We start from the raw sequence: 56,533 nt of genomic DNA, 5'->3' as shown, positions 1-56,533 counted from the left end.
ATAGAGCATCAGATAGCCGATGTGGTTGATGATATAGGCCATGTACATCGGGTGGCGAACCAGACGATACACGCCGCCGCTCTTGACCCCGCGATTGGCCGCCACCACCCCGAAGCTGCGGCGCAGCGACAGCTTGGCGAGGATCGACAGCGCCACACCGCCCAGGATCATCGAGGTCGAGACAAGATCGGGCACCAGCTGGATGCCGCTCGGCACGATCAGCAGGCCCGCCGCCGTGCCGCCGAACCCCACGAGCACCGGCTTGACCCCGGTCGCCACGTCGCCGGGACGCTGCAGCAGGATCAGCACGACGCCAAGCAGTTCGGCCACCAGGAACACCGCCAGCTGCGGGTGCTGCGGCATGGCCGGAAGCAGGCGCCAGACCACCATGTAGGCCAGCAGGATCATGAAGGCGCATTCGGCAATATGAAGCAGGCGAGGCAAAGTCATCGAAGTCCCCCGTCCCCCGCCGCAACGGCCGGGCACACCGAACAGCTAGCGCCACATTGGTAAACAGCCGTTTAAGCCGGGATAATCATGCGCTCCCTGTCTCCGCGTTTAGGATCGGGAAACCATGACGGCCTAGGATCGCCGCCAGTTCCTTCCTACGGGCCTGTCCTGATGCATGAAATCCTTGCCGTCCTGCGGCCCCTGTTCTTCGCGGCGCTGCTGCTCGTCCCGCTCGAGTGGCTGCTGCCCGCACGGGGCCCCGATCGCCGCACCCGCGCGGGGATAGTCGCGGACATTCTCCATGCAACGGTGGGCACGCTCATGATCCGGTTCGGCGCCATGCTGCTGCTGGCGCTGATCGCACCGTTCGATCCACTCGTGCATCTGTCCGGGACGATCCCGGTCTGGCTGCAGGCGATCATCCTGCTGCTGGTCTGCGACTTCATCATCTGGTGCGTGCACCGCAGCTTCCACGCCTCACCCTTCCTCTGGCGCTTCCACCGCATCCACCATTCCAGCCCGCATCTCGACTGGCTGGCCACTGCCCGCGTTCATCCGGTCGAGCAGATCGTCTTTGCCACCGCCATGGCACTGCCGATGTGCATCGCCGCCTTCTCGCCTGCGGCCGTGGCGATCTACATGGGTTTCTACACGCTGCACGCAAACCTGCTGCATGCCGATACCCGGCTCTCGTTCGGGCCGCTCGACGCCGTGTTCACGCCGCCGCGCGTGCACCACTGGCACCATGCCGACGAAGTGCACGCCTATGACAGCAATTTCGGCTCGCAACTGGTGATCTGGGACAAGCTGTTCGGCACCGCCTACCGCCCCGAAGCCGAGCGCCCTTCCCGATTCGGCGTGGAGCAGGCGCCGCCGGAAAACTTCGTCGACCACCTCGCCGCGCCGTTCCGCGCGCAGCCCGAGCTACGGTCGGATAGCGGCGGCGCCGTGGCCGAAAGCGCTCACTGACCCTGCGACGCGGCGTCGATCTGCGGCAGCAGAGGATCGGGAATGTTCGCCGCCGTGCCATCCGGGGCAAGATCGAGGATCGCCTCGCCCTGCCGTGAACGCGGCTGCCAGACCGGCAGGTCCGCACCGTTGGGATTGCCCGTCTTCGCGAAGTTCACCAGATAGCCGCTGGCAATCCGCGCCATGCCGGCATCCCGATCGCTCGCCCCTGCACCATACTTGATCGCCACGGTGCCGAGAAAATAGGGAATGTCCGTCGCATGGCCCGCACCCTTGCCGTCCTGCGGCAGCGAACTGGCGACATACCCGAAGCGATATTCCCAGACCGGCACGCCCTGTTCGGCGATCAGGCCTGACACCTGGCGTGCGCCCGCGATCATCCCGCCGGTCACGCCGCCGATGTCATCGCTCGTCGCGCCGATGATCATCGGCACCTGATGGAACGTGCCGGATGCATAGGCCTTGCGCTCATCGACCGCGATGTGGCCATCGGCGAACGGGCTTGCAAAGGTGCGCGGCGCACTCGACGGCGCGAACAGCGCCGCAAGGTTCAGCCCGTCGACCACGGCATCGGCCGGAAGTGCGCGCAGTTTCGCGAGGCTTTCGGGGTCGTCCGCGGCAATACCCTTGCCTGCCGCAAAGCGCAGCCCCGCCGCCTCGGCCGATGCGAGATCGGCATCGACCAGCATCTGTCCGTCGCCGCCCGACATCACCACCGCCTTGTCGAACAGCCCGTTCGCCAGCGGCGATGTGACGAGATTGTGCACCGACATGCCGCCCGCACTCTCGCCCACGATCGTCACGTTGTCGGGATCGCCGCCAAACGCCTCGATATTGCGCTGGACCCAAGAAAGCGCCGCGATCTGGTCGAGATAGCCATAATTGCCGATTAGGCCGCCATCCTCCTGCGCCTGCGTCAACGCAGGATGGGCAAAAGTGCCGAACCGGCCGACCCGGTAGTTGAAGCTGAAGAACAGCACGCCCTGCCGCGCCAGCTGCGCGCCGGAATAGGTCGGCGGCGAGGCCCCGCCGTTGACGAAGCCGCCGCCGTAGATCCACACCACCACCGGCAGCTTGCCCCCGGCCTGCTGAGGCCGCCAGACGTTGGCATAGAGGCAGTCCTCTGCCGGCGGCGTGCCGAGCGGCGCGGCATCGCCGTCGAACGGCTTCTGCATGCAGTCATGGCCATATTCGCCCGCATCGCGCACGCCCTGCCACGATGCCGCCGGCTGCGGCGCGCGCCAGCGCAAATCGCCCACCGGCGGCGCGGCGAAGGGGATGCCCTTCCAGCTGATCACGCCGCCTTCGACATGGCCCTGGAGCGCGCCGTTTTCCTCATGCACCAATGCCCCGGGATCCGCCGTGGCCGCGCAGCCCATGCCCAGACCGAGCGCCGCGCCCAACCCCAGCGAAACGGCCAGCGCCCGCCTCATTGCCCCAAGACGCTCAGCTCGCATCAACGCCACTCCTTGCCGCCGCTCGGGAGCCAGCGCCCGAACCACTCACAAGCCCTTATAGCCAAACGAAAACGGGGAGCCAGAGGCTCCCCGTCGTATCGTGTCAGGCCAGCGCGGAAACGCCGAGGAATTCCGGGATCGGCCCGTTCCAGCCCATATCCGCAGGCTCTTCCTCACGGCGGCGAGAGCGGCGGGCATCGCTGCGGGCTGGCTTGGCATCGCGCACCGGCTTTTCATCGCGCACGGTCTCGGGTGCAGGCCGGGCATCACGCGAGGGCGCGCGTTCGGGCGTGCGTTCACGGGCAGGACGGCGTTCGCTGCGTTCGCTGCGCTCGGCACGTTCCGGACGCTCGCGCTTGTCACGGCGCGGCTTTTCCTCGCGTTCGGCGCTACGGGCCGGCGCCGGAGCGGCATCGTCCAGCGCCACCTCGAACAGCGGAATCTTGCCGCCGGTCAGCTTTTCGACACCCTCGATCGCTTCGGCATCTTCCGGCGCCACCAGCGTGAAGGCACGGCCGGAGGCACCGCCGCGACCGGTGCGGCCGATACGGTGGACGTAGTCGTCCGGGTGCCAGGGGGTGTCGAAGTTGAAGACGTGGCTCACGCCCTTCACGTCGAGACCGCGCGCGGCGACGTCGGACGCGACGAGGATGTTGACCACGCCGTCCTTGAAGCGCTGCAACTCGGCCAGACGGGCCGGCTGGTCCATGTCGCCGTGGATTTCGCCGGCCGCAAAGCCGTGGCGTTTCAGGCTCTTGGCCAGTTCACGCACGGTCGTCTTGCGGTTGGCGAAGATGATCGCGGTGGACACGTTGTCCGTGCGCAGCAGATGGCGCAGCACGTCGCGCTTCTTGCGCGAGGAAACCGTGACCTTGTGCTGGGCGATGTTGGTGTTGGTCGAGGCCGGACGCGCGACTTCGATGTACTTGGGGTTCGACAGGAACCGATCCGCCAGCTTCTTGATGACCGGCGGCATCGTTGCCGAGAACAGCAGCGTCTGCCGGTTGGTCGGCAGCTTCGAGCAGATCGTCTCGATATCGGGGATGAAGCCCATGTCGAGCATGCGGTCCGCCTCGTCGATCACCAGCAGTTCGCAGCCGGTGAGCAGGATCTTGCCGCGCTCGAACAGGTCCATCAGGCGGCCCGGCGTCGCGATCAGCACGTCGACGCCTTCCTGCAGCGCCTTGACCTGGTCGCCCATCTGCACGCCGCCGATCAGCAGCGCCATCTTGAGATCGTGGTTCTTGCCGTACTTCTCGAAATTCTCGGCGACCTGGGCGGCGAGTTCGCGAGTCGGCTCGAGGATCAGCGAGCGCGGCATCAGCGCGCGGCGGCGGCCGTGGGCAAGGATGTCGATCATCGGCAGCACGAAGCTGGCGGTCTTGCCCGTACCGGTCTGCGCGATGCCGATGAGGTCCTTCATCATGAGGACCGGAGGAATGGCTTGTGCCTGGATCGGAGTCGGTTCGCTATAGCCCGCGGTTTCAACCGCTTGCAGCAATTCGTCAGACAGGCCGAGATCGGCAAAGCTCATAGGCAGAATGGTTTATCCGGAGTTCAGGGAAACAACGATATCCGCCGAGTGTCGCGATTGAGTAAGGGGCGAGCCCCTTCGCGTGTCCAACGTATATCTGCGCGGGCCCTAGGCGCGAATGCCCCCGAAAGTCAAGGAAATCCGCGTAGAGGCCTGATTCGCCGCCACCTTGTACACCCAGGGTCAGCGACCGGCCGCCACCATCTGGCGGATGCGTACCAGCTTGCAGTTCGATCCGCTGCGCGAAAGCAGCGAATCGCGCTCGACGCAGAGCTGCCCGTCGGGCGAACGCGACAGCAGGAAACCCGAATAGAACGAACCCGCCCGGCAGGAGCGTTCGAGCTCCGCGCTGATGATCCGGCGATCGCGCATGAACAGCAGGAGATTGTGCTGGCCGTCCGGCTCCACCCCGGCGATTCCCGCGATCGGCAGGCACTTGCCGATCTTGCGCTCGGAAAAACGCGGCCGCGGGTCGCGGTCCATCGGGCCATCCGGATCGACCGGCAGTTGGGCACGCGGCGTGATGCGGATGGTCATGCGCTGTTCGATACGCACCTGCCAGGCATCCTCCGGCTCCGGGTGCTGGAACGCGAATACCGAGACGATCCCCCGCGCCGCGGAATCGGAGCGTTCGTCCGGCCAGGCATCCTCAGCCCCCGCATAGCCGGGCGCGCTCCCCGCATCGGAGCGCATCGGATCCTGCACCACCCCGCGATCCGACTTGCCTGCATCCGCCTTGCCCGAATCGCCGCCCCCTGCCGCCGGCAGCAGCAGCATGAACGGATAGAGCAGAATGGACGCAAGATTCATCGAAAGAGCAGATCCCCGAACGGCCCAGGCGGACCGGACCGTCCCCCTCCCTTAGTGCAAGAGCTTGAACCACCGCTTAACCCAAACGGCAAGCATCCTGGCGATGCAAATTGGGTGAAACCGGCAATGGGCTGTGCCATATCGCCAGCATGACGACGCTCAACGACAGTTCCGCTCCCCAATCTGCCGCCACCACGCGCTTCCTTGAAGAAGCCGCCGAACTGCTTGGCCCGCGCGGCTTCACGGTCGACCCGGACCTGCTGGAACCCTGGCTGACCGACTGGCGCGGGCGTTATACCGGCAAGGCCCTCGCCCTCGCCTCACCGGCCACCACGCAGGAAGTCGCCGCCCTGGTGGCGCTCTGCGCGCAGCACGGCATCGCCATCGTCCCCCAGGGCGGCAACAGCGGCATGTCCGGCGGCGCCACGCCCGACGACAGCGGCGAGGCCCTGCTGCTCTCGCTGCGCCGCATGACCGCGGTGCGCCAGTTTGACGTCGAGGCGCGCCAGATCACCTGCGAGGCCGGATTCGTGCTCCAGACCCTGCACGAGACCGCCGAAGCCAGGGGCCTGCGTTTCCCGCTCTCGCTCGGCGGCAAAGGCTCGGCAACCGTCGGCGGATTGATCGCCACCAATGCCGGCGGCACCCAGGTCCTGCGCCATGGCTCGATGCGGGCGCTGGTGCTGGGACTCGAGGCCGTACTTCCCGACGGGCAGGTGTTCTCGATGCTCACCCCGCTCAAGAAGGACAATCGCGGCTTCGATCTCAAGCAGGTCTTCATCGGCTCCGAAGGCACGATGGGCATCGTCACCGCCGCCACCCTCGCCCTCTCGCCCGCGGTGGCCGAGCGCGTGGTGATCTGGGCGGGCGTGCCCACGCTGGGTATGGCGCGCAAGCTGCTGCTGCACTGCGAGGCTGCCGCGGGCGATGCGCTCGAAGGCTTCGAAGTGCTGCCGCAGGCCTGCCTTGAGGCCGTGCTGGACTATCTGCCGGACGCCCGCGCCCCGCTCGAAGGCAAGCATGGCTGGCACGTCCTGATCGAAGTGGTGGCCGATCGCACCGGCGCCGACACCCTGCGCGAACGCTGCGAGACGATGATGGCCGACGCTTTCGAGGCCGAACTGCTGGAAGACGCGGCGATGTCCGCCAACGAAGCCCAGGCCGAAGCCATGTGGCTGATCCGCGAATCGATCTCCCCCGCCGAACGCGCGCGCGGCCCCGCCGTCCAGCACGACATTTCGGTTCCGGTCGACAAGATGCCCGACTTCGTGGAGACCACCGCGCCGATGATCGAGGCCAAATGGCCCGGCACCGAGGCGATCGCCTTCGGTCATCTCGGAGACGGCAACGTCCACTACCACGTGATCGCCCCCAGCGTGACCGACGGGGCCGCCTGGCAGGCCGGGACAGGTAAGGAAATCAGCCGCTATGTCCATGATCTTGTTACGGAATGGGGCGGCTCAATCTCGGCCGAGCACGGCATCGGCCAGCTCAAGAAGGACGAACTGGCGCGTCTGGGCGATCCGGTCGCGCTCTCGGTGCTGCGCGCGGTGAAACAGGCCCTCGACCCCCGGGGCCTGATGAATCCCGGCAAGCTGATCTGACCGCAGCGGGGCACCTGCCCCGACTCGCCGGATATCCCCGTTTTGCCCCGGAAGCGCGCTTGCGCCCGTGCTTTCGGGCTTCTAAAGCCACGCTCTTGGAAATTTCCCAGACTTGCGGAGAGTATCGCAATGGCCACCGCGCCGCAGAATCCTGCCCTGCCCCTGTTCTACAAGGACCTCGTGCCGCTCAATTCGCAGCAGCACGCCAGCTGGAAGACCCGTTCGACCAACAAGGCGACCTGGCTGGTCGGCGTCAACTCGGTGCCGCTCACCGTCGAGGAATTTCCGCAGGCCCAGCGCAACTACCCGATCATCTTCACCTCGGGCGAGAATCCGGTTCCGCTGATCCTCATGGGCATGAACGACGGCGTGAACGTCTTTGTCGACGATGAAGGTTCGGTCGATCAGCCGGTCTACATCCCGGCCTATGCGCGCCGCTACCCCTTCATGCTCGCCCGCCTGCGCCCGGACAGCGAAGAGCTGTCGCTCTGCGTCGATCCCTCGAGCGATCTCGTCGGCGAACTGGAAGAAGGCGAAGCCCTGTTCGCGGATGGCCAGCCCACCGAAGCGACCACCAACATGCTCAAGTTCTGCGAGAACTTCGAGATCGCCGGTACCAAGACCGCCAATTTCATGGCCGAACTCCAGAAGCACAACCTGCTGATGGAAGGCGAGCTGAACATCGACATCGGCACCGGCCAGCCCTTCACCTATCGCGGCTTCCAGATGGTCGACGAATCGAAGCTGCGCGAAGTGCGCGGCGACGTGCTGCGCCAGTGGAACCAGAACGGCATGCTGCCGCTGATCTACGCACACCTGTTCTCGCTGGATCTCGTGCGTGACATCTTCGGCCGCCAGGTTGCCCAGGGCAAGGGCCCGCAGATTCCCGTAAACGCCTGATTTACCGGCCTGTTTCAGGCCACTCACAGATGATGGGGTGAGAGTTTTTTGACATTTTTGTCACACTCTCACCCCATTCTGCATCAAGACTTCTCCACAGGCTTGCAAAGCTGTTACACTTTGCTTCATTCTAAGGGTTGAATGTCGCCAAGGTCTTGCTATGTTGGGTGCACCTGATCGGCGCTACCCTCATGGCCCGGTCGGGCTGGTGCACATCGTGCACCTCCTCCCTGAACCTTGGCCACCTCGCGCACCGCGCGAGGTGGTTTTTTATTGGCCCAAATCGCGGGCCTTCCAGCACCAAAGCTTCAGACACGCGCTACACAACGACCCCAACGTCATTCGCCAGGGCGATAGGCGCAGCCACGGCCAAGCAGCTCGTGCCCTCGATCACGCAAGCGCCCTCAGGCGCCACGTTCACTCGGCCGCCTGGGCCCAGCCCTTGCCGGCCAGTTCGCTGACGCCAGCCGCCAGCCGGCGCACCAATCCTGCCAGCAGGTCCACCGTCTGCCCCATGCCTTCTCCCGGCTCCGACAGCCGCGAATCGAGATAGCACCGCCGATCGACTTCGAGCTGCAGCGCATGGATCCCCTCGCCGGGCGCCGCATGACGCTCCAGCACATAACCGCCCGCATAAGGGCGATTGTGCGCGGCAAGCTGACGATTCGCCGCGAACCAGGAAAAGGCCCCGGCGACGAGACTGCCATGACAGGTGGTGCCGAAACGGTCCCCCACCACAAAATGCGGCGCCTCCATGCCCGGACGCGCCTGCAGGGGCGGCATCGAATGGAGATCGACCAGCAGGGCCACACCCCACCGATCCCGCAGCGCCGCCAGAGCCGCAGCCAGCGCCTCGTGATAGGGCCGGTGAATCCCCTCGATCCGCGCGGCCAGATCGGCGCTTTCGTGCCGCCGCCGCCACAGTTCCCCCACCCCGGGCAGGCGCCGCGGAATGAGCCCCAGCCCGCTGCGCGCGCGCCGGCTCGGCAGACCGATCGATTCGGGACGCGAGGACCGCGCGAACATGTCCCAGTCGACATCGTCCGGCGCCCGGTTGAGATCGATCATCGCGCGCGGCGCCTGCGCCATCAGCAGACCCGCGCCGGTTTGCCGCGCAACGGCCTGTGCCAGGCGATCGACGTAACGGTCCTCGAGCCGCAGGGCGACCGAATCGGGATGCCGCAAATCGTCCAGCAGCGAGCGCGGGTAGGCCCGCCCGCCATGCGGAGCGGCGATCAGGACCGGGATCACCGAAGGGTCGGGCGCCTCGAAACTATAGGCCGCAATCCCCGGAGCCCCCGGAATCGATCCCCCCGAATGCCTCTGCGAATCGCTCTCGCCCGTGCCTGCAATCATGGATCGACGCTGGAGCGTTAGCCCCCGCGTGTCAAAGCGTCCCGTAACCGGTCACCGCGTATTCAAGGCGAGAATTTTAACCCGTTAGGCGCTATGCCGGAGGCCTTAACCAGTGTGATAAGCTGGGAACCGCCAATTTCGGGCCAACGACTCAGGACATGACACCGATGATCCGCATCCTGCTTGCCGAAGACGATCAGGCAATGCGTACATATCTGGCGCGGGCACTGCAGAATGCCGGCTACCACGTGACCGACGTCGATCGCGGCACCACCGCCCTGCCCTTGCTGGAACGCGAACATTTCGACCTGCTGCTTTCGGACATCGTCATGCCGGAAATGGACGGCATCGAACTGGCGCAGCGCTGCGCGGAAGTCTCGCCCGGCACCAAGGTCATGTTCATCACCGGTTTTGCCGCCGTGACCCTGCGCGCCAGCCGCGAAGCGCCGCACGCCAAGGTGCTTTCCAAGCCGTTCCATCTGCGCGACATCGTGATGGAAGTGCAGCGCATCTTCGGCCTGTCCGAACACGCGCAGCTCTAACGCCCTTTCATCCACAGGTCTTCCACAGCCTGAAAAATCCCGCGGCGAACTTTTTTAAAAAAGCGCCTTGCCAACCGGAAGGGTCACCGTTAGAGGCCCACTCCACCGAGCGGCGCTGCAAACGCCGCCACGGACCAACCGAATGGTGTGGGCGTATAGCTCAGTGGTAGAGCACTATGTTGACATCGTAGGGGTCGCAAGTTCAATCCTTGCTACGCCCACCATTCGAGAAACCCCGGAAATCTTCGGATTTCGCGGGGTTTTTCTTTGCCTGTAGCATCCGCGGAACACTCTTCCCGACATCGTGCCAAAACAGGCCTCCCCAGCGGCCATCTTCCCACTATTGTCGGCGCATCCGCCGGAAATGCCCGGCAACAGGCCGACTCACTTTGGGGAATGAACCAGCCTTGTTCGACGAGATCCGCACCAAGATGGCGCTGCGCAGCCGGCCGGAGCGTGCCAGCCTCACCGCCGAGATGCATAGCCGCAAGCTGCCGCCCTTCACCGCGCCGGCCCGGCTCATGCAGATCGTCCTGCTCGCCAGCGATGCCGAACTCGAGGCGGCCGCCGCCCATTTCGGTGCCGGAGCGGCCCGCCACGCGGTTGTCGATCTCGGCGGCGCGACGCTCGTGTGGGAACGCCACAGCGAGTTCGCGACCTACAACTTCATCGTCCCCGGCCAGTTCGACGCGCCTTTCGACGAGGAAGCCTTCGCGCCTTTCGTCGCGCCCTGGCTGGACCGCATGCCAGGCGCCATCATCCGCTCCAGCTTCCTCGCGATCGGCCGCGCCGGCACGCCCGGCACCCACCCCGAACATCTCGAGCCCTGGTTCGACGCCAACGACCTGGTCGTCTGCGACGTGCAGGAGGGCCGCGCCCGGATCTGGTCGGACTTCCGCCTCCACGGCGGCTTCGGCCGCATGTTCATCGCCATGCGCGACGACGACGCCCGCCGCATTCCGGCGCTCGTGCAATCGCTGCTGGAACTGGGCAACTATCGCAAGCTCGCCTTGCTCGGCCTGCCGGAAGCCCAGAAGCACGGCCCGGAACTGCGCCGCATCGAGGAAGACCTGGCCCAGCTCAGCGGTGACATCGACCGCGAGGCGCGCCCGCGCGAACAACTGCTCCATGCCATCGGCGAACTCGGCTCGCGCATTGCCCAGATCGCTGCGACGACCCGTTACCGCATGAGCGCCACCGCCGCCTACGCCGCGATCTGCGATGACCGCGTGCGCACGCTGGCGGTCAGCGCGGTCAACGGCGGCCCCACGCTCGTCGGCTTCACCCAGCGCCGCCTCCATCCCGCCGTCCAGACTTGCGCCAGCTTCGTCCAGCGCCTCGACGATCTGGCCGGGCGCGTCACCTGGACCGCCGAATTGCTGCGCACGCGGATCGACACCGAGATCGCCGCCCAGAACCGCGACCTGCTCGCCTCGCTCGACCGGCGCAATGCCATGCAGCTCAGGCTCCAGCAGACGGTCGAAGGCCTCTCCGTGGCGGCGATTTCCTATTATGCGGTGAGCCTTGTCGGCTATCTCGCCAAGGCCTCGCACGCGGCATGGCATTGGCCGAACTACGAACTGGCAACCGGCATCAGCGTGCCCTTCGTCGTTGCCTTCGTCGCCTGGACCACCCACCGGGTCCGCAAGGCCCACGCCGCGCACGACGATCACGGGAAGGCATGAGAAGACTGACCATGCCGCAGCGCGCAAGCCGACTGCCGCGCATTGCGCGCCGCCGGGCCGATACCTGCCTTGCTAAGCGCTTCGCTGCTGCCTAAGAGACCCCCAAATCTCATCCCCAGGGGAGTTTCACGAATGGCGAAAATCAAGGTCAAGAATCCCATCGTCGAGATGGACGGCGATGAAATGACGCGGATCATCTGGGAATGGATCCGCGAACGGCTGATCCTCCCCTACCTCGACATCGATCTCAAGTACTACGATCTCTCGGTGCAGAAGCGCGACGAGACCAACGACCAGATCACCATCGATGCGGCCAACGCCACCAAGGAATGCGGTGTGGCCGTCAAGTGCGCCACCATCACGCCTGACGAAGCGCGCGTCACCGAATTCGACCTCAAGAAGATGTGGAAGTCGCCCAACGGCACGATCCGCAACATCCTGGGCGGCGTCGTGTTCCGCGAGCCGATCGTGATCTCGAACGTGCCCCGCCTGGTTCCGGGCTGGACCGACCCGATCGTCGTCGGCCGTCACGCTTTCGGCGACCAGTACAAGGCCACCGACACCCTGATCCCCGGCGCCGGCAAGCTGCGCCTGGTGTGGGACGGCGAGAACGGCGACAAGATCGACCTCGACGTGTTCGACTTCCCGGCTCCGGGCGTCGCCATGGCGATGTACAACCTCGACGAATCGATCCGCGACTTCGCACGCGCCTCGTTCAACTACGGCCTCAACCTCGGCTGGCCGGTGTACCTCTCGACCAAGAACACCATCCTCAAGGCCTATGATGGCCGCTTCAAGGACCTGTTCCAGGAAGTGTTCGACACCGAAGGCTTCAAGGAAAAGTTCGCCGAAGCCAAGATCGTCTACGAACACCGCCTGATCGACGACATGGTCGCCTCGGCGCTCAAGTGGTCGGGCAAGTTCGTCTGGGCCTGCAAGAACTACGACGGCGACGTGCAGTCGGACACCGTTGCCCAGGGCTTCGGCTCGCTCGGCCTGATGACCTCGGTCCTGCTCTCGCCCGACGGCAAGACCGTCGAAGCGGAAGCCGCCCACGGCACCGTGACCCGTCACTACCGCCAGCACCAGCAGGGCAAGGCGACCTCGACCAACCCGATCGCCTCGATCTTCGCCTGGACCCGCGGCATTGCCTATCGCGGCAAGTTCGACGAGACCCCGGAAGTGGTGAAGTTCGCCGAGACGCTGGAGCAGGTCTGCATCGAAACCGTCGAAAGCGGCAAGATGACCAAGGACCTCGCGCTGCTGATCGGTCCGGACCAGAACTGGATGACCACCGAGCAGTTCTTCGAGGCCATCGTGCAGAACCTCGAAACCAAGATGGCCAGCTGGGCCTAAGCCCCTCGCCTGACTGGACCTGAGTTCTAGGAAGACCCTCCGCCGCAAGGCGGGGGGTTTTTCTTTGGCCGGATGCCGCCATGAAAAAGGCCCGCCGAACCGAAGTCCGACGAGCCCTGCAATTCTGGCCCTATAAATCTGGCTGAACGGCGCCCCAGCGCCCCCGCCGCTTCCGCCTTATTCGAAGGGTTCTTCGCCTTCGAGCTTGGTGCGGTGCATCATGCGGCCGCAAGTCGGGTCATAGGCTTCGGCGCGGTGCATCGTGCCGGTATTGTCCCACATGACGAGATCGCCGACTTCCCATTCGTGGCTGTAGGTGAACTCTTCGCCCGTCGCCCATTCGCGCAGACCATGGATGATCATCGCGCTTTCGAGCGCCGACTTGCCGACCACCTGCGCGGCCGTGCAGCCGATGACCAGGCTCTTGCGGCCGGACTTGTGCTTCCACACCAGCGGGAGTTCCTGCTCGCCGATCTGGGCATAGCCCTGAAGCTTGGCGAGGCTGGGTTCGGCCTCATAGTAGAACAGGCTGGCCCAGGGGCCATGGACGACGCGGTACTGCTCGTACTCGGCCTTCTTGTCGTCCGGCAGATCGTCGAACGCCGCGTACGTGTTGGCAAAGCCGGTGTTGCCCGTGCCCCTGGGGCTCGGCACCCGGCAGGAGAGCAGCGAGGCCAGGATCGGCACGTCGTTACGGGTGCCGTCGATGTGCCAGTAGAGCGAGCCCTTGAGATACTCGGCCGCCATCGGGTTTTCCCTGGCGTCGAGCGTGATCTTCGAGATCACTTCCTCGCCGCCCTTGCGCTCGGGCGCGAACGTGCCGAGCGTCTTGGTGAAGGCCACCTGCTCCTCGTCGGTGAAGCTCACCTGGGGGAACACCAGCACCCCGCGCGCTTCCAGCAGTTCGCGGATCTCAGCCGCGAATTCGCCCGAAAGCAGGTCTTCCCGCGTGTTGAGAACGCGGCTGCCGATCTTCGGCTTGATCGCCTCGGCCTTGAACTCCGTCTTTGTCGCGAGCGACATCGTGCACACTCTCCATTGTCCGCTTCATCGCCGAAGCCATTCTTGAAGAAGGTGGTACCACGAACTGAACACCCGTTCAAATTTCTCGCGGATTGCGCCTGCAATCAATCGCCGGTGCGAGATCAGGCGAGCGTCTTCGCCTCCAGCCGGTCGAGCCAGGATTCCACCGTCGCCCTCGCCTGCGCGTGCCCGGCCGTGACGCCCAGGTTTTCCTCCATGACGATGCAGCGGCCGATACCCGCCAGCATCACCGCAAGGCCCGCGGGATCGAAGCCCTCCAGAACCTTGAGCCGATCGCCGAACAGTTGCTCGATGATCTCCACCTGCCGCCGGCGCATGACGACACTGTGCTCGGCCATCTTCTCGCGCACGGCCGGGCGGTGGTTGGCCAGCGCCATGAATTCCAGCGACATCGCAGTGCGACTGGTGTCGACAAAAAAGCCCCAGAGTGCACGCACCGGATCCTCGCTCGCCAGCGCCTGCGCGATCATGGCATCGCTGTCCGCCGCGCCCTGACGGCACACTTCCAGCAGCAAGTCGTCGGTGGTCGGGAAATAGTAGTGCACCAGCGAAGGCTTGAGCCCTGCACGGGCGGCAACGCGGCGGGTGCTGGCGGCGGCATAGCCCTCGTCGCGGATCAGCTCGACGGTGGCCTCGACGATGCGTGCCCGTGTGGCCGAGGTCTCCGCCCCGATCCTGCGTCCACCCGATTTCTGCTCCGCGCCTGCCATTTGACCTCCATACCAGATCGGATTGCCTAAGGCGTGCCGCGCGAGAGATCAACCAAGCCCGACTCGCTTGCTTTTTGTTCTTGTTATGTTCAAGGTTCCCAGATGCAGATCCACAAGGGCAGAGGCGCCGTCTCCGGGCAGGCCAGCACCCGCTTCAATCTTCCCCGGCGGGAGGCCGATGGCGACTGGCTGGACGCCTCGCGCGAGGTCGACGGCGAGCCCGCACCGCTGCGCACGCAGGTGAGCGAACTGAGCCCGCGCACCATCCTGTCGTTCAACAAGTCCCCCGACGTGCCGTTCGACCGTTCGATCAATGCCTACAACGGCTGCGAGCACGGCTGCATCTATTGCTTTGCCCGGCCGACCCATGCCTATCACGACCTGTCCCCCGGCCTTGATTTCGAGACCAGGCTTTTCGTGAAACCGCAGGCGGCAAGGTTGCTGCGCGAAACGCTGGCAAAGCCGGGCTACCGTCCTGCCCCGATCGCCATGGGCACCAACACCGACCCCTACCAACCGATCGAAGCGCGCTACCGGATCACCCGGCAGATCCTCGAACTCTGCCTGGAAGTGCGCCATCCGGTGACGATCACCACCAAGTCCGACCGCGTGTTGCACGATCTCGACCTGCTGGCCGAACTGGCGCGGCACAACCTGACCCATGTCGCGATATCGGTGACCAGCATGGACCCGGCCCTGTCGCGCCTGCTGGAGCCGCGCGCGGCGGCACCGGCCAAGCGCCTTGCGGCGCTGGGCAAGCTGGCGGCGGCCGGCGTGCCCACGCATGTCTCGATAGCACCGGTGATCCCGGCAATCACCGACCACCACATCGAGGAGATCCTCGGAGCCGCCGCCGCGCAGGGCATCCGCAGCGCCTCATGGATCATCGTGCGCCTGCCCCACGAAGTCGCGCCGCTGTTCCGCGAATGGCTCCAGACGCATTTCCCGGACCGCGCCGGTAAGGTCATGGCGACCATCCAGGCCATGCGCGCGGGGCGCGACAACGATCCCGCGTTCTTTTCCCGCTTCCGCCTCGACGGTGTCTGGGCGCAAGTGTTCCGGCAACGCTTTGCCATCACGATGCGGCGCCTGGGCTTCGGCAAACCCCAGGTCGCGCTGGACTGCTCGCAATTCCGTCCGCCCAGCCGCGACGGACAACTCGCGCTGTTCTAGAGCGTTTTCCCGAGGCCCTGCGTGTTCCACTCCGTTCGAAAAACGCTCTAGGCCGTAAACGCATGAACGGCGCGGCGCCTTGGCCATCGGGGACGCTCAGCAGACCATGATGCTGATAAGAGAGGATTTTTCCGAGGGCGGCGCGGCATTCGGGATGAAACGGCCGCGGGAACACCGTGACCGATGAAACCGAAGCGCCGCCTGCGTGTTCCCCTCTCCATCGACAGTCACTGACAAGCCAAGACAGGACAGGAGAACCGCAATGGACGAGAGGATAGTCGAAACCGAGCGCAGGCCGGAAACCCCCACCCACACCACCACCGTGATCCGGGAGCGCGGATCGTCCGGCGGGACGGGCATCGTCATGGCGCTCGTCCTGCTCGTCGCGGTGGTCGGCGGGCTCTACCTGTTCAGCCGCCAGAACGAGAGCGAGGCCCTGCGCGACAATGCCGTGGCCAATGCTGCAAACGACGTCGGCAAGGCCGCCGACAAGGTTGGCGACGCCGCCCAGGATGCGGCCAGCAACCTCGGCAGCAAGGACAAGTAAACCTCAGACCGGCAGCGTGTAATCGGCAAAAAGCAGGCGCAGCGCCTTCTTGTCGAGCTTCCCGCTGCCGGTATGCGGCAGGCTGCCGACAAACTCGATGGCATCCGGCAGCCACCAGCGCGCCACTTTCCCGGCGAGATAATTCCGCAAGTCTTCCGCGCCAAGCGCGCTGCCCTGCTTGCGCACGGCGACCAGCAGCGGCCTTTCGTCCCAGCGCGGATGGGCCACGCCGATCGCCGCGGCCTCGCTCACCTCGGGATGGCCGACCGCGGCGTTTTCCAGTTCCACTGAACTGATCCACTCCCCGCCCGACTTGATGAGGTCCTTGGTCCGGTCGGTCAGGTACAGGGTGCCGTCCGGGGCAATGGTGGCGACATCGCCGGTATCGAACCACTGGTCGCTGTCCACCGCATCGTCCTCGGCGCGAAAATAGCGTTTCACCGTCCACGGTCCGCGCACTTGCAACGCCCCGGCGGAGATCCCGTCGTGCGGCAGGGGAACGCCCGTGCCATCGAGGCCGACCACCCGCACTTCCACGCCGTAGAGCGGCCGTCCCTGGCTGCTCTTGCAAGTGACCTGTTCGTCGAAGGACATGTCATCCCACCCGGCAGGCTCATAGGCAACGGTGGCGATGGGCGAGGTCTCGGTCATCCCCCAGGCCTGCGCCACACGAACGCCCGCGTGCATCAGCCGCTCGACGACACTGCGCGGCACCGCCGATCCCCCCGACAGCGCCTGCCGGATCGGCGGCAGCGCGGTGCCGGTGCGGTCAAGATGCTCGAACATCGCGAACCACACCGCCGGAACCCCGGCAACATGGGTAACGGCTTCGCGATGCATCAGCCCGCACAGCGCCTCCGCCTCGTTGGTCTGGCTCCAGACCATCTTGGCCCCGCTTGCCGCGCAGGCCCAGGGCAGCCCCCAGTTGTTGGCATGGAACATCGGCACCACCGGCAGGACCACCGATCGCGGCGCCAGATCGAGCGCGGAAGGGGCGATCATCGCCAGCGTGTGCAGCACCTGCGAGCGATGGGAATAGAGCACGCCCTTGGGATCGCCGGTCGTGCCGCTGGTGTAGCACAGCATGCAGGGCGCCTGTTCGCATCCCGCAGTCCAGTGCGCCTCGCCGTCCTCGGCGGCCAACCAGTCCTCGAAATCCGGCCCCCACGCGCGCGAATCGAAACAGATGGTGCGCCGGATGGTGGGACAGGACGGCAGGATCCGCTCCACGATCGGACGGAATGCCGCATCGTAGATCAGCACCGCGTCCTCGGCGTGATTGACGATCCAGGCCAGCTGCGCGTCGAACAGGCGCGGATTGAGCGTATGGAGCACACAGCCCGCGCCGGTGGCGCCGAACCAGGCGGCCAGATGGCGCCCGTGGTTCATCGCCAGCGTCGCCACCCGCTCGCCCGGATAGACGTCGATCCGGCGCAGCGCCTGCACCATCCTCAGCGCATCATGGCGCACCCCGGCCCAGCTGGTGCGGGACTGCGAACCGTCCGCCCAACGCGTGACGATTTCGCGCGCGCCGTGCGCACGTGCCGCATGATCGATCAGCCCCGACACGCGCAGGTCCCAGTCCTGCATCTCCCCAGGCATAGCCATCTCCCGCTATGCATCCAAGGTATGAACGTCCATTCTCAGGACGCAAGACACTCGCGCCTCGGCCTGGCGGAAAATTCCGACAGCCCTGTATCAATCCGGGATTCCGCGCAGGCCTACGCTGCCTGCCGCAGCCCCTCGGGACCGCGCCGGGCGATGAGCGAGATGTTGGACAGTCCCGCCACGCTGGCAAGGTGCTCGGCAAAATCGCCATCCAGCGCGAAATCGCGGCCGAGGCGCACTTTCTGCGTCTGGCCGCCGCCCAGATGCAGCGTCGCCATGATCTCGCCGCAGCCGGACGCGCCGGTGCGCACCAGCATGGCCAGTTCCTGCACCGCCTCGATGCGGTCGATGTCGAGGGTCAGGAACATGCGCGCATCCGCCTTCACTTCGGCAAGCGGCCGCGCGCCGCGGACAGTCACGCGCGGCGGCTCGTCGGGATTGGGGCTGTCGAGTTCGACAGTGAGCAGCACGCAGGCGCTCTCCTTGCCCCACTTCACGAAGCTCTCGACCATGCTTTCCTCGAAGCAGCAGGCCGAGAAGTTGCCCGACGAATCCGAGTAGTCGACCATGACGAAGTCCTTGCCCCGCTTGGTCTTGCGCTTCTGCACGTTCTCCACCATCGCCGCCATGACGGCGCCCGCACGGCCGCCGCCGCTACCGCCCGCCATCAGGCTGGAGAAGGTTCGCGCACCGTTGGCCGAGGCCACCGCGCGGTACTGCTCGACCGGATGGGCCGCGAAGTAGAAGCCGAACGTCTCGCGCTCCTTGGCCATCTGGTCCATGCGGCTCCAGGGCTGGGCATCGACGAGCCGCAGGTCCTGCTCGACGTGATCGTCGCCGCCGAACAGGCTGTTCTGGTCCGAATTGCGCTCTCGCGAGGACCGGTCCGCCTCGGCCAGCAGGGTATCCGCATTGGCGAGGACCTTGGCGCGGTTGGGCTCGAGGGCATCGAACCCGCCTGCCGCGGCGAGGCTTTCCAATTGGCGGCGGTTCATCGATCCGGCGGGCGCGCGGCGGAACACGTCGTCGAGGCTGACGAACTTGCCGTTCGCCTCGCGCTCGGCAACGATCGCCTCCATCGCCTTCTCACCCACGTTGCGGATACCCGCCAGCGCATAACGCACCGCGTGGCTGTCATGCGTTTCCTCGACGCAGAACTCGGCCTCGGACATGTTGATGTCCGGCGGGGCCAGTTCGATGCCGTTGCGACGCGCGTCGTCCACGAAGATCGCCAGCTTTTCCGACTGGTGCATGTCGAAGCACATCGAGGCGGCGTAGAATTCGTGCGGGTAATGCGCCTTGAACCACGCGGTGTGGTAGGCGAGCAGCGCGTAGGCGGCGGCGTGCGACTTGTTGAAGCCGTAGCCGGCGAACTTGTCGATCAAGTCGAACAGTTCGTTGGCCTTGGCCGCATCGATGCCGGACACCTCCTTGCAGCCATCGACGAAGCGTTGGCGCTGCTTGTCCATTTCCGCCTGGACCTTCTTGCCCATCGCGCGGCGCAGAAGGTCGGCGTCGCCCAGCGAGTAGCCCGCCAGGATCTGCGCGGCCTGCATGACCTGTTCCTGGTAGACGAAGATCCCGTAAGTCTCGCCGAGGATGCCGGCGAGCTTGTCGTGCGGGTATTCGATCGATTCCAGCCCGTTCTTGCGGCGGCCGAACAGCGGGATATTGTCCATCGGGCCCGGACGGTAGAGCGAGACGAGCGCGATGATGTCGCCGAAGTTGGTCGGCTTCACCGCCGCCAGCGTGCGGCGCATGCCTTCCGATTCCAGCTGGAACACGCCGACCGTATCGCCGCGCTTGAGCAGTTCGTAGACCGCCGGATCGTCCCAGCCGAGCGTCGACAGATTGATGGTGATCCCGCGCCGGGCGAGCAGGTCGCAAGCCTTCTTCAGCACCGAGAGCGTCTTGAGGCCGAGGAAGTCGAACTTCACGAGGCCGGTGTCTTCCACCGACTTCATGTCGAACTGCGTGACCGGCATGTCCGAGCGCGGATCGCGGTAGAGCGGCACCAACTGCGCCAGCGGCCGGTCGCCGATGACGACGCCCGCCGCGTGGGTGGACGAGTTGCGCGGCAGGCCCTCGAGCTGCACGGCAAGGTCGACGAGGCGCTTCACCTCGTGGTCGACATCGTATTCGCGGCGGAATTCGGCGACCGGCGGATCGGACGTGACGCCGTGCTTCTTGCGGCCGTGCAGCGCCTCGGTCAGCGTCCAGGGGTCGGTCGGATGGTTGGGCACCATCTTGCACAGGCTGTCGACGCGGCCGTAGCCCATCTGCAGGATGCGCCCGCAGTCGCGCAGCACCGCGCGGGCCTTCATCTTGCCGAAGGTGATGATCTGGGCGACGTGATCGTCGCCATACTTGCGCTGGACGTAGCGGATCACCTCGCCGCGCCGGGTTTCGCAGAAGTCGATGTCGAAGTCGGGCATCGAGACGCGTTCCGGGTTCAGGAAGCGTTCGAACAGCAGGCCCAGCTTGAGCGGATCGAGGTCGGTAACCGTGAGCGCCCAGGCGACCAGCGAGCCTGCACCCGAACCACGGCCCGGCCCCACCGGAATGTCGTTGTCCTTGGCCCACTTGATGAAGTCGGCCACGATCAGGAAGTAGCCGGGGAAGCCCATGCCGACGATGATCTGCACCTCGAAATCGAGGCGCCTGGCATAGTCGAGGAAATCCTCGGTGACGCCGCGTTCGGCCAGTTCCTTGTAGGCGGCCTCGCGCTCTTCGCCCTGGAGCGCCATGGCGGCGTCAAGCTCATCCTCGGTCACCTCCGGCCAGTACGGCGCGAGACGGCGGGCAAGGCCGGCGCGCGAATTGTCCGCCAGCATCCGCGCCTCGCCCTCGAGGTCGCCGGCGAGGCTGGGCAGCAGCGGCTTGCGGCGCGGCGGCATGTAGGCACAGCGCTGCGCGACGACGAGCGTGTTGGCCAGCGCCTCGGGCAGGTCCGCGAACAGCTCCTGCATCATCTCGACCGGCTTGACCCAGCGCTCCGACGAGGAGCGCGGACGGTCGGCGGCATCGACCTGCGTCGAGTTGGCGATGCACAGCAGCGCGTCGTGCGCGGGGTGGAACTTCGCCTCGGCATATTGCGCCGGGTTGGTGCCGACCAGCGGAATGTCGCGTTCATAGGCGAGCGCGATCAGGTCTTCCTCGCTCTCGTCCTCCACGGCCTCGCCGGTGCGGGTGATCTCGATGTAGAGACGGTCGCCGAACAGCGATTGCAGGGTGTCGCAATAGCTTTCCGCCGCCTCGGCCTTGCCCGCCGCGTAGAGCCGTGCCAGCGCGCCCTCGTCGCCGCCGGTCAGGCAGATCAGGCCGTCGGTACGACCGCGCAGGCTTTCGAGTTCGACATGGGCGTCGAGTTCCAGCGGGCGGTCGAGGTGCGCGCGGCTGACCAGATCGCACAAGTTGAGCCAGCCCGCCTCGTTCTGCGCGAACAGGGCCAGCCAGTCGATCGGCCGTTCCTGCCCCTGCGCGACGGCGCCGGGGCGGCCGATGGCGAGGAACGTGCCGACGATCGGCTGCACGCCCACGCCCTTGCAGGCACCGGCATACATCGGCGCGCCGTAAAGGCCGTTGCGGTCGCAAATCGCGGCGGCAGGGAACTTGCGCTCCTTCGCCAGCTTGGCGGCAGCCTTGGGATCGATTGCCCCGTCCAGCATCGTGAAGCTCGAAAAGATGCGCAGCGGGACAAAGGGTGCATAGGCCATCGCGGGAATTTAGGCGCTGCCCCCATGCGCGATCAAGAGGGCCGCGCGATCAACATGGGGGCTGGGGATAAGCCCGTGGACAGACATGCGGCCGGATGCCCCGGCACCCCGGACAGGATTGTCAGCCGAGCCTTGAAAGCGACTGAAAACAGGAGCATCGTCCCAGAAACTTCATCGAGTCCGGTTTGCTCCGCTGGCGCGATGCCCATCCTCGACGGGCCACCCATGCGGATCGCTCCGACCATCGCCGGATTGTCATGGCCGTACTGGGAGAACTCTGAATGAAGTACGCCTATCTTGCCATCATCCCCCTGCTGCTGGCGCCGGACGGACTGCTGCCCGGCGAATTCGCGGCGATGGCGCAGCAACACCAGCGCCCCGGGCCATCGCGCCCACCGGGCGGAGGCGGCCATGCCAACCGTCCGCCAAGCGGCGGTGGCGGCCATGCCAACCGTCCTCCCTCGGGAGGCGGAAACGTGACCCGTCCGCCCTCGGGAGGCGGCAACGCCCAGCGCCCGCCGGGTGGCAGCGGTAACCACCAACGCCCGCCCAGTGGCGGCGGGAACGCCCATCGCCCCCCGAACAACGGTCATGGCAATGGCAACGGGCACGGTAGCAACACCCACCGCCCGCCGCCGAACCACGGGCGCCCGCCGGTTGTCCATCACCCGCACCGCCCCGGCATGGGCCGCCCGAGCACGTTCCGGCCCATGCATGCGCCGCCGTACCGCTATCCGCACGGCTACGGCTATCGTCGCTGGCATGTGCACATGATCTTGCCCGCGATCTTCCTGTCCTCGACCTACCTGTTCCAGAACTACGCGATGATCGGCGTCGGACCACCGCCTCCGGGCTACTACTGGGTGCGCTACGGCCCCGACCTGCTACTGGTCGACCGTCGCACCCGCGCCGTCGTCGACGTGATCTACGGCGCCTTCTACTGAGCCGACAGAAAAGGGGCGCGGCCATGGCGGCCGCGCCCCTTTTTCCTGCTCGCGCCCGTGCGGCAGGACCCGTGCGGGCGGATCAGAGCAGCTTCACGATGTCCTGCTCGATGGTCTCGGGCTTGTCGGTCGGCGCATAACGGCGCACGACCTTGCCGTCGCGGCCGATCAGGAACTTGGTGAAGTTCCACTTGATCGACTTGCTGCCCAGCACCCCCGGCGCCTCGGCCTTGAGCCATTGCCAGAGCGGCGGCGCATTGTCGCCGTTGACCTCCACCTTGCCCATCAGCGGGAAGGACAGGCCGAAGTTCACCTCGCAGAAGCCGGCGATCTCCTCGGCATCACCCGGTTCCTGGCCGCCGAACTGGTTGCAGGGGAAGGCGATCACCTCGAAGCCCTGCGCCCCGTGCATGCGCCAGAGCTGCTCCAGCCCCTGGTACTGCGGCGTGAAGCCGCACTTGCTGGCGGTGTTGACGACAAGCAGCACCTTGCCCGCCCGGTCGGCGAGACTGATCGTCTCGCCATTCGGCAGGGTCGCGGTGAAATCGGCGATCGTGCGCGGATCCTTGCTCACGTCGGCGAACTCACGCGTCGGTGGCAGGAAAGTCGGCGCGGCGGGACAGCGCGCGGATCTCGCCGATGCGGAAAGTCCGGTCGCCGTCCTTCTGGATCGCATAGTCGTCCTGCTCGTCCTCGGGCAGGCTCATCACGAAACGCACGAGCTCGGACACGCTGCCCCGGCGAATGACCTTGAGGTTGTGGAACAGGCCGCCGCCGTCCGCGCACTTGTGCAGTTCCGCCGAGTCTTCCCAATGGAACCGTTCGGGTCCGGCGCTCTCTGCCCGGATGGTGGACGGAATGTCGCTCATGTCCTGCGATCCTTTCCTCAAGTACCTGGTGTTCTACCGTATCTGGTATGCGAAATCACGGAATTCAACGAGTGATGCGCCTGCCGGTTCCCTCAGGCCAGTACGCCTTCATGGAGCCGCACCACGCGGTCCATCGCTGCCGCCAACCGCTCGTTGTGGGTGGCGACCAGCGCCGCGCTGCCCTGCCCGCGCACGAGTTCGAGGAACTGCGCAAAGACCTTGTCCGCGGTCGCCTCGTCGAGATTGCCGGTGGGCTCGTCCGCCAGCACCAGGCGCGGGCGATTGGCCAGCGCACGGGCGACCGCCACACGCTGCTGCTCGCCGCCGGAAAGCTTGCTCGGACGGTGATCGAGGCGCTGCCCGAGGCCGAGCGCGCCCAGCAATTCCTTCGCCCGCTCCTCGCACTCGCCGCGCGGCTTGCCGGTGATGAGCTGCGGCAGCACCACGTTCTCGATCGCGTTGAAATCGGGCAGCAGGTGGTGGAACTGGTAGACGAAGCCGATGTGATCGCGCCGCACCGCCGCCCGCTGGTCCTTGCCCAGCTTCGACGCATTGATGCCGGCAATCTCGATCAAACCGCCAAAGCCGCCTTCCAGCAGGCCGATGGCCTGCAGCATGGTCGACTTGCCAGAGCCGGACGGGCCCAGCAACGCAACGATCTCTCCGGGCTGCACGTCCAGATCGACGCCGCGCAGCACATCGATGGTGACGCCGCCTTGCTCGAAGCTGCGGGTCAGCGCCTTCAGGCGCACTACGGGATCATTCATAACGCAGCACCTGCACAGGATCGGTGCTCGCCGCCTTGTAGGCCGGGTAGAGCGTGGCAAGGAAACTGAAGACCAGCGACATCACGCAAATCACCGCGATCTCCACCGGGTCGGAACGGGAGGGTAGTTCGGTCAGGAAGCGGATCGACGGATCCCACAGGTTCTGGCCGGTGACGATCTCCACCGCGTGAACGATGGGCTGGCGGAAATAGAGGAAGATGAAGCCGATCACCACGCCCGCCACCGTGCCCAGCGCGCCGATGCAGAACCCGGTCGTCACGAAGACCTTCAGCAGCGATCGCCGCGTGGCGCCCATCGTCCGCAGGATCGCGATGTCGCGCGTCTTGGCGCGGACCAGCATGATCAGCGAGGAAAGGATGTTGAACACCGCCACCAGCACGATGATGGACAGCACCACGAACATCGCGACGCGCTCCACTGCCAGCGCCTCGAACAGCGAGGCGTTGATGGTCTTCCAGTCGGTGACGACGGCGCGCCCTGCCAGCTTGCGCTGCACGGGGGCGAGGATCGTCTCGACACGGTCGGGATCGGTCGTCGTCACTTCGATCATGCCCACGGTATCGCCGGTCAGCAGCAGCGTCTGCGCATCCTGCATCGGCATGATGACGAACGTATTGTCGTAATCGTAGACGCCAATCTCGAAGATCGCGCCGACCTTGTAGGCAACCTGACGCGGAACCGTGCCGAACGGCGTCGTGCGCCCCAGCGGATTATAGAGCGTGATGACGTCGCCGACTTGCGCGCCAAGGTTCTTGGCCAGTTCCGAACCGATCGCCACGGTTTCACTGCCCGGGCGCAGATCGGCAAGGTTGCCCTGCTTCACCTTGTCGCGAATGCGGGCGATGTCCTCGGTCGTGTTACCCCGCACCGAGACGCCTTCGAGGCGGCCATTGAAAGTGACGGCCAGCGGCTGTTCGATCAACGGCGAAGCCCGCACGACGCCCGGCGTCGCGCGAATGTCCTTCAGGACATCCTGCCAGTTGTCGAGCCGCCCGCCATAGGCCTGGACGATCGCATGGCCGTTGAGGCCGACGATCTTGTCGAAGAGTTCGGCGCGGAAACCGTTCATGACGCTCATGACGATAACCAGCGCGGCGACGCCGAGCATGACGGCGACAAGGCTGATGCCGGCAACCAGTGCGATGAAGCGCTCGCCCTTTCCGGGCAGCATGTAGCGCTTGGCAATGGTCCATTCGAAAGGGGAAAGGATCAAGCGACGGGTCCGTCTGAGATCATGGGATGAGGCGGCATTAAGGCTATGCGCCCATACTGGCAAGCGCACGGGTAGACGCACTGGCCAGCGGGACCGCAAGCCCGTGCCGGGGTGGATTCGAGTGGCTGAACAATACGTGAAGCGCCGGAGGGTTCCCGTTTTGCCTGCCGCTCCCGGCCGGAGATGATTCGCCCTTGAACGCCCCCCTGCACTGTCATCATCCGGTCATCCGAAGGGCGCATCAGCGTGGACGAGCCCGTGCCGGAGCGCCCCCGGAGCCCTGCCATCCGGGCTCCTTGCCACGATGCTGGCTTCTCCCCTTGCATTTCCGCCCGATCCGATCCAAATGCGCGCCAGCCATTGACGTGCCACCGGGCCGGAAAAAACACCCATGAACCTGACTAACCCCTTCCTTGACGCCGACGGGGACAAGCTGCGCGAAGAGTGCGGCATCTTCGGCGTAATCGGTGCTCGTGAGGCGGCGAATATCGCTGCCGCCGGGCTTCACTCGCTCCAGCATCGCGGGCAGGAAGCGGTGGGTATCACCAGCTTCTCGGGCCAGGAGTTCCACTCCTACCGCGGCCTCGGCCACGTGGCGCAGGTGTTCTCGCAGCGCGAGCTCGATACCCTGCCCGGCACCATGGCCTCGGGCCACGTGCGTTACGCCACCACCGGCGGTTCGGGTCTGCGCAACGTGCAGCCGCTCTTTGCCGACCTTGCCGACGGCGGTTTCGCGATCGCCCACAACGGCAACATCTCCAACGCGATGACGCTGAAGCGCGATCTCGTGTCGAAGGGGTCGATCTTCCAGTCGACCTCGGACACCGAGGTGATCATCCACCTCGTCGCCACCAGCCGCTACCCCACGCTGCTCGACCGTTTCGTCGACGCGCTGCGCATGGTGGAAGGCGCCTATTCGCTGATCTGCATGACCGCCGAAGGCATGATCGCCTGCCGCGATCCGCTGGGCATCCGTCCGCTGGTCATGGGCCGCATCGGCGATGCCACCGTGTTCGCCTCGGAAACCGTGGCCTTCGACGTGATCGGCGCCGAATTCATCCGCTCGATCGAGCCGGGCGAGATGGTCCAGGTCGACCACAAGGGCACGATCTCCAGCCACCGCCCGTTCGGCAACCCGGCCCCGCGCCCCTGCATCTTCGAACACGTCTACTTCAGCCGTCCCGACTCGGTGATGGACGGCCGCTCGGTCTACGGCGTGCGCAAGCAGATCGGCATGGAACTGGCCAAGGAAGCGCCTGCCGCCGCCGACGTCGTGATCCCGGTTCCCGACAGCGGCGTGCCCGCCGCGATCGGTTATGCCCAGCAGTCGGGCATTCCCTTCGAACTCGGCATCGTGCGTTCGCACTATGTCGGCCGCACCTTCATCCAGCCGGGTGACGCGGCCCGCCACGCCGACGTGAAGCGCAAGCACAACGCCAACCGCGCGGTCGTCGAAGGCAAGAAGATCATCCTGATCGACGATTCGATCGTGCGCGGCACCACCTCGATGAAGATCGTCGAGATGATGCGCGACGCCGGCGCTGCCGAAGTGCACATGCGCATCGCCAGCCCGCCGACCGAGCATTCGTGCTTCTACGGCGTCGACACGCCGGAGCGTTCGAAGCTACTGGCCGCCAACATGGACATCCAGGCCATGGCGGACTTCATCAAGGCCGACAGTCTGGCCTTCGTCTCGATCGACGGTCTCTACCGCGCGGTCGGCGAGGAAAAGCGCATCAAGAAGTGCCCGCAGTTCTGCGACGCCTGCTTCTCGGGCGAATATCCGACCAAGCTGACCGACTTTACCGACCGTTTCAGCACCGAGCTGACCGCAGCGTGAGCGAAGTGGTCGTGGCAAAGCCGTTCGACGGACAGGTGGCGCTCGTCACCGGTTCGAGCCGCGGCATCGGCGCGGCCACGGCCATCGCCCTGGCCGAGGCCGGTGCGCACGTGCTGCTGACCGGGCGCGACACCAAGGCGCTCGAAGCGATCGAGGAACAGATCTACCAGTCGGGCGGCGCGGCCACCATCGCGCCGGTCGACCTGGTGGAGCCCGACGGCATCGCCCGCCTCGCCACCGCCGTCTCGCAGCGCTGGGGCAAGCTCGACATCCTCGTCGTCAACGCGGCGATCCTGCCCGAGCTGACCAGTGTGGCCGACATCGACCAGCGCGCCTTCAACAAGGCGCTGACCACCAATGTCCTCGCCACGCAGGCGCTGATCGCCAACTTCGATCCGCTGCTGCGCAAGAGCCAGGATGCCCGCGTGATCGGTATGACCAGCACCGTCGCCAGCAAGCCGCGTGCCTTCTGGGGCGCCTATGCCGCCTCCAAGGCCGCCAGCGACATGCTGCTCGAATGTTATGCCGAGGAAACCCGCAACACCTCGAAAGTGCGCGTTGCCGTGGTCAATCCCGGCGCCACCCGCACCGCGATGCGCGCCCGCGCCTATCCGGGCGAGGCCCCTGCCTCGGTCAAGCCGCCGCAAGTCGTCGCCGCGCGCCTGGTGGCGCTGCTTGGCGAAGCCTTCGAGAGCGGCCACCGCGAAGACGTTAACCAGACCTCGTAACCCGGCAGTAACCGCGCGGCGGGATCTTTCGTTCGGACGGCGCCCCTTGCCCCCAAGCAGGGGCGCCGTTCCAACGGGACGGGTACCGCCACGATGATCAGGACACAGCCGCCGCAACGCTACGAAGTCGCTGCCCAGGAAGACCGCAGCGCGCCGCGCGTGCGGATTGCCATCCCGGCCGGCTTTCGCGCCTCGGGCACCAAGGGTTACCAGACCGCGGTGCGCGATCTCTCGCTCTCCGGCTTCTCGGCCACCGCGATCAGCCGCCTTCATCCGGGTACTTATTGCTGGCTGACCCTGCCCGGCATGGAATCGCTGCCCAGTCGCGTGGTCTGGTGGCAGGACGGGCTGGTCGGCTGCTCCTTCGAACAGTTGCTCAGCCCGATCATCCTCGAGACCATCCTTGCCCGCTGGAGCGGCTCGGGAAGCTGAGCGCGGGCTTTTCCTAGCCGCGTTTCACCAGCGTGACCTGTGCAACGTCGATGCCGCCCCCGAGGAACCCACCCTCGCAATACATCAGGTAGAAACGCCATAGGCGGATGAAGCGGTCGTCGAAGCCGGACGGCAGCCGGCCCGCTGCGACCGCCGCGTCGAAGTTATCGCGCCATTCGCGAAGCGTGCGCGCATAGTCCCGCGCGAAGCCATGACGCTTCTCCCACGATAGCCCGCGTTCGGCCGCAAGGCGCTGGAACTCGGGCTCCTTGATGAGCATGCCGCCGGGGAAGATGAAGGTCTGGATGAAGTCGGCACTGCGCGCATAAGGCTCGAAGATCCGCTCATCCATGGCAATGAACTGGATCGCCGCCCGCCCGCCCGGCTTGAGGTTGCGGGCAATGCAATCGAGGAAATCGGGCCAGTATCGCCGCCCCACCGCCTCCACCATCTCCACCGAGGCGATGGCATCGTACTGCCCGCAGACGTCGCGATAGTCCTGCTTGCGGAACCTCACGCCGCCCTTGCCCGGCGCCCAGCGCGCCCGCGCATAGGCGAGCTGCTGGTCGGACAGGCTGATCGCCTCCACCGCAACGCATTTGCTTTCGGCCAGAAACGCCGCCAGCGTGCCCCAACCGCAGCCGATCTCCAGCACGCTCTGTCCCGCTTCCAGCGCCAGCCGCTCCGCCATCGCGGCGATCTTGGTGGACTGCGCCGCGTCCAGCGGCGTCACGAACTGCGAAAGGGCATTGGGCCGCCCGCCCTCGCGCGGGTAGATCGCGCTCGAATAGAGCATCGTGCTGCCCAGCCAGGCCTCGTAGAAATCGTTGCCTAGATCGTAGTGCGCGTGGATGTTGCGCAAGGATCCCGAGCGGCTGTTGCGATGCAGCCAGTGCACGAACCGGCTCACCAGCCGCCAGGGGCCGTGCGCGCGGGCCGTGTTGCCCAGGCTCAAGGCATTGTTCATGAACAGGGCAAAGATCGCCACGGGATCAGGGCTGTCCCACTCGCCAGCCTCCCAGGCCTGATACCAGCCGACCGAGCCTGCCGTTGCCAGCCGCAGCAGCGCCCGCCAGTTGCGGATCTCGACATGGGCCTCGAACCCGGGCGCCCGGCCGCCGAGCAGCCGGGTCTCGCCCGAAGGCAGCCTGGTCTCGATCGAACCGCGCGCCAGACCGGCATCGATCCGGTCCAGGACCTTGGCGACGCCGCCCGACCACACCTTCGCCAGCCACTGCGGCCCCGCGCCGATGGCACGGCCGCCGTCGACCAGCTCCTCTCCGCGTGCGGGCGCCTGCGCGTTCATCGCATAAGTATGAACCCTATGGTGTCCCCGGGCAATTGCCCATACGGACTAGCCGCTTGCCTTGACGTGCTGCCAGGCCGCCAGGGCCCGCTCGCGACCATCTCGGTGTTCGACGATCTTGGCCGGATACCCCTTGGGACGGACCATCGGTGCGGGATCGTGGATTTCGCCGTCGGGGAGATCGGCGAGTTCGGGCACCCATTCTCGGATATAGGCGGCCGCGTCGAACTTCTCCGATTGGCTGAGCGGCGCCATGATCCGCACGAACATCTGCGCATCGACGCCCGAGCCCGCGCTCCACTGCCAGTTCACAGCGTTGGACCCGTAGTCGGCATCGACCAGCGTATCCCAGAACCACTGCTCACCCTCGCGCCAGTCGATCAGCAGGTGCTTGATGAGAAAGCTGGCGGCGATCATCCGCACCCGGTTGTGCATCCAGCCGGTGTGCCAGAGCTGGCGCATCCCGGCATCGACGATGGGATAGCCCGTCATGCCTCGCTGCCACGCCCTGAGGTCTTCCTCCGCGCCCTTGCCCGTGCGCCATTGCAGGAACGAGAAATCCTCCTTGGCCGAACGGCTGCCGTAATCGGGCAGGATCAACAGCACGTTCTGCGCATAGTCGCGCCAGCCCAGCTCGCCAAGGAACGTGCCGACCGAACCGCCCGCATCCGCCACCGCATGCCAGATCCGTGCGGGCGAAATCTCGCCGAAGTGCAGATGCGGCGAGAGGAACGAGGTGCCCTCGATCGACGGCAGATTGCGCTGTGCCTCATAGCGCGCGGCCTCCTCGACGAAGTCCTCGAGCCGCTGGCGCGCCCCCTCCTCGCCCGGCTGCCACATCTCGCGCATGCCGCCCGCCCAGTCGGGCTTGCTCGGCAGCAGGTTCCAGTCCTCGAGCCGGTCGGACTGCTGCCATGCCGCGGGCGCGGCGAACCTCTCCGGGCATTCCAGCGGTTCATGCGGCGGCATCCGCTCGTTCAGCGACCGCCAGAACGGCGTGTAGATGCGGTAGGGATTGCCCGAGCCGTTCAGCACCGATCCCGGCGGCGCGAGGTAGTTGCCGTGATGGAGATGCAGGTCCGCCACCTTGCCGACCGCCTTCTCGGCATTGCGCCACCACGGTTCGTAGTGGTGGAGGGCATGAACCTCAGCCGCGCCGGTCTCCTTCGCAAGGTCGGCCAACACCTCCTCACACTTGCCCCGGCGCAGGATCAGCCGCGAGCCCTTGTCCCGCAAGGCCGTATCGAGGCTGGCCAGCGAATGATGCAGCCACCAGCGCGAGGCGCCGCCCATCCGGCGATGTTTCGGCGTCTCGTCGTCCAGCACATAGACCGGGATCACCGGCCCTTTGCTTGCGGCCTCGACAATGGCAGGCTGGTCTGACAGACGCAGGTCGCGCCGCAGCCAGACGATCACAGGAGTATTCATGGTGCCGGAACGCTTGTCAGTCATTGCGGTTTCCTAGCCTCATGAACACGATACCCAAAGCCCCTCACCGCATCGATCCCCGCAAAGCCGCAATTGCCGCCATGGTCTGCTGGGCCGGCTTCGCCACGTTCGTCTGGGCGGTTCCCACCGGACGCACCCAGCATTTCGACCGGATCGGCCTGCTGTTCTGGCGCGCGGGAGATTTGCGGCCGCTCGGCCCGGTCAAGCTGCTGGAATGGGTGCGCGATCTCACCGCGATGGGCGGCAGTCTGCTGATCACGCTGTTCACGACGCTCGCCGTCGTGGCGCTCGTCTGGCTGCGCTGCCGCAGGGAAGCCGTGCTGCTGGCGCTGACAGTCATCAGCGGCAGCATCGTCAACACGCTGCTCAAAGCGGTGGTCGGGCGCCCTCGCCCTGAAATCGTGCCGCACCTTACCGAAGCGGGCGGCGCCAGCTTCCCCAGCGGCCACAGTTTCAATTCCGCCTCGACGTATATCGCGCTGGCCCTCGCCTTCGCGGCGCTCAGCCCGCGCGCGGGCGTGCGCCACACGCTGATTGCCGGCGCCGTGCTGCTCAGCCTTGCCATCGCCTGGAGCCGGGTCTGGCTTGGCGTTCACTGGCCGAGCGACGTCATGGCCGGATGGCTGGGCGGCGCGGCCTGGGCCTTCACCGCCAGCGCCGTGCTCTACCGCCCCGCCGAAGTCATGCTGGAAACCGCCGAAGACATCAGGGAGCATGACATCCGGGCCCGCCCGTAGGCACGTCGACCGAGGTGTTGAAATTACGCCGCACGGCAGGCCCGGTGAAGCGGGCATCGCCGAATGTCACCCTGGCGGTGCAGCCATGCGGCTCGATCCGCGCCATGGGGAGCTGCGACCACGCGAGGAACTTCTCCGCCTGCGGGGTCGCATGCGCGGCTTTCGCCACCAGAGCGCTGCCCATGTTGTCCGCAACCGGCGGCTGGCTATCCACCAGCGTGAACAGGCTCCGCATCGGATCGTAGCGCCCGAAGCCGATATGGCCGTTCTGGCGCCAGATCACGTCGCGGCGCCAGAACGCCAGCGGCTCGGGCGAGGCGAACACACGGTCAGGCACGGCATAAGGCACCCCTTGCGACGGTGCATGGCCGGCAAGGACCGAAATGCCGATGTTGGCGGCAATGAAGCCCAATGCGCCCGCAAGGGCAGCCTTTGCAGGACGCCCCGCCCTTGCCGCGCCCCGTTTGGCCCGCCTCCGGCTTGCCCATATCCCGGCCCCCAGCACGGCCAGCAGCCACGGCGAGACGATGAACAGGCCGTCGGTATGGAACCACGCCTCGCTCATCGGCGAGAGCAACTGGATCGCATAGACGTTCTGCAAGTCGAGCAAGGGATGCGTCAGCGCGCCCAGATAGCAGAGCGCCAGAAGCCAACCGCCCCGCATCGGCAAGCCGCTGCGGAACACCGCTCCCCGCCTCTGCTGCCAGCGGTCGAGGAGCCAGAGCAGCCCCGCCAGCAAGGGCGGCATCAGCAGGACACCACCCACCAGCCCATGGGTGAAGCCGCGGTGCATCGCCAGCGGCGCCCAGGGCGACCAGCCGAAGAACACGTCGATATCCGGCATGTTGGCGGCAAGGACCAGCGCGGCCAGCCCCTTGCGCGTGCGGTTCTTCAGCCCGGTTTCACCGAGCGCCCAACCGACCAGACTGTGTGTGAGATTATCCATGAACCGCAGTGTCTTGCATCGACTGCGGAATATCGGAAAGGATTATCCGTCCGGCAAGGGGTGACGCTCGACCAGCGTCGCTCGCTATTGCGCGTGCCTGTCCTCCACCACCCAGGTCTGCCCCTTGCCCAGCAGCCTGGCGAGATCGGCGGTCTTGCCCGCCGTCAGCCGCGCGCGTTCCTCCACCACGGCGCTTTCGAACGTCGGCGCCGGATCGTCATAGATCACGCCGAGCGCCATCGGGAACGCGCCGAAGGGCATCTCCACCAGCATATGCGCCAGCCCCCGGTTTCGCACATTATGAACCGCTACGCCCGCCGCCTGCCAGTCTCCGTCCGCCACATCGACGACCTTCAGCGAAAGCGTTTCAAGATCGAGAGCCAAGCCCTTGGTTTCTTTCGCGAACAGCAAAGGCTCGCCATGGCGGAGCTGGATCTGGTTATCCGCCGCCACCGCCTTCGCCGTGAAGTCGTCGAAGCGGTCCTTGTTGTAGACGATGCAATTCTGGAAAATCTCGACGAAGGCCGCACCGCGATGCCGGTAAGCGGCCTGCAGCACCTCGGGCAGGTCCTTCGACACATCGTAGCCCCGCGCCACGAACCGCGCGCCGGAGCCTAATGCAAAGGCGCAAGGACTGGCGGGGCGATCCACCGAGCCCACCGGGGAAGTCGGCGAAGGCGTACCCACCCGGCTCGTCGGCGAATACTGGCCTTTGGTGAGGCCGTAGATCTCGTTGTTGAACAGGAGGATCTGACAATCGAGATTCCGGCGCAGCACGTGCATCGTGTGGTTGCCGCCGATCGACATGCCGTCCCCGTCGCCCGTCACCAGCCAGACGTCGAGCGCCGGGTTGGCCAGCTTGATCCCGGTCGCCACCGCCGGCGCGCGGCCGTGGATGGTGTGGAAGCCATAGCTTTCGACATAGTAGGGAAAGCGGCTCGAACAGCCGATGCCGGAAACGAACACGGTGTTTTTCGGATCGGCACCGAGCATCGGCAAAGTGCGCTGCACCGCCTTCAGGATCGCATAGTCGCCGCAGCCGGGGCACCAGCGTACTTCCTGATCGGTTTCCCAGTCTTTCAGCGTGGTCACGGGAGTCATGTCGTTCATGATCGTCTCCAGGCTTGAGCCAGAAACTCAGGGCTGCTCGATCTCGGGCGCGGGCAGCTGGGTATCGTTGACGGAAACCACGCCGCCCTCGTTGTCGGGGATGCCGTCGAAGAACCTGCCTATCGCCTCTTCCAGTTCGGCGATGGCGAAGGGCTGGCCGCTGATCTTCGACAGCGGCACCGCATCGATCAGGAACCGGTCGCGCAGCACGGTCTTGAACTGGCCGGTGTTCATTTCGGGCACGAGCACCTTGTCGAACCGCGCCAGCAGGTCGCCCAGATTCTCGGGCAAGGGCCAGATATGGCGGACGTGGACATGGCTGACGTCGAGCCCCCGCCGGCGTGCGCGGCGCACGGCCTGATGGATCGGCCCGAACGTCGATCCCCAGCCGACCACCGCCAGCGTTCCGCCCTCCGTACCAAGACACACATCCTGCGCCGGAATGGCCCTGGCCACACCGTCGATCCGCGCCTTGCGGGCATCGGTCTGCGCCTGATGGGCTGCCGGCGAATAGTCGATATTGCCGGTACCCAGCGCCTTTTCGATGCCGCCGATGCGGTGCATCAACCCTTCCGTGCCGGGCCTGATCCACGGGCGTACCCCGCGATCGTCGCGCGTGTAGGGCAGCACCGTGTTATCGGGACCGTTCGGGCCCTCGAGGAAATGCGCCGGGAATGGTGTGAAGGTGGCCGGGTCGGGCACTTTCCACGGTTCGGAGGCATTGCCGATATAGCCGTCGGTCAGCAGGATCACCGGCGTCATGAACTGGGTGGCGATGCGGCAGGCCTCTATCGCGCATTCGAAGGCATCGGCGGGCGAGCGCGCCGCAATCACCGGCAGCGGCGCATCGCCGTTGCGGCCATAGACCGCCTGATAGAGATCGGACTGCTCGGTCTTGGTCGGGAGACCCGTGGACGGCCCGCCGCGCTGCGAATTGACGATGACCAGCGGCAGTTCGGTCATGATCGCCAGCCCCATCGCCTCGCCCTTGAGCGCAAGGCCCGGCCCCGAGGACGAGGTGACGCCCAGGTGCCCCGCATAGCTGGCCCCGATGGCGGCGCAGATCGCGGCAATCTCGTCCTCGGCCTGGAAGGTGGTGACGCCGAACTCCTTCATCTTCACCAGATGGTGCAGGATCGCCGAGGCCGGGGTGATCGGGTAGCCGCCGAAGAACATCGGCAGTTCCGCAAGCTGCGCCCCCGCCACCAGTCCCAGCGACACCGCCTCCGCCCCGGTGATCGTGCGGTAGAGGCCGGGCTCGGACGGCACCGGATCGATATGCTGCTTGCGCAAGGGCCCGGCCAGTTCCGCCGTCTCGCCATAGGCGTGCCCGGCATTGAGCGCTGCGACATTGGCCTGCGCCAGCACCGGATGCTGCGCGAACTTTGCGTTCAACCAGTCCACCAGCGGCTGACGGTCCCGGTCGAACATCCACAGCGCCAGCCCCAGCGTCCACATGTTCTTGCAGCGCAGCGCCTCCTTGTTGCCGAGGCCGAAAGGCTTCACCGCCTCCATCGTCAGCGCGGAAATGTCGAAGGCCAGCACATCCCAGCGGGCGAGGCTGCCATCCTCCACCGGATCGGCCTCGTACTTCGCCTTTTCGAGATTGCGCCGGGTAAACTCCCCGGTGTCGATGATGACGAGGCCGCCGGGCTTCAGCGCGTGAATGTTGGTCTTCAGCGCCGCCGGGTTCATCGCCACCAGCACATCGGGCGCGTCGCCGGCGGTGGTGATCTCGCTGGAGCCGAAATTGATCTGGAACGCCGAGACGCCGAACAGGGTGCCCTGCGGCGCGCGGATTTCAGCGGGAAAATCGGGAAAGGTCGCCAGATCGTTTCCGGCAAGCGCGGTGGAGAGCGTGAACTGCCCGCCGGTCAACTGCATGCCGTCGCCGGAATCGCCGGCAAAGCGGACCACCACCGCCTCTGCCCCCACCTTCCCCGGGCCCACCTGCGAATCCGTAACCGATGAGCCGGTAACCGATGAGCCCGGAACCGATGAGCCCGTAACCGATGAGATTGTCGTCATCACCGTCCTCCGCCGGAAGGGCCGGTCTGCCGCCGTCTCTCCCTGACCCCAGACTATGCCCGCTTGCCGCAGACACAAAACGGAAAAACATCGGCAATCCGCAAGGAAGCGCCCGTTTCCGTTTAGGCCGTAAACTCATAAACGGCACCATCGAGGTTTGAGGCAAAATGGTTCAGCGTGAGGAAGGAAGGCGACGGAATATGTCGATATTTCTAGGCTTCCTGACGCAGCGATGGACCATTTTGGTCAAACCCCGAAGGGGCGACCAAATGGCTTCCATCTCGAACCGAAGCGGCCTTGGACGGGCAACCAGCCCGCCCGGCGGCCGCTTCGGCCCGAGCTGTTCGCCATTTGGACGCCTCGATGGTGCCGTTTATGAGTTTACGGCCTAGGTAAGCATAAATCGCGCTGGCAATGGCGGCGCCCTTGCGCCATTGTGCCGGGCATGCGCTTCGACACGGCGATCCCCGATCAGACCTTTCCGAAGCGCTCCTTCTCCACAATCTGGAATTTCTCCCGACGATGAACGATTTCGCGTCCCTGCCCTACCGCCCCTGTGTCGGAGTCATGCTGGTCAATCCTGACGGCAAGGTCTTCGTCGGCAAGCGAATCGATACCAAGGAAGGCGACTGGTGGCAGATGCCCCAGGGCGGCGTCGACGATGGCGAAGACCTCAAGGACGCAGCCCTGCGCGAACTGTGGGAAGAGACCGGCGTCAGCGAACACAACGTCACCGTGCTGTCGCGCACGCGTGAGGAACTGCTCTACGATCTGCCCGAAGAACTGATCGGCAAGCTGTGGAAGGGCAAGTACCGCGGCCAGCGCCAGACCTGGTTCCTGCTGCGCTATGACGGCGACGACAACGACGTCGATCTGGAAGCCCACAAGCCGGCCGAATTCAACGACTGGAAGTGGGTCGACGCCGAGCAGCTGCCCGACCTCATCATCCCCTTCAAGAAGCGTGTCTACCGCGCGGTCCTGGAAGAATTCCGCGCGCTGATCTGAGGCATGGCGCCGGGTGCAAATCGTTCGACAGGCTCAGGATGAGCGGGGCCTGGCGAAACTTGCACAATTCAGGATGACGCAGTTCAGGATGACCGGACCACACGATGTCCGCTCATCCTGAGCTTGTCGAAGGATCAGTTTTCCGAAACCACCGGCTTGGGCGCAACTGCATCGGCACTGACGACACGCGGTGCCCCGGCCTTCGAGATCTCGGCCGCCAGCTGCTGCGCCTGGGCGCAATCCTTGCCGCACAAGGTCTGCAGGCGGGCGAGATTGCGCCCGGCCTTGTCGGTCGCGCCCTTTTCGGCCAGCGCGATGCCTTCACCCGCGATCGCTTCCAGGTTGCGCGGATCGGTTACCAGCGCCACCCGGTAATAGTGCAAGGCCTTGCCCTGAAGGCCCTGGCGGCGCGTGGCATCGGCCAGCGCCAGCAGCACCGAGACATTACCCGGCGCCACCGTCAACGCCGCTTCATAGGCATCGATGGCGCCGTTGATGTTACCCGCGGCAACCGCGGCCCGCCCTTCACCGAGCAGAGTGGCAGCACGCGGATCGAGGGCCGCGGCAGGCTGCGAGAAGATCGCGCTGGAAGAAACGGCAGCAACTAGAGAAAGGGCAATCGCAACAGGCGTATAACGCATCAACAGGTCCTTGGCCGAGGGCTTGGTCCTCATCATGACGCCGACGCTATCACAGCCGATGGAAGCGCGCGACGAAAAAGCCGTCGGTGCCGTCATGCCACGGCGAAAGGCGCAGCCCTGCCCCGCGCACGGTGCCGGCCGGCAGCTCCGGCAGGTCCGCCTGCCAGCCGGGATGACCGCGCAAGAACGCCGCCGCCCGGTCCGCCCCCTCCTCGTCGAGCAACGAACAGGTGACAAACACCAGCCGCCCGCCGGGGCGAACCAGTCCGGCCGCCACATCGAGCAGGCGCGACTGGATTGCCGAATACCGCGCCAATTGCGCCTCGGTCAGCCGCCAGCGCGCTTCCGGATTGCGGCGCCAGGTGCCGGTGCCCGAGCACGGCGCATCGACCAGCACGGCATCGGCCAGCCCGGCAAACCGCTGAAGCGCCTGCGATTCCTTGTTGGGATCGAGCAGCACGGTCTCGACATTGGTCGCGCCGGCCCGCTCGGCGCGCGGGGCAAGGCGCGACAGGCGCGCACGGTCGACATCGCAGGCGACCAGGGTGCCACCGTTCTCCATCGCCGCGGCCAGCGCGAGGGTCTTGCCCCCGGCCCCGGCGCACAGATCGATCACCGTCTCGCCCGGACGGGCGCCGACCACTTCGCAGGTCAGCTGCGAGCCGGTGTCCTGCACCTCGATGGCACCGTGGACATAGGCGTCGGTCTGCTCGATGCTGGTTTCGGGCGGATAGCGCCAGCCTTGCGCGGCCAGCGACCGCTCGCCGCCCTCGGGCAGCTCCACACGCCCGCCGCGCAGCGTATTGACGCGAATGTCGAGCGGCGCACGGTCGAGCAGCGCCATCGCGTCCGCTTCGGCCACCTCGCTCCTGGCGAAACGCTCGACCAGCCAGCGCGGCGCAAGGCCCGCTTCGGCGACCGGCTCACCGGCGACGATGGTGGCGGGCGAATGGCCGCTGCCATCGAACAGGGCTGCAATCTGCGGGTCTTCGGCGGCAACCCGCAGCATGGCCGCGCGCCCCGTCTCCGGCACTTCGCCGCAAGCCCGGATTGCACGGTAGGTCAGTTCACGGATCGCGCGCCGGTCCTTGCTGCCGGCAAAGCGGCGGGTGCGGAACCAGTCCCCGATCAGCCGGTCGGCAGGCGCACCATTGGCACGCGCGGCCGCGATCACGAGATCCAGAATCTCGATCGCAGCCTGAACGCGCGCACCCGGCGTCATGCTCCCACCCCCCAGCTCGCTGAAATCAGCGCGTCGGGTAGTTCGGCGCCTCGCGCGTGATGGTCACGTCATGGACGTGGCTCTCGCGCAGGCCGGCATTGGTGATGCGCACGAACTGGGCGTTCTTGCGCAGGTCGTCGACCGTGGCCGAGCCGGTGTAGCCCATGGCCGCCTTGATGCCGCCGACCAGCTGGTGGATGACGTCCTTGGCCGGGCCCTTGTAGGCGACCTGGCCTTCGATGCCTTCGGGAACCAGCTTCATCTGGTCCTTGATGTCGCCCTGGAAGTAGCGGTCGGCCGAACCACGGCCCATCGCGCCCACCGAACCCATGCCGCGGTACGACTTGTAGGCGCGGCCCTGGTAGAGGAAGGTCTCGCCCGGCGCTTCCTCGGTGCCCGCCAGCATCGAGCCGACCATGATGGTCGATGCGCCGGCGGCGAGCGCCTTGGCGGCGTCACCCGACGTGCGCAGACCGCCGTCGGCGATCACCGGCACGCCCGACTTGTCGGCCTCTTCGGCGGCATCCATGATCGCGGTCAGCTGCGGCACGCCGACACCGGCGACGATGCGCGTGGTGCAGATCGAGCCCGGGCCGATGCCGACCTTGACGCAGTCCGCACCGGCGTCGATCAGCGCCCGCGCCGCTTCGGCGGTGGCGATGTTGCCGGCGATGACCTGGGCCGAGTTCGACAGCTTCTTCACGCGCTCGACCGCGAGCGCCACGTCCTTGTTATGGCCGTGGGCGGTGTCGATGACGACGACGTCGCACTCGGCCGCCAGCAGCGCCTCGGTGCGGGCAAAGCCCTTGTCGCCCACGGTGGTCGCCGCGGCGACGCGCAGGCGGCCGGCGGCGTCCTTGGTGGCGTCGGGGTACGTGACGGCCTTCTCGATGTCCTTGACGGTGATGAGGCCGACGCAGCGGAAATCGTTATCGACCACCAGCAGCTTTTCGATCCGGCGGGCGTGCAGCAGGCGGCGCGCTTCTTCCTGGTCGACGCCCAGCTTCACGGTGGCGAGGTTCTCGTGCGTCATCAGTTCACGCACCGGCTGGGCCGGGTTGGCGGCGAAACGCACGTCGCGGTTGGTGAGGATGCCGACCAGCTTGCCCGAAGCCTCGACCACGGGAATGCCGCTGATCTTGTTGGCGAGCATGATCGCCTGCGCTTCCCCCAGCGTGGCGTCGGGCGTGATCGTGATCGGGTTGACGACCATGCCGCTCTCGAAGCGCTTCACGGCGCGGACGGCGGCGCACTGTTCCTCGATGGTGAGGTTGCGGTGGAGCACGCCGATACCGCCGAGCTGGGCCATGACGATCGCCATGTCGGCTTCCGTCACGGTGTCCATGGCCGAGGAGATGACCGGAATGTTGAGGCAGATGTCGCGCGTCAGGCGCGTGCGGGTGTCGGCCTGGGTGGGGACGATGTCGGACTTTGCAGGACGCAGAAGTACGTCATCGAAAGTAAGTCCGAGGGGAATGTCCATGTGCGCCACCATTGTCGTGTCAGGGGAGAATCGTGGCGGCCCATGTAATCAAGTGGGGCCGATAGTGCTAGGCCTCATTTTATCGCCGGCGAGACGGCCGGCGGCGGGGTCGCGGGCAGCGGCGGCGCCGCCTTCTGCGGCGCGGCGCCCCCGTTCGCGCCGCCATCGGCGGGAACCCGCCTGAGATCGCCGTACCAGCGCCCCAGCGCCGAGAGCAGCTTCACGTCGTCCGCCGCGCCGCCCAGTTCGATGGGATGGGACATGTGCTGCAGGTCGTCGCTCGGCCGGTGATAGTCGCCCTCGAAAAAGGCGCGCATGCGGGGCATGTCGCCATAGGCCGTAGAGACCAGCACGGCGGGAATATCGTGCTGCATCAAGGCCCAGCCGTCCTGGCGGCGAACATAGTCGTTGCCTTCCTCGGTGGCGGAAATCTTGAGCTTCTCGGCCCTGGCGACCTGGGTGATGGTGGCATCGAGCCCGGTCATGCCGCGCCCGACGATGGCAAACGGGGTGCCGCGCGGGGCAATGGCGTTGGAATCGATGTTGAAGGCGGCAACGATCTGGCGCAGCGGCAGCGGCGGGTTCTCGGCAAAGGCATGGGCGCCGAGCAGGCCCAGTTCCTCGCCGGTGGTGGCGAGGAAATAGACGTCGCGGTCGAGCTGGGCCCCGCGCGTGAGGCGGCGCGCCACTTCGGTCAGCGTCGCGACCCCGCTGGCATTGTCGATCGCGCCGTTGCAGATCACGTCGGTGGCCGGCGGCGCGGCGCAATCGCCGAAATGGTCCCAATGGGCAAGGAACAGCACCGCGCCCGCCTCGGGATGACGCCCCGGCAGCTTGCCGATGAGGTTGTGGGTGCGGATCGTCGTCTCGCGCGTGGTGGCTTCCAGCGAGGCGGTGAGATCGAGCGGGACCGGCGCGAAATCGGCACTGCCTGCCAACGTCTCCAGCCCCGGCAGGCTCTGCGAGGTGCCCTTGAGCAGCATCGCCATGGCATCGCGGGTGATGAAGGCCTCGAGATCGCCGCCCACGGCATCGTCGGACAGGGCATAGCCCGAGCGCTTGCGCCGCGCCGCCACGTCGTCGAGGCTGCGCGCGCCGTCGAGCACGGTGAGCACCGCCGAGGCGCCCATCGCCAGCAGCTGGTTCTGGCGCTGGCTGTCGGGCGTGTCGCCGTCAAGGACAACGGCGATGCGGCCCGCCAGTTCGGTGCGCGAATAGTCGCGCCCGCGCCCCTTGCCGACAAACAGCAGCGGCACGTTGCGCACCAGGCTGCGCTTGCCCGAAGTCAGCACCAGCACGCCGTTCGGCGACAGCACGGTGCGCCAGCCCTTGCGCTGGAACTGCGCGGACGAGGCGGCCGGATCGCGCGCCACCAGGGTGACCGGCGCGAACCACTCGTGCCCCGGATCGTTGGTGCCCGAGGTCAGCCCCATGTCGAACCACTGCTTGCCGAGATAGCGCAGCGTCTTCGCCTCACCCTCGGTGCCCGGCTCGCGCCCGTCGAAATCGTCGCTGGCAAGGATGGCGATCTGCGCGCGCAGGCGGGCGATGATGTCCTGATCCGCGCGTGAGGAAGCCGACTGGGCATTGCCCGACCACATCAGGACGGTCCCCAGAGCCAACGCTCCGGCGACACCGATCGTGGCCGCGCGGGCCCTGCTCGCCTTCAAACCCCTGTTCATCGTGCCGCAGCCTATAAGGCGGAAATTCCCGCGCGGTTAGAAAATCTCGCTGCGAGACCCGCGGCAACGGCGCTTTTTCGCGAATCCGTGCTGCAAGAACCACAAACCGGCGCTGCCTTAAGTCTTTTCGATTGAACAGCAGCATAACGGACGCATAGGCTGGAACTAAGAGCGTGATCGTAAATTCGTGAAAAGACGGATTTCGTTTCGCGACCGGCCCGCTCCCGAGCGGCGGTTTCGGCTCTGATACCCGGTTTGCACGAAAGGGACACGGATGCGGCTAGACGATTTCAACCCCGACGATATCCGCGTCTCGCAGGGCGGCAGCCGCTTTCCCGGCGGCGGCGGCGGCAAGCTGGGCTGCGGCACGCTGGTCATCCTGCTGATCGGCATGTTCGTGTTCGGCATCGACCCGCAGCAGATGCTCGGCACGATCGAGAACGTCCAGCAGCAGGTGCCCGAGCAGAACACCTCGGACCAGACCGGCCCGATGCAGAACCCGCAGCAGATCTGCGGCCAGAACGCCTATGCCACCGAGGCGTGCAATGCGCTCAGTTCGCTGAACCAGACCTGGGAGCCGTTGTTCCGGCAGGCCAACGTGCCCTTCCAGCAGCCCGAACTGCACTTCTACAACGGCAGCGACCGCTCCGGCTGCGGCGCCGCGCAGGCGGCCATGGGGCCGTTCTACTGCCCCGCCGACCAGGGCATCTACATCGACACCAGCTTCTACGACGAGATGGACCACAAGCTCGGCGCCAAGGGCGATTTCGCGCGCTACTATGTGGTCGCCCATGAATATGGGCATCATATCCAGCACTTGCTCGGGCTCGACGGCAAAGTGCGCCGCGCCCAGCAGCAGAGCCCGTCCCAGGCCAACGCCCTGCAGGTCCGCATGGAACTGCAGGCGGACTGCTATGCCGGGGTCTGGGCAGGCAAGAACAAGGACCGCATCGAGCCCGGCGACATGGAGGAAGGCATGACCGCCGCCAGCGCCATCGGTGACGATACCTTGATGAAGAATGCCGGCCAGCGGGTCAGCCCGGAAAGCTTCACCCACGGTTCGAGCCAGCAGCGCATGCATTGGCTGAAACAAGGTCTCGAAAGTGGGAACGAGGACGCCTGCGATACGTTCAAGACCATGGAATGATCCAATAATTATGGGCGGGTGCGACCGTTCCCGATGCCAGACGCAGCGCGCTCGCGCGCGGCGTCGCCGGGCAGCCGCACCCTTCCCGCCGACAGGAGAAGACCATGCGTCACGCCTGCAACGCCGCTGCCCCCACCCTCAAAACCTCTGCCCTCGCTGCCGCCGCCTGCGCCGCCCTGCTCGTGGCCGGCCCCGCGGCGGCGCGGCAGCGCCCGATCACCGACACCACCCCCGACGCGGTTGACGTCGCCAAGACCCCGGTGACCGACCTCAACCTCGACAAGAAGGACATCCCGCCGGTACTGGTCGCCGCGATCGACGAGCCCTACACGCTCAAAGGGCTGAAAAGCTGCAACCAGTACGCCTCGGCGGTCCGCGAACTCGACGATGTGCTTGGCGACGATGTCGACCTGCCCGCCGCGAGCCGCGACGGGGTCAATGCCGGCCGCGTCGCCAAGTGGGCGGTCAGTACCTTCATCCCCTTTCGCGGCCTGATCCGCGAGATTTCCGGGGCCAGCGCGCATGACCGCGCGGTGCTGGCAGCGGTGCGCGCTGGCTATGCCCGGCGCTCGTTCCTCAAGGGCATGGGCCATGCCAAGGGCTGCAAGTATCCCGCCTCCCCGGCAACCCCTGCCATCTTCCAGACCCGCCTGAACGAGATCCAGGCCGAGAAGGACAAGAAGGCCGACGACGACAAGAAGGCAGCGGAAACCGGGGCTGCGGACGACAGGAAGGCCGGCGCCGGCCAATGACCGAGCGCCCCTGAGAACGGCAAGAGAAACGGGGAGGAAAGCCGCGCCTTCCTCCCCGTTTTCCATCCACACCGCCACCAGCCGACGGCGTGCGATCAATCGTCCTGCGAGGCGGCTTCCTCGGCCCGTTCGCGGGCGAGATCGGCGCGGGCGCGCACCATTTCGGCGTCAAGCTGCGCCATCACCTCCCGGCGCACGTCCGCCGAGAGATGGCGGTTTGCCGCAACCGCACTGCGGGCCGAGGCGATCGCCTTGGCAGCCACGTCCATCGCCTGCGCCGGGGCGCCGGTGCAGATCACCGAGACTTCGGACGTGCCGCCCCGGCTCGAGCGGGTCTCGCTGCGGCGGCTGTCGGCCGGACAGCGGCTGTCGAGCGTCATTTCCCTCTCGACGCGGCCGCGGCCATCCTTGTCCTTGCGCACGATGCGGATGGTCTGGACCTTGCCGTCGGCGGAAACCGTCTCGCGCACTTCGGGCACGCCGCGCATGGCCTGCATGACCGCGGCATCGACGTGACGGGCAATGCCGGCGCCAAAGTCCGCCCAGTCACCCGCTTCCGGCGGGGCCGGCGGCGCGGGCGGTACCGGGGGCATGGGCGCGGCGGCAGCCCAAGGGGCCCAAGGCGCGGGGGCGGCGGCGGGCGCCGCATAAGCGGCATGCGGACCTGCTGGCGGGACAGCGGAAGCCTCGGGCGCGTCAGGCGCCGCTTCGGGAGCGTCGGGATCGACCGCACGGATCGCGGCGGCGGCGGGGGGCGCCGGGACAGCCGGAGCGGCAGGCGCCGGCGCGGCTTCGGGCGCCTCGGGGGCCGCCTCGGGCGCTTCCATCGCGGCATAAGTCACGGTCGCGGTGAACGGCACCGAGACGATGGCGAGTGCAAAGAGACCGCGCGCAGCAACCGTGCGGGCAGGCGAGACGTCCGTCTGCGCCAGCGCCTTGAGGCGCAGGATGATCGGCTTCTCGCCCGCCAGAGCGCCCGCGATCGGTGCCGCCAGCGTGAGGCGGCTGCCTGCCGCGAAGCTGGCGATGAGGCGGCCGTAGCGCGCCCGCATCTCGCGCCCGCAGCCGGCCATGACCCGCGCGTCGCAGGCCGCTTCCTGATCGGCGCGCAGCGCCCGCCAGGCCGCCCAGCCGAGCGGATTGAACCAGTGCAGCGCGAACAGCGGCTGCAGGGCCATGATCGCCAGCAGGTCGTTGCCCGCGTGGTGCTGGAGTTCGTGGGCGATCGCAAAGTCCGAGGCCTCGGAGTCCGCCGAAGCCAGGAACCCGCGCGGCAGCGCCACCACCTTGTCGAACACCCCGAAGGCAAGCGGTGCGCTGGCCGCCGGGCTTTCGACGATGCGGATGTCCCCGGAACGCGCGACAACCCGCGCCTCGGCAAGGATTTCCCGGCGCATCCGCTGGTAGTTCCAGATCCGCGAGGCGAGAAAACAGAGCGCCCCGCCAAGCCAGATCGCCAGCAGCAGCGCGCCCCAGGGCAGATGCGCCAGCAGGCCCGGATCGGCAGCGGCAAGGTCCGGCGCCATCGTCGGCAGCGCCAGCGATGCCGCCTGCGGCTCGGCCAGCGATACCGCCTGCGGCTGGGCCAGCGACAACCCCTGCGGCGGAACCTGCAAGGCGGCGCCGACAACCGGCGGCAGCGCCGGCCCGTCGGCCGCGGTGATCGGCTCGACGGCGACGGAGAACTTCGGCAGCAGCCCGCGCGGCAGCGCCAGCGGCGGCAAGACCAGCCGGATCATCGGCAGCGCCCAGAGCGCATAGGCGGCAGCCGGGCCGAACCAGCGCGCCGCCGGGCGGCGGACGATCAGGATCAGCGCCATCAGCAGCGCGGTCATTGCAAGCGTATCGGTCAGCCACTCGATCATGACGTCAGCTCCCCTCACTTGAGCGCTTTGAGCAGGGCCTCGATTTCCGCGATGTCATCTTCGCTCAGCGCATCGGCCTCGGCAAGATGGGCGAAAAGCGGTGCGGCGCGGCCGCCGAACAGGCGGTCGACCAGGCGGCGGCTTTCGGTGCCGACATAGGCCTCGCGGGCGATGCGCGGCGAATAGAGGAAACGCTTGCCATCGGGCTCGGTGGCGACCGCCTGCTTGGCGACCAGCCGCGAGAGCAGCGTCTTCACCGTCGCCAGGCTCCAGCCGCGCGGTGCGCAGACCTGCTCGCAGACTTCGGTGGCGGTGAGCGGGCTGCGCTGCCACAGCGCCTCCATCACCGCATGTTCCGCTTCCGAGATCCGTTCCGGCGTGTCGGGCTCTTCGGCCACGTCGTCCTCCATCGTTTACACACGTAATCGACTACGTTTGTAAACATGAACGCCAGATGAATGGATACCCTTCCCCTCAGGACTTGCCCGTCAGGATCCCGATCATCACCGCTGCGCCCAGCAGGATCAGAAAGCCGTTGAAGGTGACCAGCAGCGAACCCGGCAGACGCGGCGTATCCGTTTCCGGCGGGGCCAGCACCGGCCGCAACTGGCGCCAGATCCCCGCCACGAAGCAGAACTCGGCAAACAGCAGCAGCATCATGGTAGTGGTCATGACCAGCCACTCGGCCACCAGCCCCTGCAGCAGCGCCCGCGCTCCGATCCCCGAGGCCAGCGCGCCGAGCCCCGTGCGCACCCAGGCCGCATAAGTCCGCTCGGCGGCGAGAATGGTGCGGTCGGCGGCAAGAACGGTGCGCCGGTCGGCGGTGTCGGTCTGCCTGGCGACGTTGCCGGCGATTTCGCCCGCCAGTTCGTCCGCGCTTTCCCCCTGGCCGGATTTCTCATCCATCGCAGGTCTCCCGTGCGGCGCGGATCAGCCCGCCAGCTTGCCCAGTTTACGAAGCCCGAAGGCGACCGCAATCATGAACACGCCGCGCATGAAAAAGCTGATGGCGACCATGATGGCGAGGAAACCGATGGCGGTCGGCACGCTCGACACCAGCAGCAGCGCGCCCAGCACCAGGTCGAGCACGCCGAGGAACAGGCGCCAGCCCTTGTCGTGCCGGGCCTTGAGGGCAAAGGCGATCTCGAACCCGCCGGAGATCAGCAGCCAGGCGCCGATCGCCCAGACCAGCGTGATCGCGCCGGCCACCGGGTTGAACAGCACGTAGAGCCCTGCCAGCAGGCCGATCGCGCCGAGCAGGATCTCGGTCCAGCGCGCGCGCGTGGACAGCGAATGGATGCCCGCCGCAATCGCGGCGACGCCGTAGACGCACAGGACAAAGCCGATCAGCAGGCCGGTCGTGAAGCTCGCCACCAGAGGAGTGGCGATCACCACCACCGCCACCGCGATCAGCAGCAGGCCATAGGCGAGTACCCAGCCCCAGCCGAGCGGCGGCGAGCCGAGATAGGGAGGGGCAAGCGGATCGGTGAAGGCACTCGGGTCGGTCTGTGAGGTCGTCATGCAATCGACTCCTGTTCCCGCGCGATAATCCCTAAGTAATGCGACGGGTTGGTTTCGGTTGCAATGCAAATACTTGAATCGATGCGGCGCCCGCCTACTGTTTCGGAACCCGAAAAAGCAAAAGGCGGCGCTCCGTTTCCGGAGCGCCGCCTGTTTGTCTTGCCGATACCGGCGCGAGGATCAGTACACGCGGGCCTTGGGCTTGATGTACTGGACGTCGTCGGTCAGCGTGTATTCGTGGACCGGGCGGTAGTCGAGACGGACTTCGCCGCCCTTGCCGCCCCAGCCGTTGAACCAGCCCACGGTGTGCTTCATCCAGTTCGCATCGTCGCGGTTCGGGAAGTCCTCGTGCGCATGGGCGCCGCGGCTTTCCTTGCGCGCCTGGGCGCCGTGCAGCGTGACCGAGGCCTGCGAGATCAGGTTGTCGAGTTCCATCGTCTCGACCAGATCCGAGTTCCAGATCAGGCCGCGATCGGTGACCTTGACGTCCTGGAAGCGCTCGTAAGTCTTGGCGAGCTTTTCCTTGCCTTCGACCATGAGTTCATCGGTGCGGAACACGGCGGCGTGAGCCGACATGGTGCGCTGCATCTCGGTGCGGACTTCGGCCGTCGGCGTGCTGCCGTTGGCGTTGCGGAAGTGGTCGAGACGGGTCAGCGCGAGGTCGGCCGAATCCTTCGGCAGTTCCTGCTGCGCCGCGCCCGGCTTGACGATTTCCTTGAGGCGGTGGCCGGTGGCACGGCCGAACACCACGAGGTCGATCAGCGAGTTCGAACCCAGGCGGTTGGCGCCGTGGACCGAGACGCAGGCCGCCTCGCCCACCGCGAACAGGCCCGGCACCACGGTGTCCGGATTGCCGTCCGCGCCGATGGTGACGACTTCGCCGTGGTAGTTACAGGGAATGCCGCCCATGTTGTAGTGGACGGTCGGGACGACCGGCAGCGGCTGGCGGGTAAGGTCCACGCCTGCGAAGATCTTGCCGCTCTCGGTGATGCCCGGCAGACGCTCGCCCAGCACCTTGGGATCGATGTGATCGAGGTGCAGGTAGATGTGGTCCTTGTGCGGGCCGACGCCGCGGCCTTCGCGGATTTCCAGCGCCATCGAGCGCGAGACGACGTCGCGCGAGGCGAGGTCCTTCGCGGAAGGTGCATAGCGCTCCATGAAGCGCTCACCCTCGGAGTTGGTGAGGTAGCCGCCCTCGCCGCGCGCGCCTTCGGTGATCAGCACGCCCGCGCCGTAGATGCCGGTGGGGTGGAACTGCACGAATTCCATGTCCTGCAGGGGCAGGCCGGCGCGCAGGACCATGCCGCCGCCGTCGCCGGTGCAGGTATGGGCCGAAGTGGCGGTGAAGTAGCTGCGGCCGTAGCCGCCGGTGGCGAGCACCACGGCCTGCGAACGGAAGCGGTGGATCGAACCGTCGTCCATGCACAGCGCGATCACGCCGACGCACTTGCCGCCGTCCATGATCAGGTCGATCGCGAAGTATTCGATAAAGAAGTCCGCGTCGTACTTCAGCGACTGCTGGTAGAGCGCGTGCAGCATGGCGTGGCCGGTACGGTCGGCAGCGGCGCAAGTGCGCTGCACCGGCGGGCCTTCGCCCATGTTCTGCATGTGGCCGCCGAACGGGCGCTGGTAGATCGTGCCGTCGGCGTTGCGGCTGAAGGGCACGCCGGCGTGCTCCAGCTCGTAGACCGCGGCCGGCGCTTCGCGCACCATGTATTCGATGGCGTCCTGGTCGCCCAGCCAGTCCGACCCCTTGACGGTGTCGTACATGTGCCAGGTCCAGTGGTCCGGCGTGTTGTTGCAGAGCGAGGCAGCGATGCCACCCTGTGCCGCCACGGTGTGCGAGCGGGTCGGGAAGACCTTGGTGATGCACGCGGTCTTCAGGCCGGCTTCGGCCGAGCCCATCGTGGCGCGCAGACCCGAGCCACCGGCGCCGACGACGACGGTGTCATAGGTATGGTCGATAATCTTGTAGGCAGGGGCGGACATTATGCGTGTGCTCCCAGCGCGAGGCGGATGACGCAGAAGACGCCGAAGGCGATGCCACCGCAGGCGGCAAGGTTCAGCGCCGCGATGCAGGCGAACTTGTTGGCGTGTTCATGCACGTAGTCCTCGACGAGGACCTGCAGGCCGAGGCGCGCGTGCCAGAACGTGGTGACGACCAGCAGGATCATCGCCACGGCCGGGACCGGACGGGCCAGCCATTCGACGACCGACGCATAAGTCAGGTCCGGCAGCATCACGAAGGAGGCGGCGAGGAAGAGGCCGGTCAGCAGGTTGCCGATGGCGGTGAAGCGCTGCAGCAGCCAGTGATGAACGCCGGTCTTGGCCGAGCCGAGGCCGCGCACGCGGCCGATGGAAGTTCCGTTACCCATGTTTCCCGTCCCTCAGCGAAGCAGCAGGAGCGCCCAGAAGGCGGCAGTGACGACAACACCCATGATCGGGGCGAGGATCGAGAAGGTCTTGTTGGCCTTCAGTTCGAAACCGGCGCCGATATCGAGCACAAAGTGCCTGAGACCGCTCATCATGTGGCTGAAGAAAGCCCAGGAGATGCCCACGAGCACGACATAGCCGAGCGGCGAGGTCATGCACTTGGTGAGCAATGCGTAAGCTTCGGGTCCGCTGGCCAGTGCCCCGAGCCACCACAGCAGCAGGCCGAGGCCGGCAAACGCCATGCCATCGCCCGTCACGCGGTGCAAAATCGAGACGAACATGTGTGGGCCCCAACGCCAAATCTGGAGATGGGGCGAAAGCGGACGGTTCCTGGTGCCGTCTTTGGCCATGGCTCTTTCGAATCCCTTTTGCCTTTGCAGCAGCGTCAAGCTGCCCCTGTCGAGAAGTCCCCTTAGACAAATCACGGCTTGGCGCAAGTTCCGCGAAGCACATCGCAGATGCATCGCACACAAGCGACTCGCCGCCCCGCCGCAAAGGCCAACCCCGGCGCACTGGCCTTGGCGGCCCGCCCGGCCTAAAGCGCAGGTCGATGAATCGCCTTGCCTTCCTTGTGCCCCCCGCGCTCCTGCTCGCGGCCTGTTCCTCCGCGCCCGGCACAGCCGCGCCGTCCGAACGCCCCGCCGAGACCGCTTCGGCGCGACTCGCACCGCAGGCACTGGCGCCCGCCAGGCTCGTCGCGGCCTGCAAGGACCATGACGGCTGGGGCGATCCGGCACCGCCCGCGCGGCTATACGGCAATACCTATTATGTCGGCACTTGCGGCATCAGCGCGATCCTCATCACCGGCAACCGGGGCCACGTGCTGATCGACGGCGGCATTCCCGAAGCGGCGCCGCTGGTGCTCGCCAATATCAGGGCCGCCGGTTTCGATCCGAAGGACGTGCACTGGATCCTCTCCAGCCACGAGCATTTCGACCATGCCGGCGCACTCGCCGCGCTGAGCCGCGCGACCGGCGCGAAAGTGGCCGCCATGCCTGGCGCCGCCGAAGTGCTGGAAAGCGGCAAGGCCGACCCCGCCGACCCGCAGTACGGCGGACTCGATGCCTTCCCCGCCGTCCATGTCGACAAGCGCCTTGCCGACGGCGAGAAACTGACGCTGGGCACTATCACCCTCACCGCCCGCGCCACCCTCGCCCATGCCGCCGGATCGACCAGCTGGACCTGGCAGTCTTGCGGCGATCAGGGCAAGTGTGTGACGATCGCCTACGCCGACAGTGCCAGCGCGATCTCGGCCAAGGGCTACCGCTTCACCGATCACCCCGAGCGCATCGCCGCCGTCCGCCAGGGCTACGCGCGATTCGCCGAGCTTCCCTGCGACCTGCTGGTCACCCCGCATCCCGGCGCGAGCGATCTTTTCGCGCGCCTGGCGGGCACCGCCCCGCTGGTCGATCCCACCGCGTGCCGCACATATGCGGCCGCCGCCACTACCCGCTTCGAGCAGCGCCTTTCCGAAGAGGCCGGCTCGCAAGCGAAGGAGACCCGTTCGTGAGCTGGAAAATCACCGCCTTTGCCCCGCGCTCCGTCATCGAGGGCGCGCTGCTCGCCCATGAGGACGCTTTCGACTGGGATCCCGACATCGTCATTTCCGGCAGCGAGATCGCCGAGGACAAGCCGGACGACTGGCAGCTCGAAGCCTGGCTTGCGCACAAGCCGAAGAAGGCGGACAAGGACGCCCTCGCCGCGCTGTTCGCCGGCGGCGCGCCGAAGTTCACCATCGAGGAATTGCCCGAGACCGACTGGCTGGTCGCCAGCCAGGAAGGCCTCGAACCGATCCGCGCCGGGCGCTTCTACGTGCATACGCCCGAGTATCCGCCGCTCCGCGAGCCGGGCGTGACCGATTTCGTGATCCCCGCCAGCCAGGCCTTCGGCACCGGCCAGCATGCGACCACCGCCGGTTGCCTCGAGATGCTGACCCACATGAAGGCACAGGGCCTTGTCGTGCGCAACCATGCGGACATCGGCACCGGCACCGGCTTGCTGGCCTTTGCAGCGATGACGCTCTGGCCGCGCGCGCTGGCCACCGCCAGCGACATCGACGCCGTCTGCGCCACCGTCGTGACCGACAATGCCGAGGCCAACGGCGTGCCGCTCGGCGCGCGCCAGGGCGAACTGGCGATGACGATCGCCGACGGCATGGAGCACCCGCTACTCGAAGCGCGCGGTCCTTACGACCTCATCATGGCCAACATCCTCGCCGGGCCGCTGGTGAGCCTCGCCCCCCACTTCGCCAAGGCGCTGGCGCCGGGTGGCAGCCTCGTGCTGGCAGGCCTGCTGGAAACCCAGGAAGCCGCCGTGCGCAGCGCCTGCCGCCGCGCCGGCCTGCGCCTCGCCGCCAGGCTGGTGAAGGGCGACTGGTCGATCCTGTGGATGCGCGCGCGCCGCAAGCAGGCATGAACCGGATCCCGCCGCGGGACATTCTCGCGGCGGGCATTTTTCAGACCCGATAGAGCTCCAGCCCCGGACCATGCGGCCCCAGCTTCATGGCCTGCATGAACTCGCCCGCGATCGGCGCGTCGAAGGCAAAACCCACCCGGTCGCCCACCACCCAGCGCACCGTCCCGGTGACGCGGGCAAAGCCCGACATCGCCATGACCAGCCGCAGCCCCTTTTCCAGCAGGCTGCTCTCGATCACGAGCTGGCACCCTTCGGGCGAGATATGGCGGGCCGAAGCCGTGGCAAAAGGGGGAACCGCGTGGACTGCGGGCAACACCAGGACATCTCCCTCGTCGGTCTTGCGTTGATGACCCGATCACTAATTAACAAAGGTAAACGCGCTGTAAATAATTCGTCAACTTTTTCAGCGCGAATTTCCGTACGTATTTCAACGCGGTATCGGATTTACCGAAAAACAAAATTAACCACATAAAACAAGACGGAATTAAGGATTCCAAACAAGAATTGAGCCTCAAGGGGGGCTGGTGACAACAGCTCATGAGGCCAACTATGCTTCGTACCGAAATCGACCGCCCCGCGGTCGTCGTGGGACCCCTGGGTGAAGCTCTCGACCGCAAGGCCCTGCCGCCGCGCGATACCCGACGCTGGGTCGCGCGCCGCAAGGCCGAGGTCGTGGCTGCCGTCAATGGGGGCCTGTTGACGATCGCCGAGGCCTGCGACCGCTACGATCTCACGCTCGAGGAACTCGCCTCGTGGCAGCGCGCCGTGGAGCGCGAAGGAATGGCAGGGCTGCGCGCCACCCGCGTGCAGCACTACCGTCAGGTGCACGAACGCCAGTCCCGCTTCTCCTGAGCGGGCCGGTGCTGCGGCACCATCGCGCCGGGCGAGGCAGGGTGTGTCCCTTCCGGCGTTGACCAATGGGCCCGGCCCGAGAACCGGCGGCTGAAACTGCGACCCCTCAGCCGGCGGCTTCGACGATCCGGGCCCATTCAGCCTCATCGATGACCCTGATGCCGAGGTCGGCCGCCTTCTTCAGCTTCGAGCCCGCCCCCGGCCCGGCAACCAGAATGTCGGTCTTGGCCGAGATCGAGCCCGCCGCCTTGGCGCCCAGCCGTTCGGCCTGCGCCTTGGCCTCGTCGCGGCTCATCGTCTCCAGCTTGCCGGTGAAGACCACGGTCTTGCCCGCGACTTCGCTCTCGACCGTTTCCACCACGTAAGGCGGCGGCGCGACTTCCGAAAGGATGTCCTCCCAGACCGCGCGGTTGTGCTCTTCGTGGAAGAAGTCGCCCAGTGCCTCGACCACCGCCGGGCCGATGCCGTCGATCGAGACCAGTTCGGAATAGGCATCGCTCCCTGCCTGCGCGGCTTCCTCGCCCTGTTTCGCGTGCGCCTGCTCGGCAAGCGCGCGCAGCGCCGGCAGCGTCTCGAACCGCTTCATCAGGTCGCGCGCCGTCACCGCGCCGACGTGGCGGATGCCGAGCCCGAACAGCAGCCGTGCGGCATCGGGTTGGCGCTTGGCTTCCACCGCTGCCAACAGATTATCCACAGACTTGTCCTTCCACCCGTCCAACGCGAGGATCTCCTCGCGCCGCTTTCGGAGACGGAAGATGTCGGCCGGGCTCTCCAGCCAGCCTTTCGCGAAGAACTCGTCGATGGTCTTCTCGCCCAGCCCCTCGATGTCGAGCGCGCCGCGGCTGACGAAGTGCTTCAGGCGCTCGGTCCGCTGCGCCGGGCAGATCAGCCCGCCGGTGCAGCGCACATCGACCTCGCCCTCCTCGGCCACGGCTTCCGAGCCGCACTCGGGACAGTGGTCGGGGAACGGGAAGGCATCGCGCTCCACCTCGCGGGTCAGGTTGTCGACGATCTGCGGGATCACGTCGCCCGCGCGCTGGAGCACCACGGTATCGCCGGGACGCACGCCCAGCCGCCCGATCTCGTCGCGGTTGTGCAAGGTGACGTTGGTGACGGTGACCCCGCCCACCAGCACCGGCTTCAGGCGCCCCACCGGCGTCAGCTTGCCGGTGCGGCCGACCTGGATGTCGATCGATTCCAGCGTGGTTTCCGCCCGTTCCGCCGGGAACTTGTGCGCCAGCCCCCAACGCGGCGCCTTGGCGACGAAGCCGAGCCGCTGCTGCCAGTCGAGCCGGTCGATCTTGTAGACCACCCCGTCGATCTCGAACGGCAGATCGGGCCGCCCGTCGCGGATCGCGCGGTAGGCGGCGAGCATGTCCTCGACCGAGTGGCAGAGCCGGAACTGCGGCGAGACCGGCAGGCCCCAGCTCTCGATACGGCGGATCACCTCATGCTGGCTCGCCCCCGGCACGTGGCTCGCCGCGCCCCAGCCGTGCGCCCAGAAGCGCAGCGGACGCCTGGCGGTGACCGAGGCATCCTTCTGGCGCAGCGACCCGGCAGCGGCATTGCGCGGATTGGCGAACTGGCGGACCTTGCTCTCGTCGAAGGGCTCGCCTTTTTCCTCAGCCAACGCCCGCGCCTCGGCCATCAGCGCCTCGTTGAGCGCGTGGAAAGCAGCCTTCTCCATGTAGACTTCGCCGCGCACCTCGAACACCTCGGGAACGTCGTCGCCCTTCAGGTCCTGCACGATGTCCGCGATATGGGCGACGTTCGCGGTCACGTCCTCGCCAACCTGCCCGTCGCCGCGGGTGGCGGCGCGCACCAGCCTGCCGTGCTCGTAGCGCAGCGAGCAGGACAGGCCATCGATCTTGTCTTCCGCCGTCACCAGCACCGGCTCCTCGGCCGAGAGCGAGAGGAACCGGCGCACGCGGCCGACGAAGTCTTCGACTTCCTCGTCGCTGAAGGCATTGTCGAGGCTCATCATCCGCACCTCGTGCCGCACTTTGCCCAGCGGCGAGGCGGCGACATCGTGGCCGACCTTGTTCGACGGCGAATCGGGTCGGATCAGATGCGGAAAAGCCGCTTCCAGCTGGGCATTGCGGCGCACCAGCGCGTCGTATTCGGCATCCGCGATCTCGGGCGCGTCCTCGGCATGATAGAGCCGGTTGGCGCGGTTGATCTGACGCGCCAGACGCATGAGTTCGTTGGCGGCTTCGGCTTCGCCGGGAAGGTCGGGCTGGGCAAACAGATCGGGTGTCTCGGTCATGGCCCCAGCCTATGCCGCAAGCGCGGCCCGGACGGCAAGGCAGCGCGCGCGGGCGAGCCGGTCCGTCCCCGGGAAAGACGCAGGAGTGCATGCGCGCCCTCAGTAGATATTCCCGAAAAACCACGGGTATGCCCCCGTTGCCGCCATCCCTGCCGCCGCTCATTCTGAAGCGGAACAAGGCTTTGGCCCAGGGAGGCAGGAAAAGTCAGACGATGAAAAGGCAGCTTTCATCCCGGCACGGCCGGCCGGCCGCGCTGGCTGGGGCGGCACTCGCGCTTGCCCTGGCGGCTCCCGCGCTCGCGCAGCAAGAGACGCAGGGGGACAAGCCGGCCCCCGCAGAGCCCGCTACAGCGCCCGATGCTGCCTCCGATGGCGCCCCCGGCACAGCAGTCTCCAGCGAAGCGGCGCCGTCTGCGGAAACCGAAAAGGCCGCCGAGGATCCCACCAAGATCGCCACCAAACTGGGCATTGCCTATGCGGACGAACTCTCCGCCTCCGGCTCGATGGCGATCGGCCCCAAGCTGAAGTTCAACGCAAGGATCGCCCGGTCGGGCCAGTGGTCGCTTGGCGCATCCTATCTGCTGCCGGTTGCCATCGTCACCTTCATGGCCGGCCGGAGCGAGCTCGACACCGGGGTCAAGCAGACCCGCTATTCGCTCGGCGGCTTCGTCCCGCTCAGCCAGCTCGGCCTGAAGACCGGCAAGTGGCTGATCTTTGTCCCGTTCGGCTATACCTACAGCAATAGCCGGCAAGGCGCGGTGACCGACCTCGACCAGCAGGACGGCATTCCCATAACGGTGAGCAGCAGCAGCGGTTATCTCGGCCTGTTCACGATCCGGCCGCTGACCACGCGCCTGACACTGATGGCAGGCGCCAACTATACCCGCGGCACGCACGACTATTCGGGCGTCGCGGCCGGGGGCGGCCTGTCCTACCACCTGACCAAACAGGACACCGCGGCGCTGCGCGGCAGCTACGTGAACAACAGCTTCGGCACCCGGAAGCGCATCGGCATCTCCTATCAGCATGAATTCTAGGCCGTAAACTCGCAAACGGCGCCATCGAGGTTTGAAGCAAAATGGTTCAGCGTGAGGAAGGAAGGCGACGGAATATGTCGATATTTCCAGGCTTCCTGACGCAGCGATGGACCATTTTGCCTCAAACCCCGAAGGGGCGTCGAAATGGCTTCCATCTCGAACCGAACCGGCCTTGGACGGGCAACCAGCCCGCCCGGCGGCCGATTCGGCCCGAGCTGTTCGCCATTTGAACGCCTCGATGGTGCCGTTTGTGAGTTTACGGCCTAGGAATCTCGCCGCCGCTGCAGCACGCCTCATCGCTTGAATGCCAATACAACGCCTTGTTCATCCTGCGTTGAACCGCAGGCTGGAAAGAGCGCCT

51 protein-coding genes and 1 tRNA gene (1 of these 52 cut by a window edge) are annotated in these 56,533 nt (G+C 66.5%); 21 read left to right on the top strand and 31 right to left on the bottom strand.

Annotated elements, in window-relative coordinates; all coding sequences use genetic code 11:
• A protein-coding gene (locus OKA11_RS15860) for a methyltransferase family protein (protein WP_267222028.1) crosses the window boundary here: on the bottom strand, positions 1-450 show its 5' portion. Its footprint begins 150 nt before the window's first position; the window shows 450 of its 600 coding nt (coding positions 1-450); it begins with the start codon at positions 448-450; its stop codon lies off the left edge, out of view.
• A 171-nt stretch (positions 451-621) separates the two neighbouring features.
• Between OKA11_RS15860 and OKA11_RS15855 the strand changes: the two genes are divergently transcribed.
• Positions 622-1,419, top strand: a complete 798-nt coding sequence (locus OKA11_RS15855; protein ID WP_267222024.1) for a sterol desaturase family protein — start codon at positions 622-624, stop codon at positions 1,417-1,419.
• Here OKA11_RS15855 and OKA11_RS15850 read toward each other — a convergent pair.
• The 3 genes from OKA11_RS15850 to OKA11_RS15840 all read right to left on the bottom strand — a co-directional run bounded on the left by OKA11_RS15850 (position 1,413) and on the right by OKA11_RS15840 (position 5,220).
• Positions 1,413-2,876 (bottom strand): carboxylesterase/lipase family protein, encoded by a 1,464-nt coding sequence (locus OKA11_RS15850; RefSeq protein ID WP_379489323.1) that lies wholly within the window; start codon positions 2,874-2,876, stop codon positions 1,413-1,415. The genes OKA11_RS15855 and OKA11_RS15850 overlap by 7 nt on opposite strands.
• A gap of 103 nt (positions 2,877-2,979) precedes the next feature.
• Positions 2,980-4,410, bottom strand: a complete 1,431-nt coding sequence (locus tag OKA11_RS15845) for a DEAD/DEAH box helicase (protein WP_267222020.1) — start codon at positions 4,408-4,410, stop codon at positions 2,980-2,982.
• Positions 4,411-4,593: 183 nt separating this feature from the next.
• Complete coding sequence (locus OKA11_RS15840) at positions 4,594-5,220, bottom strand: hypothetical protein (protein WP_267222017.1); 627 nt, start codon at positions 5,218-5,220, stop codon at positions 4,594-4,596.
• A 149-nt stretch (positions 5,221-5,369) separates the two neighbouring features.
• Between OKA11_RS15840 and OKA11_RS15835 the strand changes: the two genes are divergently transcribed.
• Positions 5,370-6,824, top strand: a complete 1,455-nt coding sequence (locus OKA11_RS15835) for an FAD-binding oxidoreductase (RefSeq protein ID WP_267222142.1) — start codon at positions 5,370-5,372, stop codon at positions 6,822-6,824.
• A 129-nt stretch (positions 6,825-6,953) separates the two neighbouring features.
• Positions 6,954-7,724 (top strand): SapC family protein, encoded by a 771-nt coding sequence (locus OKA11_RS15830; protein WP_142632742.1) that lies wholly within the window; start codon positions 6,954-6,956, stop codon positions 7,722-7,724.
• 417 nt (positions 7,725-8,141) lie between these two features.
• Here OKA11_RS15830 and OKA11_RS15825 read toward each other — a convergent pair whose 3' ends face one another.
• Positions 8,142-9,080: an N-formylglutamate amidohydrolase gene (locus OKA11_RS15825; protein ID WP_267222015.1), complete on the bottom strand. Its 939-nt coding sequence runs from the start codon at positions 9,078-9,080 to the stop codon at positions 8,142-8,144.
• A gap of 167 nt (positions 9,081-9,247) precedes the next feature.
• Here OKA11_RS15825 and cpdR point away from each other — a divergent pair, with 167 nt between their 5' ends.
• The 4 genes from cpdR (at position 9,248) to OKA11_RS15805 (ending at position 12,663) form a co-directional block, all read left to right on the top strand.
• A complete protein-coding gene (gene cpdR, locus OKA11_RS15820; protein WP_288804163.1) occupies positions 9,248-9,622 on the top strand; it encodes a cell cycle two-component system response regulator CpdR in 375 nt (124 codons plus the stop codon).
• A gap of 149 nt (positions 9,623-9,771) precedes the next feature.
• Positions 9,772-9,846: transfer RNA gene (locus tag OKA11_RS15815), tRNA-Val, on the top strand.
• A gap of 183 nt (positions 9,847-10,029) precedes the next feature.
• Positions 10,030-11,307 carry a DUF3422 family protein gene (locus OKA11_RS15810; protein ID WP_267222011.1) on the top strand — a complete coding sequence of 426 codons (1,278 nt, stop codon included), beginning with the start codon at positions 10,030-10,032 and terminating at the stop codon, positions 11,305-11,307.
• Positions 11,308-11,439: 132 nt separating this feature from the next.
• Positions 11,440-12,663, top strand: a complete 1,224-nt coding sequence (locus OKA11_RS15805; protein ID WP_267222009.1) for an NADP-dependent isocitrate dehydrogenase — start codon at positions 11,440-11,442, stop codon at positions 12,661-12,663.
• A gap of 177 nt (positions 12,664-12,840) precedes the next feature.
• Here the strand turns inward: OKA11_RS15805 and OKA11_RS15800 are convergent, their stop codons facing one another.
• On the bottom strand, positions 12,841-13,686 hold the full coding sequence (locus tag OKA11_RS15800) for a TauD/TfdA dioxygenase family protein (RefSeq protein ID WP_267222007.1): 846 nt from the start codon (positions 13,684-13,686) through the stop codon (positions 12,841-12,843).
• A 122-nt stretch (positions 13,687-13,808) separates the two neighbouring features.
• Positions 13,809-14,417 carry a TetR/AcrR family transcriptional regulator gene (locus OKA11_RS15795; RefSeq protein ID WP_267222005.1) on the bottom strand — a complete coding sequence of 203 codons (609 nt, stop codon included), beginning with the start codon at positions 14,415-14,417 and terminating at the stop codon, positions 13,809-13,811.
• A gap of 102 nt (positions 14,418-14,519) precedes the next feature.
• Between OKA11_RS15795 and OKA11_RS15790 the strand changes: the two genes are divergently transcribed.
• Together OKA11_RS15790 and OKA11_RS15785 are read left to right on the top strand one after the other, a co-directional pair.
• Positions 14,520-15,590 (top strand): PA0069 family radical SAM protein, encoded by a 1,071-nt coding sequence (locus OKA11_RS15790; RefSeq protein ID WP_267222003.1) that lies wholly within the window; start codon positions 14,520-14,522, stop codon positions 15,588-15,590.
• Between the two features lie 262 nt (positions 15,591-15,852).
• Positions 15,853-16,137 carry a hypothetical protein gene (locus tag OKA11_RS15785; RefSeq protein WP_267222001.1) on the top strand — a complete coding sequence of 95 codons (285 nt, stop codon included), beginning with the start codon at positions 15,853-15,855 and terminating at the stop codon, positions 16,135-16,137.
• Positions 16,138-16,140: 3 nt separating this feature from the next.
• Here OKA11_RS15785 and OKA11_RS15780 read toward each other — a convergent pair whose 3' ends face one another.
• Both OKA11_RS15780 and dnaE read right to left on the bottom strand, forming a co-directional pair.
• Positions 16,141-17,739, bottom strand: a complete 1,599-nt coding sequence (locus OKA11_RS15780; protein ID WP_267221999.1) for a long-chain fatty acid--CoA ligase — start codon at positions 17,737-17,739, stop codon at positions 16,141-16,143.
• A 119-nt stretch (positions 17,740-17,858) separates the two neighbouring features.
• Positions 17,859-21,461 (bottom strand): DNA polymerase III subunit alpha, encoded by a 3,603-nt coding sequence (gene dnaE, locus OKA11_RS15775; protein ID WP_267221996.1) that lies wholly within the window; start codon positions 21,459-21,461, stop codon positions 17,859-17,861.
• A gap of 281 nt (positions 21,462-21,742) precedes the next feature.
• Between dnaE and OKA11_RS15770 the strand changes: the two genes are divergently transcribed.
• Positions 21,743-22,405, top strand: a complete 663-nt coding sequence (locus OKA11_RS15770; RefSeq protein ID WP_267221994.1) for an RcnB family protein — start codon at positions 21,743-21,745, stop codon at positions 22,403-22,405.
• A gap of 82 nt (positions 22,406-22,487) precedes the next feature.
• Here the strand turns inward: OKA11_RS15770 and OKA11_RS15765 are convergent, their stop codons facing one another.
• From OKA11_RS15765 to OKA11_RS15750, 4 genes are all read right to left on the bottom strand, one after another.
• Complete coding sequence (locus tag OKA11_RS15765; RefSeq protein ID WP_267221992.1) at positions 22,488-22,979, bottom strand: glutathione peroxidase; 492 nt, start codon at positions 22,977-22,979, stop codon at positions 22,488-22,490.
• A 10-nt stretch (positions 22,980-22,989) separates the two neighbouring features.
• Positions 22,990-23,274: a hypothetical protein gene (locus OKA11_RS15760; RefSeq protein ID WP_267221990.1), complete on the bottom strand. Its 285-nt coding sequence runs from the start codon at positions 23,272-23,274 to the stop codon at positions 22,990-22,992.
• A gap of 92 nt (positions 23,275-23,366) precedes the next feature.
• Complete coding sequence (locus OKA11_RS15755; RefSeq protein ID WP_267221988.1) at positions 23,367-24,041, bottom strand: ABC transporter ATP-binding protein; 675 nt, start codon at positions 24,039-24,041, stop codon at positions 23,367-23,369.
• Positions 24,034-25,275, bottom strand: coding sequence for a lipoprotein-releasing ABC transporter permease subunit (locus OKA11_RS15750; protein WP_267221986.1), 1,242 nt, complete (start codon positions 25,273-25,275; stop codon positions 24,034-24,036). The genes OKA11_RS15755 and OKA11_RS15750 overlap by 8 nt, the downstream gene beginning before the upstream one ends.
• A gap of 391 nt (positions 25,276-25,666) precedes the next feature.
• On the opposite strand from OKA11_RS15750, the gene purF reads away from it, so the two are divergent.
• The 3 genes from purF to OKA11_RS15735 all read left to right on the top strand — a co-directional run bounded on the left by purF (position 25,667) and on the right by OKA11_RS15735 (position 28,275).
• Positions 25,667-27,115 carry an amidophosphoribosyltransferase gene (gene purF / locus OKA11_RS15745; protein ID WP_142632727.1) on the top strand — a complete coding sequence of 483 codons (1,449 nt, stop codon included), beginning with the start codon at positions 25,667-25,669 and terminating at the stop codon, positions 27,113-27,115.
• Positions 27,116-27,120: 5 nt separating this feature from the next.
• Positions 27,121-27,843 carry an SDR family NAD(P)-dependent oxidoreductase gene (locus OKA11_RS15740; protein ID WP_267222140.1) on the top strand — a complete coding sequence of 241 codons (723 nt, stop codon included), beginning with the start codon at positions 27,121-27,123 and terminating at the stop codon, positions 27,841-27,843.
• Positions 27,844-27,936: 93 nt separating this feature from the next.
• Positions 27,937-28,275, top strand: coding sequence for a PilZ domain-containing protein (locus OKA11_RS15735; protein WP_142632726.1), 339 nt, complete (start codon positions 27,937-27,939; stop codon positions 28,273-28,275).
• A 13-nt stretch (positions 28,276-28,288) separates the two neighbouring features.
• Here the strand turns inward: OKA11_RS15735 and OKA11_RS15730 are convergent, their stop codons facing one another.
• Positions 28,289-29,581, bottom strand: coding sequence for an SAM-dependent methyltransferase (locus OKA11_RS15730; protein WP_267221981.1), 1,293 nt, complete (start codon positions 29,579-29,581; stop codon positions 28,289-28,291).
• A 48-nt stretch (positions 29,582-29,629) separates the two neighbouring features.
• Positions 29,630-31,009 (bottom strand): cryptochrome/photolyase family protein, encoded by a 1,380-nt coding sequence (locus tag OKA11_RS15725; protein ID WP_267222138.1) that lies wholly within the window; start codon positions 31,007-31,009, stop codon positions 29,630-29,632.
• Between the two features lie 41 nt (positions 31,010-31,050).
• Here OKA11_RS15725 and OKA11_RS15720 point away from each other — a divergent pair, with 41 nt between their 5' ends.
• Positions 31,051-31,767, top strand: a complete 717-nt coding sequence (locus OKA11_RS15720; RefSeq protein ID WP_267221979.1) for a phosphatase PAP2 family protein — start codon at positions 31,051-31,053, stop codon at positions 31,765-31,767.
• On the opposite strand, the gene OKA11_RS15715 is transcribed toward OKA11_RS15720, so the two are convergent.
• From OKA11_RS15715 to OKA11_RS15705, 3 genes are all read right to left on the bottom strand, one after another.
• On the bottom strand, positions 31,736-32,713 hold the full coding sequence (locus OKA11_RS15715; protein WP_267221977.1) for a metal-dependent hydrolase: 978 nt from the start codon (positions 32,711-32,713) through the stop codon (positions 31,736-31,738). The genes OKA11_RS15720 and OKA11_RS15715 overlap by 32 nt on opposite strands.
• An 84-nt stretch (positions 32,714-32,797) precedes the next feature.
• On the bottom strand, positions 32,798-33,823 hold the full coding sequence (locus OKA11_RS15710) for a 2-oxoacid:ferredoxin oxidoreductase subunit beta (protein ID WP_267221975.1): 1,026 nt from the start codon (positions 33,821-33,823) through the stop codon (positions 32,798-32,800).
• Between the two features lie 27 nt (positions 33,824-33,850).
• Entirely contained in the window at positions 33,851-35,773 is a 1,923-nt protein-coding gene (locus OKA11_RS15705) for a 2-oxoacid:acceptor oxidoreductase subunit alpha (RefSeq protein ID WP_379489324.1), read from the bottom strand.
• A gap of 600 nt (positions 35,774-36,373) precedes the next feature.
• Between OKA11_RS15705 and OKA11_RS15700 the strand changes: the two genes are divergently transcribed.
• The gene (locus OKA11_RS15700; RefSeq protein ID WP_267221971.1) at positions 36,374-36,856 is read left to right on the top strand and encodes an RNA pyrophosphohydrolase; all 483 of its coding nucleotides are present in this window, start codon (positions 36,374-36,376) and stop codon (positions 36,854-36,856) included.
• Between the two features lie 134 nt (positions 36,857-36,990).
• Here OKA11_RS15700 and OKA11_RS15695 read toward each other — a convergent pair whose 3' ends face one another.
• From OKA11_RS15695 to OKA11_RS15680, 4 genes are all read right to left on the bottom strand, one after another.
• A complete protein-coding gene (locus OKA11_RS15695; RefSeq protein ID WP_267221969.1) occupies positions 36,991-37,533 on the bottom strand; it encodes a tetratricopeptide repeat protein in 543 nt (180 codons plus the stop codon).
• Between the two features lie 13 nt (positions 37,534-37,546).
• The gene (locus tag OKA11_RS15690; protein ID WP_267221967.1) at positions 37,547-38,719 is read right to left on the bottom strand and encodes an RsmB/NOP family class I SAM-dependent RNA methyltransferase; all 1,173 of its coding nucleotides are present in this window, start codon (positions 38,717-38,719) and stop codon (positions 37,547-37,549) included.
• A 25-nt stretch (positions 38,720-38,744) separates the two neighbouring features.
• Positions 38,745-40,202, bottom strand: coding sequence for an IMP dehydrogenase (gene guaB, locus OKA11_RS15685; RefSeq protein ID WP_267221964.1), 1,458 nt, complete (start codon positions 40,200-40,202; stop codon positions 38,745-38,747).
• 74 nt (positions 40,203-40,276) lie between these two features.
• Positions 40,277-41,884, bottom strand: a complete 1,608-nt coding sequence (locus OKA11_RS15680; RefSeq protein ID WP_267221962.1) for a M28 family peptidase — start codon at positions 41,882-41,884, stop codon at positions 40,277-40,279.
• 274 nt (positions 41,885-42,158) lie between these two features.
• On the opposite strand from OKA11_RS15680, the gene ypfJ reads away from it, so the two are divergent.
• A complete protein-coding gene (gene ypfJ, locus OKA11_RS15675) occupies positions 42,159-43,031 on the top strand; it encodes a KPN_02809 family neutral zinc metallopeptidase (RefSeq protein WP_267221960.1) in 873 nt (290 codons plus the stop codon).
• A 104-nt stretch (positions 43,032-43,135) separates the two neighbouring features.
• The gene (locus OKA11_RS15670) at positions 43,136-43,783 is read left to right on the top strand and encodes a hypothetical protein (RefSeq protein ID WP_267221959.1); all 648 of its coding nucleotides are present in this window, start codon (positions 43,136-43,138) and stop codon (positions 43,781-43,783) included.
• A 95-nt stretch (positions 43,784-43,878) separates the two neighbouring features.
• Here the strand turns inward: OKA11_RS15670 and OKA11_RS15665 are convergent, their stop codons facing one another.
• The 7 genes from OKA11_RS15665 to sdhC all read right to left on the bottom strand — a co-directional run bounded on the left by OKA11_RS15665 (position 43,879) and on the right by sdhC (position 49,952).
• Entirely contained in the window at positions 43,879-45,648 is a 1,770-nt protein-coding gene (locus tag OKA11_RS15665) for a M56 family metallopeptidase (RefSeq protein WP_267221957.1), read from the bottom strand.
• A 14-nt stretch (positions 45,649-45,662) separates the two neighbouring features.
• The gene (locus tag OKA11_RS15660; RefSeq protein ID WP_142632713.1) at positions 45,663-46,058 is read right to left on the bottom strand and encodes a BlaI/MecI/CopY family transcriptional regulator; all 396 of its coding nucleotides are present in this window, start codon (positions 46,056-46,058) and stop codon (positions 45,663-45,665) included.
• A 64-nt stretch (positions 46,059-46,122) separates the two neighbouring features.
• Positions 46,123-46,554, bottom strand: coding sequence for a YidH family protein (locus OKA11_RS15655; protein WP_267221955.1), 432 nt, complete (start codon positions 46,552-46,554; stop codon positions 46,123-46,125).
• Positions 46,555-46,578: 24 nt separating this feature from the next.
• Positions 46,579-47,169 (bottom strand): HdeD family acid-resistance protein, encoded by a 591-nt coding sequence (locus OKA11_RS15650; RefSeq protein ID WP_267221952.1) that lies wholly within the window; start codon positions 47,167-47,169, stop codon positions 46,579-46,581.
• Positions 47,170-47,349: 180 nt separating this feature from the next.
• Positions 47,350-49,158, bottom strand: a complete 1,809-nt coding sequence (sdhA, locus tag OKA11_RS15645) for a succinate dehydrogenase flavoprotein subunit (RefSeq protein ID WP_267221950.1) — start codon at positions 49,156-49,158, stop codon at positions 47,350-47,352.
• On the bottom strand, positions 49,158-49,544 hold the full coding sequence (sdhD, locus tag OKA11_RS15640; protein WP_267221948.1) for a succinate dehydrogenase, hydrophobic membrane anchor protein: 387 nt from the start codon (positions 49,542-49,544) through the stop codon (positions 49,158-49,160). Before sdhD ends, sdhA begins: the two co-directional genes overlap by 1 nt.
• 12 nt (positions 49,545-49,556) lie before the next feature.
• A complete protein-coding gene (gene sdhC / locus OKA11_RS15635; RefSeq protein WP_142632708.1) occupies positions 49,557-49,952 on the bottom strand; it encodes a succinate dehydrogenase, cytochrome b556 subunit in 396 nt (131 codons plus the stop codon).
• A 200-nt stretch (positions 49,953-50,152) separates the two neighbouring features.
• On the opposite strand from sdhC, the gene bla reads away from it, so the two are divergent.
• A complete protein-coding gene (gene bla, locus OKA11_RS15630) occupies positions 50,153-51,112 on the top strand; it encodes a subclass B3 metallo-beta-lactamase (RefSeq protein WP_267221945.1) in 960 nt (319 codons plus the stop codon).
• The gene (locus OKA11_RS15625) at positions 51,109-52,017 is read left to right on the top strand and encodes a 50S ribosomal protein L11 methyltransferase (protein WP_267221943.1); all 909 of its coding nucleotides are present in this window, start codon (positions 51,109-51,111) and stop codon (positions 52,015-52,017) included. The genes bla and OKA11_RS15625 overlap by 4 nt, the downstream gene beginning before the upstream one ends.
• A 40-nt stretch (positions 52,018-52,057) precedes the next feature.
• Here OKA11_RS15625 and OKA11_RS15620 read toward each other — a convergent pair whose 3' ends face one another.
• Positions 52,058-52,333 (bottom strand): PilZ domain-containing protein, encoded by a 276-nt coding sequence (locus OKA11_RS15620; RefSeq protein ID WP_267221941.1) that lies wholly within the window; start codon positions 52,331-52,333, stop codon positions 52,058-52,060.
• A 233-nt stretch (positions 52,334-52,566) separates the two neighbouring features.
• Between OKA11_RS15620 and sciP the strand changes: the two genes are divergently transcribed.
• Positions 52,567-52,869 carry a CtrA inhibitor SciP gene (gene sciP, locus OKA11_RS15615; protein ID WP_142632705.1) on the top strand — a complete coding sequence of 101 codons (303 nt, stop codon included), beginning with the start codon at positions 52,567-52,569 and terminating at the stop codon, positions 52,867-52,869.
• Between the two features lie 106 nt (positions 52,870-52,975).
• On the opposite strand, the gene ligA is transcribed toward sciP, so the two are convergent.
• Positions 52,976-55,135: an NAD-dependent DNA ligase LigA gene (gene ligA / locus OKA11_RS15610; RefSeq protein WP_267221938.1), complete on the bottom strand. Its 2,160-nt coding sequence runs from the start codon at positions 55,133-55,135 to the stop codon at positions 52,976-52,978.
• A gap of 212 nt (positions 55,136-55,347) precedes the next feature.
• Here ligA and OKA11_RS15605 point away from each other — a divergent pair, with 212 nt between their 5' ends.
• Positions 55,348-56,172, top strand: coding sequence for a hypothetical protein (locus OKA11_RS15605; RefSeq protein ID WP_267221936.1), 825 nt, complete (start codon positions 55,348-55,350; stop codon positions 56,170-56,172).
• Positions 56,173-56,533 lie beyond the last annotated feature (361 nt).

This window comes from Novosphingobium clariflavum, from assembly GCF_026420865.1.
Lineage (GTDB): Bacteria > Pseudomonadota > Alphaproteobacteria > Sphingomonadales > Sphingomonadaceae > Novosphingobium > Novosphingobium clariflavum.
The sequence above is the reverse complement of the archived record's forward strand: the minus strand, read 5'-3'. Positions and strand labels throughout refer to the sequence as shown.

Bases quoted from the DNA above. Each gene is read 5' to 3' on its own strand.
- OKA11_RS15855 (WP_267222024.1), top strand. From the start codon at position 622: ATGCATGAAATCCTTGCCGTCCTGCGGCCCCTGTTCTTCGCGGCGCTG.
- OKA11_RS15850 (WP_379489323.1), bottom strand. From the start codon at position 2,876: ATGCGAGCTGAGCGTCTTGGGGCAATGAGGCGGGCGCTGGCCGTTTCG.
- OKA11_RS15845 (WP_267222020.1), bottom strand. From the start codon at position 4,410: ATGAGCTTTGCCGATCTCGGCCTGTCTGACGAATTGCTGCAAGCGGTT.
- OKA11_RS15840 (WP_267222017.1), bottom strand. From the start codon at position 5,220: ATGAATCTTGCGTCCATTCTGCTCTATCCGTTCATGCTGCTGCTGCCG.
- OKA11_RS15835 (WP_267222142.1), top strand. From the start codon at position 5,370: ATGACGACGCTCAACGACAGTTCCGCTCCCCAATCTGCCGCCACCACG.
- OKA11_RS15830 (WP_142632742.1), top strand. From the start codon at position 6,954: ATGGCCACCGCGCCGCAGAATCCTGCCCTGCCCCTGTTCTACAAGGAC.
- OKA11_RS15825 (WP_267222015.1), bottom strand. From the start codon at position 9,080: ATGATTGCAGGCACGGGCGAGAGCGATTCGCAGAGGCATTCGGGGGGA.
- cpdR (WP_288804163.1), top strand. From the start codon at position 9,248: ATGATCCGCATCCTGCTTGCCGAAGACGATCAGGCAATGCGTACATAT.
- OKA11_RS15805 (WP_267222009.1), top strand. From the start codon at position 11,440: ATGGCGAAAATCAAGGTCAAGAATCCCATCGTCGAGATGGACGGCGAT.
- OKA11_RS15800 (WP_267222007.1), bottom strand. From the start codon at position 13,686: ATGTCGCTCGCGACAAAGACGGAGTTCAAGGCCGAGGCGATCAAGCCG.
- OKA11_RS15795 (WP_267222005.1), bottom strand. From the start codon at position 14,417: ATGGCAGGCGCGGAGCAGAAATCGGGTGGACGCAGGATCGGGGCGGAG.
- OKA11_RS15790 (WP_267222003.1), top strand. From the start codon at position 14,520: ATGCAGATCCACAAGGGCAGAGGCGCCGTCTCCGGGCAGGCCAGCACC.
- OKA11_RS15785 (WP_267222001.1), top strand. From the start codon at position 15,853: ATGGACGAGAGGATAGTCGAAACCGAGCGCAGGCCGGAAACCCCCACC.
- OKA11_RS15780 (WP_267221999.1), bottom strand. From the start codon at position 17,739: ATGCCTGGGGAGATGCAGGACTGGGACCTGCGCGTGTCGGGGCTGATC.
- dnaE (WP_267221996.1), bottom strand. From the start codon at position 21,461: ATGGCCTATGCACCCTTTGTCCCGCTGCGCATCTTTTCGAGCTTCACG.
- OKA11_RS15770 (WP_267221994.1), top strand. From the start codon at position 21,743: ATGAAGTACGCCTATCTTGCCATCATCCCCCTGCTGCTGGCGCCGGAC.
- OKA11_RS15760 (WP_267221990.1), bottom strand. From the start codon at position 23,274: ATGAGCGACATTCCGTCCACCATCCGGGCAGAGAGCGCCGGACCCGAA.
- OKA11_RS15755 (WP_267221988.1), bottom strand. From the start codon at position 24,041: ATGAATGATCCCGTAGTGCGCCTGAAGGCGCTGACCCGCAGCTTCGAG.
- purF (WP_142632727.1), top strand. From the start codon at position 25,667: ATGAACCTGACTAACCCCTTCCTTGACGCCGACGGGGACAAGCTGCGC.
- OKA11_RS15735 (WP_142632726.1), top strand. From the start codon at position 27,937: ATGATCAGGACACAGCCGCCGCAACGCTACGAAGTCGCTGCCCAGGAA.
- OKA11_RS15730 (WP_267221981.1), bottom strand. From the start codon at position 29,581: ATGAACGCGCAGGCGCCCGCACGCGGAGAGGAGCTGGTCGACGGCGGC.
- OKA11_RS15725 (WP_267222138.1), bottom strand. From the start codon at position 31,009: ATGAATACTCCTGTGATCGTCTGGCTGCGGCGCGACCTGCGTCTGTCA.
- OKA11_RS15720 (WP_267221979.1), top strand. From the start codon at position 31,051: ATGAACACGATACCCAAAGCCCCTCACCGCATCGATCCCCGCAAAGCC.
- OKA11_RS15715 (WP_267221977.1), bottom strand. From the start codon at position 32,713: ATGGATAATCTCACACACAGTCTGGTCGGTTGGGCGCTCGGTGAAACC.
- OKA11_RS15710 (WP_267221975.1), bottom strand. From the start codon at position 33,823: ATGAACGACATGACTCCCGTGACCACGCTGAAAGACTGGGAAACCGAT.
- OKA11_RS15700 (WP_267221971.1), top strand. From the start codon at position 36,374: ATGAACGATTTCGCGTCCCTGCCCTACCGCCCCTGTGTCGGAGTCATG.
- OKA11_RS15695 (WP_267221969.1), bottom strand. From the start codon at position 37,533: ATGATGAGGACCAAGCCCTCGGCCAAGGACCTGTTGATGCGTTATACG.
- OKA11_RS15690 (WP_267221967.1), bottom strand. From the start codon at position 38,719: ATGACGCCGGGTGCGCGCGTTCAGGCTGCGATCGAGATTCTGGATCTC.
- guaB (WP_267221964.1), bottom strand. From the start codon at position 40,202: ATGGACATTCCCCTCGGACTTACTTTCGATGACGTACTTCTGCGTCCT.
- OKA11_RS15680 (WP_267221962.1), bottom strand. From the start codon at position 41,884: ATGAACAGGGGTTTGAAGGCGAGCAGGGCCCGCGCGGCCACGATCGGT.
- ypfJ (WP_267221960.1), top strand. From the start codon at position 42,159: ATGCGGCTAGACGATTTCAACCCCGACGATATCCGCGTCTCGCAGGGC.
- OKA11_RS15670 (WP_267221959.1), top strand. From the start codon at position 43,136: ATGCGTCACGCCTGCAACGCCGCTGCCCCCACCCTCAAAACCTCTGCC.
- OKA11_RS15665 (WP_267221957.1), bottom strand. From the start codon at position 45,648: ATGATCGAGTGGCTGACCGATACGCTTGCAATGACCGCGCTGCTGATG.
- OKA11_RS15660 (WP_142632713.1), bottom strand. From the start codon at position 46,058: ATGGAGGACGACGTGGCCGAAGAGCCCGACACGCCGGAACGGATCTCG.
- OKA11_RS15655 (WP_267221955.1), bottom strand. From the start codon at position 46,554: ATGGATGAGAAATCCGGCCAGGGGGAAAGCGCGGACGAACTGGCGGGC.
- OKA11_RS15650 (WP_267221952.1), bottom strand. From the start codon at position 47,169: ATGACGACCTCACAGACCGACCCGAGTGCCTTCACCGATCCGCTTGCC.
- sdhA (WP_267221950.1), bottom strand. From the start codon at position 49,158: ATGTCCGCCCCTGCCTACAAGATTATCGACCATACCTATGACACCGTC.
- sdhD (WP_267221948.1), bottom strand. From the start codon at position 49,544: ATGGGTAACGGAACTTCCATCGGCCGCGTGCGCGGCCTCGGCTCGGCC.
- sdhC (WP_142632708.1), bottom strand. From the start codon at position 49,952: ATGGCCAAAGACGGCACCAGGAACCGTCCGCTTTCGCCCCATCTCCAG.
- bla (WP_267221945.1), top strand. From the start codon at position 50,153: ATGAATCGCCTTGCCTTCCTTGTGCCCCCCGCGCTCCTGCTCGCGGCC.
- sciP (WP_142632705.1), top strand. From the start codon at position 52,567: ATGCTTCGTACCGAAATCGACCGCCCCGCGGTCGTCGTGGGACCCCTG.
- ligA (WP_267221938.1), bottom strand. From the start codon at position 55,135: ATGACCGAGACACCCGATCTGTTTGCCCAGCCCGACCTTCCCGGCGAA.
- OKA11_RS15605 (WP_267221936.1), top strand. From the start codon at position 55,348: ATGAAAAGGCAGCTTTCATCCCGGCACGGCCGGCCGGCCGCGCTGGCT.